Raw genomic sequence first — 57,671 nt, forward strand, 5'->3', positions numbered from 1 at the left:
GTACGAATAAGATCCATTCTTCTCCAGCCTTCAAAAGCTAATTCACGCATACGTTCGTCAAGAATCTGAATTCTAAACTGCGTTTGAGAAAGACCACTCCATTTCATTGCGTCAGGTAATGTTCCTCCAAAGGCTCTTGTACGAACTTGGTTCACATATCCTTCAGCTTCTGTTGTGCTTCCTAATTCATTTAAACATTCTGCGTAATTAAGCAATACGTCAGAGTATCTGATATAGGCTTTATTTTTTCCTGAATTCCAAAACGATTGTTTTCCATCTACACGAATATCTTCATATTTTTTAATGTGCGGATCTAGCTCATCGCCTCCTAAACCAGCAGGAAGGGTTGGGGTAATTCCTTTGTATGTAAAATCGTAACGGATACTTGCTGCTTTACGCACATCTCCCGCTTCCCATAATCCACCAGCCGTTTTATCTTTATAACAATACTGCGTAGGAAGTATAAGGTCATAACCTCCAAAATAAGCATACTGGTCTATATTTGCCAGAACTCTTGAACCTGTCTGCCATTGTATCTGGTTGTTGTCTGGCCAGTTATTATTATACTGCCATTCGTATAAAGATTCTGGAGAATTAGCATGATCTGGACTAAAAACATCTGCGTAATTAGGTAGCAAACTGTACTTTCCAGATTTTATAACGGCTTCAAACCATTGTTTTGCTTTTGTATAATCACGGTATCCTGATGCTTCTGGAGCATATAGATATACTTTTCCTAAAAGTGCTTGAGCGACACCCTTTGCAGGAAATGCAGGATTGCTTTGTGTTACAGGAAGTTTTTCTACTGCTCTTTCCAAATCGGCAACGATATACGAATAAACCAAAGGAAGTGGCTGACGTTTTAAACCAAATTCTGCCGATTTTGCTTTATCATTAATCGGTATTTCTCCCCAATATTGTGTAAGCTCAAACATTAATGTTGCTCTTAAAAAGCTGGCTTCACCCATTAAAAGATCACGTTTGGCACTATCATCTTCCGTATTAATGCCTAGTGCTCTAATAGATTGAGCGGCCACTTCAATTACTGGCCATCTGTCATTCCATAATTGTCCAATTGCCTGATTCTCCTGACTTAGAAAACCGTTGTACAAATCAAGTCCTGCCTGATTTGCATCTCCAGTTACCTGCAAAGCTCCCTGCTGTGCTTCGTCTGTACCCAGAGAAGTATAAAGCCCTGCACGGTCTTTTTGCATATTTCTCCAATTGGTAATAGCTCCCAAAAGAACAGGTTCTATTTTTCCTAAACTGCCATAGGCTTGAGCAGCTGTAAGTGAGCTTTTAGGCTCTTCATCCAAAAAATCTGAAGAGCAGGATCCTGATAATATAGCTAGGGCCACAAAGGCTATAATTTTTGCTTTCATAAAAATAATTTTTAAAATTAATTCGATTAGAGAGTGATATTTAATCCCATAACTATCATTCTAGACATTGGATAAGAATCTCCTCCTTCAGGATCATAGCCTTTATACTTAGTAATCGTAAATAGATTAGATCCTGTTAGATAAAACCTTGCGTTTCTAAGAAAAACACTTTCTGCAACTTTGTCTTTTAATGTATATGATAATGTAAGTGCATTTAATCTCAAGAATGAAGCATCTTGTATTGCCTTATCTGTCTCGCCCAAAGTATATCTTCCTCCTCCATAATAAGCTCTTGGCACATCTGTATTGGTATTAGTCGGAGTCCAACGATCTAAAAGGTCTGTATGCGCTGCACTCATTCCTCCTGAGTTCATATAGCTTTCGTAAGTACCGCTTGGTCTTTTACCACCTATTGAATAAGCAAATACTGCATTTAATCCAAAACCTTTATAATTAAGATCTGTAGCAAAACCTCCATAATAATCAGGATTCAAATCGCCAACTACATACCTGTCCTGGTCGTTTATTACGCCATCGCCATTACGATCTTTAATTTTAATATCTCCAGGCTGAACAGTGCGGCTTCCATAATTTACTTTGCTAAGGTCTTCTCCTTGTTGCGCTATACCATCATATTCAAACACATAAACTGTATTTACCGATTTGCCTAAGAAAAAGTTCCCTGTACGCTGGATCTCATTGTTGCTATAACCGCCCAATTTGTATATCTCTGTTGCATCTCCGTAAAGTTTTGTAACTTTATTTTTTGCAGATGATATATTGGCAGAAACATTCCATCTTAAATCTTTGTTTTTAATAATGTCTCCGCTAAGTTCTAATTCGACACCCTCATTTGTTGTAGAACCGATATTATCCAGTTTATATTTATATCCTGATGAAACTGGCATGTTACGCAACATTAAAAGGTCATCATTATTTATATGGAAATAATTTGCACTTGCTGTCAGTCTGTTTTGGAAGAAACCTGCATCTAGTCCGATATTGAACTGTTTTTGTTTTTCCCATCTTAAATCAAAATTATCAATGTAATTATCAGACACGTAAGTTCCAGAATTATTACTTACTTGTGCATTATAAAGGGCAAAATATCGGTAAGCATCTACATTCTGATTACCCACCATACCATAACCTACACGAAACTTAAGCTGGTTTAATTTTTCAAATCCTTGAAGGAAATTTTCTTTTGCAATATCCCAACTTCCTGCTATTGAAGGAAAGGTTCCCCATTTATTGTTAGGACCAAATTTAGAAGAACCGTCTCTTCTTATTGTTCCTGTAATATTGTATTTGCCATCAAAAGTATAGTTGGCTCTTGCGAAATAAGATTGGTTTGTATAATCTGTAAAGTTCGAACCTAATTGTGTATTATCTTTTTGGTATGCACCTGATAATGCCATATAGGTCAAATCATCACTAACAAATCCGCGGGCTCTAACCTCTGTACTATTACCTGAATTACTCAATACAGAGAATCCTCCCATTAAGCTTACATCATGCTTTGCAGCAAAAACTTTGCTATAGCTTACCGTATTATCCCATTGATAATTTAATTGCGAATATCTGTAATGATGCGCTTCACCATTCATAGAATTTCTAAGCGATTGTCCTGTATAACTTGGCACATAATCAAAATTTACCTGATCTGTAACATCTACAGAAAGAGTAGTTCTGATGTCAAGTCCTTTTACTGGTTTTAAACTTAAAAAATTACTACTTGTAAGTCTATTGCGAGCACTTGAATTTATGATATCAAGACTTTTTATCGGATTGTATAAATTTTGGTCAAATACTTCACCATATCTCAAATAAGTAGCTTTAGGGTCGATAGGCAATAATGGGTTTGCTCCCAATGCCACACCAAAAGCACTTCCTTCCTGATAATTAGTCTCACTTCTTGAAAAAGTAGTATTGGTACCAAACTGCAACCATGATTTTAGATCTTGTGTAAGGTTAATTTTTCCATTATATCTTTTAAAATCAGAGTTTTTCAAAAGACCTTCTTGGTCAACATAATTAAAACTCACAAAATAAGTTCCTTTTTCTCCTCCTCCGCTAAAGCTTAAATTATGATTGGTTTGAAAACCTGAACGCGTTACCTGATCCAGCCAGTTGTAACTTTTACCCGTTCTGTAAGATTCCAATTCATAAGGCGCAAATACAGTCGAACCATCTGACTTAATTTGATTGATATAAGCAGCACGATCAGCTCCTGGATGTTCGTCCATATAACGATTCGCATAAGCATCAACTCTTAGATCAAATAATTGCTGGCCATTCATCAATGGGAGCGTTCTAGCAAATTCAGATACGCCTGTCCAAGTATCATACTGTATTTTTGCTTCTCCAGATCTTGACCCTTTTTTTGTCGTAATTACGATTACTCCGTTAGCCGCTCTTGAACCATATAATGCAGTAGCAGAAGCATCTTTAAGAACTTCCATACTCGCAATATCGTCAGGATTAATGTTTTCAAAATTACCATCGGTAATCAAACCATCGATTACGAATATGGGGTTGCCTCCAAAGTTTAAAGAGTTATTTCCTCTAATTCTTATTGTACCAGTCTGACCAGGTACAGCATTTTGTTGCACATATACCCCTGAAGCACGTCCTTGTAAAGCCTGTACCACATTTGGTGTAGGAACTTCTCTAAGCTTATCTCCAGAAACACTGCTTACAGCCCCCGTTAGATCGCCTTTTTTCATTTTGGCTCCTACGATTATAACTTCAGTCAATTCTTGGGTACTTGGAGTCAACGAAATATTAATTTCAGATTTACTTGCAGCAGCAGTCTTCGTATCAAATCCTATAAAACTAAATTCTAGTATGGAGCCAGATTTTACGTTTGTTAATTTGTAACTACCATCAATGTCTGTTGCTGTAGAATTCTGAGTACCTCTTACCTGAATGGTTGCTCCAGGCAAAGGTAAATTTTCATTATCTGTAACTTTACCGGTTATAGTTTGGGAATAAAGTGTACCGGCAGACAGCATAACTACTAAGAAGCATAAGTATCTTATTGCAATTCTCATAATAATTTGGTTTTTTAGTTAATAAATTAGAGAGTTAGTTTTTTTATTTGTTTATTGAGCATGAAATAGGAGAAAACGAATTGGCTTATACTATACTATACTACAACATTACAAACATACAAATATTTTGGTTACATCCAAATTTATGTTTAAGAATTTGCTATTTTTTTCAGCGATTTATTTCGTCTTTAATACAAATACACGGGAATAAAAATGAAAAAGAGAATAGTTAATTAATCCATTTAAAGAAATATCAGACAAAACATTTCAAGTATTGCACTCAAAACAAGGAAAATCGTATGAATTTGATTCATAAGGCAGTAAATAAAATTTCTAAAAAAATGCAGGATTTATTCGTTTGTTGAAACAAAAAAAGATGCACAACCGTGCATCTCTATCAAAATTTAGATCCTATTTTCTCTGATTCTTAGAATTTTATACCATTGCTAAAGGAAATTAAGCAATGCCCCATTTTGAAAATAAAACAAAGATACTCAGCATACCTGCTATTAAGAGGGCAAAATACCAATAACGATTTTTCCAAGGGGCCAGCTCAAGAGATTCCAGTTTAATCTCAGTATAACTGTAAGTGGGATAAAATTTCGAAACCAGCAACATGCATACAGAAGTAAGGACAAATAGCAGAGCCAGCATGTGCAAATAGTGCAATTGAATATCTAGGATATAATTGAAAATAATATAGCTCAGAATAAAAAATACCATTCCGATTTTTGCTGCTTGAGGCGGTACTTTTTTAAATACAAAACCCACTAGAATAATGGTAAAAATTGGCACGCAAAACATACCCGCTAATTGCTGCAAATAAGTATAAAAACCTGCTTTACTGAATATGATAAATGGAGCCGAAAACATTGCCAAAGCCGAAACAATAATCTCAAATTTACGTCCAGTATAAACCAGATGTCTTTCGGTTACTTCTTTGTTTCTTTTCTCTAGCCACGGCTTATAGAGATTCAACACAAATAATGTACTGCTACTATTAAGTCCTGCATTAAAAGTACTTATTGCAGCACCCAAAACTACTGCGGCAGTTAAACCAATCATGACTGCCGGCAATGTATCTTTTATAACAAGCGGAAAAACTTCAGCTGTATTTTCCAATTTATCATAAAGATGCACTCCAACTAATCCAGGAATATTAATAATGAACGGACAAAGCAACTTTCCCAAACAAGCCAATCCCATTCCTTTCTGACTATGCGATAAACTCTTTGCCGAAAGAGCCTGCTGTACAATAAACTGTTCCATTCCCCAATAATACAAGTTCATAATAAACATTCCTGTAAAAATGGTAGTTAGCGGAATCTCATCGTGAGGTCCGCCAATAGAATTTAAATGTTCTTTATGCTCTGAAAGTAAAATATGAAGCCCTTTGAACCAATCTCCATTTCCTAAGAATTTGAAGCCAAAATAAGGAAAAGCGATTCCAATAGTCAGTAATCCAATACTTAAAACGGTATCACTAATAGATATGGCACGAAGACCGCCTAAAACAGAGTAAGCGCAACCGGTAAGTCCGATTACCCAAACCATAAACCAAATGTTTTGCCAATAAGTTAATCCTAAAGGCTGTAAAAAATTAAACATTCCGGTTAAGGCAACTGCGCCTCCATATAAAACGGCAGGCAACAAATTGACAATGTAACTGCATAAAAAGATAATCGAAACCAACCTTTTAGTAGAATCATCATAACGTTTTCCTAGATAATCTGGAATGGTCATGGCTCCGGTACGGAAATAGATTGGAAGAAAAAACTCCGCAACCAGAAGCATGGCGAGCACAGAGCTTACGCCCCATGCTATCACGCTCATGTTATTGGTATAAATAGATTCGTTTTCGCCTATAAACTGATTGGCACTGATATTACTTAGCAGTAACGCTCCTCCAACTATAAAGAAATTATTGTTATGATCGGCAAAGAAAAGTCCATCGGTTGTCTGTACCTTTTTTTTTCGAGTTTTTAGTGCCGAAATTATAGCTACTAAACCTGTTATCAGTAAAAAACTAACAATGGATAAAACGTTCATAAATTACAACGAATTTCTATCGATAAGAACTGTTGGTATAATTTCCTGTGTTTTTTTTCTGTTCAAAACAAAATCAGCTGCTCTTTTCCCCATTTCGGCGAAATCGGTAGAAAATGTTGTTACACCGTCAAAAATGATTTCTTTTACAATATCATCGTTGTGCGAAATAAAGCCAATGTCTTTACCAATTTTCAGCCCTTTTATTTTTGAGTCTTTCAGCATTTCCCAAAGTTCCAGATTATGAATGGTAAAGTATACTTTTCCTTTTTCTAGAGAACCAGCTGTATATTCTTCTTTTATAACGCCTTTAATATCATAATCTTTCATAAATCTCTTGAAAGAATTTAGAATTTCATTAGGCTCTGCAGACGACGGCTTGAAAAAGAAAATCAATTCGTCGTATTTTTTAATTTTATCTTTAAGCTGCACAAAAGCATTGTAAGACGAATCTCCAAACTCTTGTGCAACATAATTGTAATCTTCATCTGTTTCTATAAAACGGTCTACCAGCAATACTCTATTTGTAGGCAGCTGTTTTAAGACGGCAGGCGTTTTTTTGTTCGGAATTGGAGCGATAACAAACATTCCGTACTTTCCTTTTATGCTCTGCACAATGTTTTCGAATGTTCCAAAATTATTGTGATGGAAGAAAATATCCAATTGCACATTCTTTCCAAGCCCTTTTCTAAAATTCTCATAAAACGTTTCCTGAAAAATATCAAAAGCAAATATCAGCAATGCCACTTTCAATTCCTGCTTTACGTCATTGGTAGCAACAAAGTAACCCAATCTGTTTTTTGATTCGATTATTCCTCTATGAACAAGTTCTTTATATGCTTTTGCAATGGTTTCTCTTGCAAAACCCAGTTCGCTTATAAAAGTGTTTACAGATGGAAGTAAATCACCTTTTGTGACTACCTTTTCATCAATCGCATTAATTATTCCCTGAACCAATTGCTCATGTTTAGATAAGGAATTAATAGATTCAAGATTTTTGATCTGTTGAATAATTTGCTTCATAAAACGTTTTAATAGGTATTTATTTAGAAAATATCGTATTACAAATATATACTAATGTTTATAATTTAGTTTAGGCTTTAGTAATTTTTAGAACTACGCTGCTGTTTGATGGCGTCACATTTGGGTTGATTCCAACTTGCATTAAGAAATCTCCTGAATAAACAGCGCTTTCTACCACTGGTTTTTTATCTGGATATACGTTTATTTCTTCTACTTTATAATTTTGACCCGCTTGCAATCCTTTTAATTTAATTGGAAGATGTGTTCCAGCTTCATATCTTGAATTAACCGAATAGCTGAAAACCACTCCTTCATTTCCGTTTTTATTGACAAACATCACAGAAGCCGCATCATTACCCCACGGATTTTGCAGACGATATTGGTCTCCATGCCAGATTGTATTGCTCAATGCATGATAGTTTTTAATTGCCTGTTGAGTAAAAGCAAGATCTTTATCGTTTAATTCTTTCACCACAATATCAAAACCTAATCTTCCCATCATGGCAACATCTGTACGGTATTTTATAGGCTGTTTACCCCAATCTGTAACGTGTGCCGCAATAGTTAAGGCAGGATAAAAATACGAATACTCATACTGCATGTATACTCGCTCTAACGGATCTGTATTATCACTTGGCCAGAATTCTGTAAAGTATTTCAAAGCTCCGTAATCTACTCTTCCACCGCCGCCAGAACAAAGCATCATTGGTACTGTTGGATATTTTACACGAATACGTTCCAATACTTTATAAAGTCCGTTTACATAATCCGTATAAAAATTGTTTTGTTTGTCTTTTAAATAATTAGAATAGGCATTGTAAATTACGGCATTACAATCCCATTTAATATAAGCTAATTCTGGGTTTTCGGTAAAAAGATGGTCTACCACTCCATAAACAAAATCCTGAACTTTTGGATTTGATAAATCTAAAACCAGCTGATTACGGAAATAATGTTCTGTTCTTCCTGGCTGTTTCACAACCCATTCCGGATGTTTTTTATACAAATCACTTGCTGGGTTTACCATTTCTGGCTCTATCCAGATTCCGAATTTTACTTGGTTGTCTTTGGCTGTTTTTACTAAAGTTCCAATTCCGTTTGGCAGTTTCTTTTTATTAACGTCCCAATCTCCTAAAGCCGCATCGTCATTGTTACGCGGATACGTGTTTCCAAACCATCCGTCGTCTAGCAAGAACATGTCTACGCCTAGTTTTTTACTATCAGCAATTAAGACTTTCAATTTCTCTTCATCAAAATTAAAATATGTTGCTTCCCAGTTGTTTAATAAGGTCAAACGATCGCCTTTTCCGTCTAAGATTTTATAATTTCTTGACCAGTCATGCAGATTACGGCTTGCATTTCCTTTTCCTTTAGAAGACAAAGTGTACCAAAATTTAGGCGTTGTAAAAACTTCGCTTTTAGCCAGTTTATAATTTGCTGCTGCATTATTAATTCCTGAAATTACACGAAGATTATTCAGCGGATCTAATTCTAAATCGGTTCTAAAGTTGCCTGACCATTCCAGACCTGCAAACAAAACTTTTCCTTCATCTTCTGAAGCTGGTTTATCCAAAGAAACCATAAATACTGAAGGCTGGAATAAATTGGTGCGAGATCCTAATTTAGTATCTAAAGTTTTAATTCCGTGCGTTAGTTTCGTTTCTTCTGGCTGCATTTCTTTTGCCCATTCACCATGATATTGGTTCAAATAGAAACTATTATATCCTTTTAAATACAAATTAGCCGAAGCGTATTTGTTCAAAGTAATGCTTCCCTTTTCGTTATGCTGAATCGTTGTCCATTGCTCAATAACATCAGTATCGTAATACGCCTGAATAAACAAATGAACCTCAACAGGATATACAGGATCTTTTAATGTGATTTCCGTTTGAGAAACTCCTGTACTAATTGTATTGGTTTTGTGGCTTACATATAATAGATCCAACGAAGTATTTCCGTCAGCATGAGTTACGGTAATCGCTGGTTCTAATAAATTTTTAGATCCAGAAGCGGTATAAGCTGCATTATAAATACCTGAATAATCGGTTCCTTGACGAAACTGCCCTTGTATTTTGGCATAATCTGAATCGTTTACCAGTTTTTCTCCTAAATAAATAGTGCTTACTTCTTTACCTTTATTTACCTGTAAAACCAATGCATTAGATTTTGTTTTTACAGCTATAATTTCTTGTGCTGTTACTGGACTGCAATAACTCGTGAGAATAAAAAATGCTATCGCAAAAGACTGCCTTAAATTGATACTTTGTTTTTTCATTTTATTATGTATTATTTTTTACTTCTTTTCTTGTGTAATTCCTTTCCAATTATCTGTTCTGAAGGACGATGCAGGAAGACCTGAGGCGTTTGTTAAATTCCCATTTGGATTATCGGCCCAATTGTATCGAACCGAAACAGGATTTGGAACGTTCTGCGCATATACGATCACTTTTCCGTTTACAATTTTGGGTTCTGCCCAATAAAATTTCTGGTCAGCTCCTGCAATCGAAAATCCTTTCAGTTCGCCATTTTTGGCTTTGATATCAGTATTAAAATCAAAATCAAGTACAATGGTTTTGTTTTCAATTTTATACGATTTATAAAGCGGTCCCGAATAGGCGATTTTGGTATTATATACTTTTGCCAAAGCAATATTCGCCAAACGACCACCCACATCTTGTTTGTTTTTTGGATGAATGTCTTCTCCGTTTCCAATATCTGTTGTAACCGCCATTCCTGTGTTTGGGAGCTTTAAAGCTAAAAATTGCGCTTCTCTTAATTCTGCCCAATCTGAATCTCCCGGTTCTGGTTTCTGCTGTTTGTAATTGGCTAACTGAACAAAGAAAAACGGAAGATTCTTGTCTTTAAAATGAGTTCGCCAATCGTTTATAAGCAGCGGAAATAACTTTTGATATTGAAAGGCTCTTTCTGCATTGCTTTCTCCCTGATACCAGATTACTCCCTTTATTTTATAATCTGCCAAAGGCGCAATCATGGCATTGTATATTGCACTTGGCCTGTTTTGCCCCTGAGCCAGATAAGGTCGTGCAGGCAAATCTTTACTGTCTGCACCAATATTGTATTTCCAATCTCCTGCTAATGAAACCGTTTCTTTATCTGATTTTAAAGCGATATTTTCTTCTCCATAAATTCCTCCATTTCCTGCTCCGTCATATACCCTTACGGTAATGACATTTTCTCCTTTTTTCAAATATTTTGAAGGAATGGTATAATGGCGTTCTACATTATATCCTTTTGTTTCGCCTATGTAATTTCCATTTATCCAAATTACATCATCATCATCGGCAAAATAACTTAGGTTGAAATCTTTACTATTATCTAAGATGATAAACTTTTTTCTAAACCAGACAATTCCATCAAAATTTCCTAATCCGTTACTATCGAAAAAAGAAGGAACTTTCATTGTTTTCCATGAAGCATCATCAAAACCAACCGAAGCCCAAATTGCTTTTTCGTTCTGATATCCCTTATCAGCACTAGTAAGATGTTTTTCCCAAACGGCTAAATCAGCATTGTATTTTTTCTCTAAAGTTTCTCTGCTTGATTCCGATTTCATCGCTTCAATCTGAGCATCAAAATCATGAATCGTACTTAACGCTCCAGAACTTGTCCAGGCTTCTATCAATGTTCCGCCCCAAGAAGAATGGATTAATCCAATTGGAATCTTTTTTTCTTTGTAAATTTTTCTGGCGAAAAAATAAGCGGTTGCGCTAAAATCGGCTATGTTTTTAGGATCACATACATTCCATCCATTGTGCTGTACTTTTAGTGTATGTAATGGAAAAGTACTTTCTACGTGTTCTGCCTGCAATAATCGAATTTCAGGATAATTGGCGCTTGCAATTTCTTCTTTGTAATTCTCAATTTTTCCCCAGCCTTCAAGCGGCATTTCCATATTGCTTTGCCCAGAACACAACCATACTTCACCGATTAAAATGTTTTGAAGTGTTTTTGCTTCTCCGTCATTTATCGCAATGGTATAAGGTCCGCCGTAAGCAGGTGTTTTTAAAACTACCTTCCACTTCCCGTTTACAACAGTGGTTTTGTATGTTTTTTTATCCCACGAACTGGTAACAGACACTGATTTCTGGTCGCTTTCTCCCCAAAACGGAACTGCGCTTTTTTGCTGCAAAACCATATTGTCTGTAAAGAAAGAAGGCAGCGTTACTGTGGCATTTGCTGTAGTCGAAACAAGCCATACCAGAGCCAGCAGAATAGTATTTAAAAGATATTTTTTCATGCTGAATCTATTATCGTTTTATGATTTTATACAAATGAGCATCTTTAGCACCAAGATTTGCATTTAAAGTATTGTCTTTTATTTCACTTTTTTGAGAAGTAAAAAGATCTTCTATTTGATAATTGCCTTTCTGAATATCTAATCTCTCCAATGGCAATGCATAACTTTTGGCGCCGTTTCCATAATTGAAAACCGCAACATACCAATCGTTTCCAATTTTCTGCTGAAAAACTTCGGTGGTATATTTTCCTGTATTTCCTTCTACCGGACGAAAAGCCACTCCATGAGCTACAATTTTAAGCAACTCTTTATTTTGAAGCCATTCTTTTGCACGTTTGGTCCAAATTCCGTCTTTACTGTAATCGTCTCCTGTAATTAAGGTTCCTGTAATTATAGCCGAAATTAATCTTGCACGGTTTTCTCCTTCTGTAACATCAGCAAAAACAACGTGATCGGCATCGATATAATCATACGAATAAGTCTGCCACCAGCCGTAATTCACGCTATTCAAAGTATACTGAGTCTGTTCGATGGTTTTCCAGGCATCGCATGCAATACGACGAACATGAACATAACGAGAAGTTGCCATGTTTGGAGAAATTGCAGCATAAATAAGCATTTGTCCGTCCAGTGCATTTACCAAATGTTCCATTCCCACTTTGTAAGCCTGCATTCCTGTTGTGATATTTTTATCATAAAAAGAAGAAGATTCGGCTGCCGCATGTCCCAAAAAGTCAATTTTAATCATTTTGAAGCCGCACGCTTTAAGTTTATTAATTACATAATCAACACGTTTGAGCGTACCAGGATGTGTTGGATCAATTGCTCGCGCACCATCAAAATCAAAATAGGTATTTCCGGTTTTGGTCCACATTTCGCCAAAAGTATAATCGCTTCCTTCTGCCTTACGGTTTGGTCCGTCTTTCCAGCCCCAATCTGTAAAAGGCGCCCAATACGCTCCTGGTTCCAACCCTTTACTTTTACAATAATCTGCAAATTCTTTGAGTTTACTGAAATCTCCTGTAAAACCGCCTTTTACCATATTATCCCAAAACGAATCAAGATCTATATAAGCAGTATTGCCCACTCGAAACTGCGGAATTTCATTGGCAAAAAAATCAGCAACTTTAGTAGTATTGTCAAAATTAATTTTCTCCATCAAAACACCCCAACTGTTCCATCCTACAGGAGTTGGTTTATTCCATTCAAAAACAAACGGTTTTTCTACTACACGATTGGTTTTAGCATATTCTTCCATTCCATTTCTCCAATCTGAATAATAACCCACAAAGAATTTTGGCGACAAAACTTTATTTCCTTTTACCAAACCATGCGCAATGCTGTCTCGTGTGATCTCTTTTTCAGAAAAACCTGCCCAAGCCGAGAATAAAGGCACTTTATTTTTATTGATTGATTTTACAGCGCTTTTCCAAACTGTATGTTCTAAAGAACCCACAATAAAACCATTTCTGGAAGTGTTATTGAATACGATTCCAACTTCTGCACTTGTATTACTTGAAATTGTATCTAATTTTTTAGAATTATAAGTCGCCCAAGCATCATTATCATAAGGAACATAAACGGTTTGCAGATTTTCTACTTTATCAAAAGCTATTTTTCCTAAATCTAGTGGCGCAATATAATTGGTCGCTATTTGCTGTTGGTTTCCTAAAATTTCAATTTGAGTTATAAAATAAGATTGATTATTATAGGTGAAGAAATTTTGAATTACAGTCGGATTGTTTTTATCCTTGTATGTTAGAATGTATTTTGTTCCTTTTCCTAAATTATCAGTAAAAGCTTCTTTTGATAAAACGGCTTCTGGATAATCATTGATAGAAATTGTTTTGCCATTAACAACAACTGAAGCTGTAGCTCCAGAAAAAATATTTTTACCTGACTGGCTTACTGCTATTGTTTTATTTTTAGCATCATAATTAATAGCTCCATTTTTTCCAAAAGTTATTTTTATACTTTTCTGTGCCTGCATAAACGGACTAAAAAAGAGCATCATTATACCAGACAAAAACAGTTTTTTTACTAATAAACAATGTGGTTTCATCAATTTTGTTTTTGGTTATTATACTATTCTATACTACAATGATACGAATTAAAATTTACCCTGCAAGAATATTACAATAAATAGTGCTTATTTTTTTCATCATTAAAAACATAAACATCTACAAATCAACGCACAAAGCTACTAAAGTTGCATTTGATTTTTTTTCTTCAAAATAGTCATTTTGACAATAATCGTAACATTATCTCCAAAAACTAACTAAAAATATGTATCTCAAAAAAATTGTAAATCAAAAATTACCATTTTAATATTCTAAAACGCTTCCATAAAAAAACCCGATTTTCAGCTAATGTGAAAATCGGGATTTCTGAAAGTTTTTTAGACTTTTTAGTTCTTAACAAATCTAAAATTTTGCGTTGGATATCCAGGTGCTTTTACTTTCACCATATATATACCTTTTATAAGTCCACTTACTGGTATTTCTGAACTAATCATATCTTCAATAGTCGTAGAGGTTTTCCAAACTTCTTTGCCACTTATGTCATATAATGAAATTGCCGCATTGCCATTGATTTTCTGATCAAATTTAATTCTAATGCTATTTGAAGCCGGATTAGGAAAAACATAATTAGTAGAAGCAGTTGGCCAATTGTAACTTGGCATACTTAATACTCCTGCATTTGTAATCGCATAAATAGCCGCATCGGCCTGAGGCAATTGGACACTTAATGAGCTTTGAGCAGTACTTGTCGCTCCCGAATAAAGTTCTTTAACCGTATAATTTCCAGATCCAAGTCCTAGACGGCTCAGACTAATAGTATTGGTTGTTGCCGTGCTTCCGTAATTAAAAACCGCTACATAAGTAACATTGTTGTGTGTCGCAGAAAATACATTTGCAGCATTATTTCCTGTATTTCCATCGGCAGGAATAAAGTGCAGCTCGTTACGGGCAACATTCATTACATCATTATTTTGCAACAGATTCTGAGCAGTCGTTTTCCACTGACCTGCAGCAGAGAAATCATCCCCTGTAATTACCGTTCCTGTAACCACGCTGCTTAATAATCTAGCACGATTTTGTCCTATTGAAGCAGTGCCAAAAACAACGTGGTCGGCATCTATATAATCATAAATTTGATTTTGCCACCAGCCGTAAGTTGTACTGTTCAACGTATAATCTGTTTCATTTATATTGGTGTAGGCATCGCACGCTATACGTCTTACGTGCGCAAAAGGACCAGTAGCCAAATTAGGAGATATTGCAGCCTGAACCAACATTGTGCCTCCAATTTCATCAACCAAGTATTTCATTCCTTCCTGATACGCTTCCATACCTGTGTGTAGCTGATTATTGGCAAAACTATCTGCTTCAATACTCGCGTGCGTTAAAAAGTCAATTTTTATCATTTCGAATCCTGCAGTTTTGAAACGATTTATAAAATAGTGAATTCTTGCTTTGGTTCCCGGACTTGTCGGATCCATGGCATAAGCGCCATCCAATTCTAATGGATTTCCGTTCACTTTTGTCCAACACTGATTATACATATAGGAACTTCCTTCGACTTGACGATTGTATTTTCCCCAATCTACAAAAGGAGCCCAATAGATTCCGGCCTTATACCCTTTATTTTTTGCATAAGTAACAAATTGTGCCAGCTCGGTATCGCTCATATTATCCCAATACGAATCCAAATCAATATATAAAGTGTTGTCTTGAGTTTTAAATGCAGGACAGTCATCATGAAAAAAATCCACAACTGCTTTAGCTTTCGTTAAGTTGACATTGGTTTGCATAGCTCCCCAACTGTTCCAGCCAATTGGTTTTGGTGCTGTCCAGTCAAAAATATATTTGGGCTGCATGGCGGCATTTGCTTGCGCAAATTCCTCAAATCCTGTTCTCCAGTCGTCTGTGGCATTAATCATTACTTTTGGAGAAGGACAACTGGTCTGCCCTACATTCACCCAGCCATGTCCTCTTGCATCGCGGGTTATATCTTGTTTTGTCCAACCCGCAATAACCGAAACATAAGCTGATGAAGAACCACCGCCGCTTACTGTAACGCCTGTTTTCCATTTTGTATGTTCCAAAGAGCCAATTACCAAACCTTTTCGATTGGTGTTATTGTAGATATTCGTCACTTCTGAAGCTGTAAAATCAGCTGAATTTAAAGTATAGGCATTATAGCGAATCCAGGCATCATTATCATAAGGAACAAATACAGCTCTGGTATCTCCCGTTCCAAAATTTGGTGTGACCTGATTACTCGTTAAAGGAGACATTTTATAACAGTTTGACCCATTTCCTGTTAGCACCACTTGTACAGCCAAGTAATTTTTATTGGTATACGTATAAAAAATCTGCTGCATTCCAAGCGCATAATTTCCGCTCAAAGTAAAGATGTGTTTGGTTCCGCTTCCCACATTATCGGTAAATGATTGCGAAGTATAAACCGCCGAAGCAAAGTTATTGCTGACATACTGCTGATCGCTATTTGCATAGGCAGAGGCATTGCTGATTACAGTTGCGCCATTAAATTTTATACTATACGTTTTATTGGTTAAATTGTAAACGATACTATTATTGGTTCCAAAAGCAATGGTTTGGTTAGTCCCAGCCGCTAGAGGTGTCAAAATAAATTTATCGAGATTGGGAGCCCAGGAGTTTGTATTATCCCAAAGTAAAGTCGTTGTACCGCTATTCAAATAAACGCTTATATTTTTGGAGGCTGCTGTACTCCATCCTCCACTTGGTTCACAAGGAATCGCAATAGCTGCAGCAGAACCCGCAGTCAGCCGAATTGCACGCGGATCTCCTGTACAATAAAACAGTTGCAGATTGTACCAGCCAGTCGCGGCCACATTTACATTTACCGAGACACTGCCTGTGCCTCCTAAATTACCCACAATTTTTCCTGAGCAGGAATCGCAGTTTTGTATGTCAGCATTTCCTGTACGGGTGCCGTTTTCAAATTCGTAACTCTGACTCCAGCTGTAAATCGTTAATAAAAATAGCATTAAAGTCAGCAGGCTTTTTGCCCATACTTTTTCTTTTGTAATTTTTTCTTGCATAATTATTTATTATTAGTTAGTAAGATTTAGTACTATTCTGTACTATACTACAATAATAATAAATTTATTCTGTATAACATTAAAAATCAGATGATTTAATTATTTTACACCAACGACAGAAGACACCTTAAAAATCAAAAAAGCCTTTAAAAAGAAGATGTTTAAAGGCTTTTTCGTTTTTTGCATACTTCTCAAAAACATGCAATTAAATCATAGAATAATTACGCTATTAGGCACATACTTCTTTACAGCATTTTTTATATAGCAAAAATTTTACTATTTACTTGAACAACTTAGAAGCAAATTCATTCAAGCATCTGCGCCATGTAAGCCATTCGTGAGCTGTTTCTGGCGATTCGTAATATTCGTATTTGATGCCCTGCTGGTCTAACATATTGCGAAATGCACCAACCGATTTAGGAAAAGGAACAGGTTCTTTGGTTCCTAATCCGAGCCAGAAAAGTTTAAACTGCTTGTTTAGTGCATTTCCGTCTTTATATTTTCCATCTAAAAACAATGAAACATTTATAGCATCTGAATTTGGATAATTTGCCGTACCGCTGAATCCGCCATAATAAGAAAAAGTATCCAAATGATTCATCATAATTCTCATGGTCTGATTGGCTCCCATTGAAAGACCGGCAATAGCTCTATTTTCTCGTTTGGGAATGGTGCGGAACTTCGCATCAATCATCGGAATTACTTCTTTGATAAGCACTTCTTCAAAAATGGATTCTTTTGGCTTATTTTTATCCGATGTCTCATTGTTTTGATCTTTATAAGCATACCCATTGTCCATTACAATAATCATCGGAACTGCTTTCTTTGAAGCAATCAGATTATCTAAAATAAGGTTTGCTTTTCCTTGCGATGACCAGCCTGTTTCGTCTTCAAAACTTCCGTGCTGCAAATAAAGAACGGGATAACGTGTTTTTGTATTTTCATTATAACCGTCTGGAGTATATACAAAACAACGTCTAAAAGTATTAGTCAGTTTTGAGAAATAGATATTTTCACTTACAAGACCATGAGGAACATTTTTTAAAGCGAAAAAATCTTGATCGGTTGAAGGAATTTCTATACCGCTCCCCCATCTTCCTGCACCATAAAAATAAAGACTTCCTGGATCTGGAACGGAAGCGCCATCGATATTTAACTGATAATAATGAAATCCTTCATCTTGCGGATTCGATTCGCCTGTCCAAATTCCCTTGTCATCTTTTTTCATGTCGTATTTTACACCGCCAATATCTAGCTGCACTTTGTTTGCGTTTGGCGCAGCAATACTGGTACGAACACGTCTTTGCGAATTGACCTGAGGAAATATTTTTTCTGGCTGATTTACCGATGAAGGCTTAAAATCTTCTGCTATAGACTGCTCTGATTGAGCATTTACTGACTGAAAACACAAATTGACAATTGCAATACCTGCGATAATAGATAGTCTCATACTTTACTTTTTTGTTGATTGTCTTTATGCAAAATCAATGTTATTGAAACAAAAGCGGAGCTAATTCTTTGAAGCTTCTGCGCCAAGTCAAAAATTCATGGGCTGTATTTTCAGAAACATAAGAAAAGGCATTAAATCCAGCCTCTTTAAGCGTTTTTACCGCAGATTTTACCGATTCTGGTCTTTCGCGGCTGCCACAGCTTATAAAAATCAGTTTTACTTTTGACTTGTCCTTAATTTCTTCCGGTTTATAAGTGCCACCGCTTAAGAGTGCGTAATGCGAAAAAACATCTGGTTTATTTAGAGTAATAGAATGCGTTTCCATTCCGCCCATTGATAAGCCAGCCATAGCACGATTTGCTTGGTTGGAAATGGTACGGAAATTTGAATCGATATAAGGAATTAATTCGTCTATGAGAACCGTTTGAAATGGCTCTATTTTAAAACTTGCCAAACCTCCATATTTAACTTCGTTTGTCATTCCGTATGTCATGACGATAATGAACGGTTTTATTTTGCCTTCTGCAATTAAATTATCCATAATTAAGTTAACACGCCCTTGATTGCTCCAAGCCGTTTCATCTTCTCCCCAGCCGTGCTGCAGATACAAAACTGGATACTTTTTGTCTTTATCTTTATGATAAGAAGGCGGAGTATATACAAAAGCTCTGCGTGAGGTATTAGTGCTTTTTGAAGGAAAAAGAATCTGTTGCACATTTCCGTGCGGAACATTCTTCAAAGCAAAGAAATCTAGATCATGCGCTGGAATTTCGATCCCGCTTTCCCAGCGTGTCGATCCGTAAAAGTTAAGCGCACCCGGATCATTAAAAACTCCGCCGTCAATAGTTACATGATAATAATGAAAACCTTCGTCCATTGCGCCTTCTGTCGTACCTTTCCAATAGCCGTCCTGATCTTTTGTAAGAACGGTTCCGCCTTTGGCTCCGCCCAGCCCAAGGCTTACTACAACAGATTTTGCTTCGGGAGCTGCAATTTGAAATCGTGCATAACCCTGAGAATTAACTTTTGGATATTCCTGCCCTGGCTGATTAAGCGCTGAAGGTTTAAAATCTTCGGTAATCGTAGTCGTGTTTTGAGCAAAACTCATGACTCCTGATAATACTAATACGATAATAATGCTATACTGTTTCATAATTTTGTGTTTAAAAAGTTATTTTACTTCTGGAACAATAATTTGATATTTTCCGCTTAGATGCATTAGGCTAAAAAGATACATTAGTCCATCATAGTATGGATCAAAGTAACCGTCTTCATAAGGCTCGAGTTTTGCATTCCAGATTGCGTGAACAAAATCTAAACTCTCCTTATCGGGATTGACTAATGATGCAGTGGCTGAAGTGGCTACTAAACCAATGGAATGTCTGAGTTTTTTAACAGGGCCTGCTTGAAGAATAAAATCTGGGGTTGAACCATCTAGATTAAACTGATCCTCAAATTTGTCCAATCCTTTAGATCGAAGAAAATTTTGAAATCGTTTTGCATATTCTTCCTGCCATTTTTTATCTTTTCCGTACCAAGTGTAATCCATTGCCACATTCATAGGCACGCGCCATGAATCGTAACGAAATCCAGCAGGCATCCAAGGTGTTGGGTGCGGTTCGCCAGTAAATTCGGTATAATCTGAATTCAGACCTGTTACAGGATGGCAAGCTTTATGCAAAAAATTACGCGAAACTTCTGCACATTCTTTATAGAATTGTTCGTGGCCATCTTTAGCATACAATGCCCATATTTCGTAGAAAGCAGGAACATGATAAGAAGGATCTGTCCAATTATAGCCTCCGCCCTCTGGCACAAATGAAATCTGTTTGTGTTCGGTATTTATAATATTATGCACTTTGCCAGTTCCGTCTTTTTTCCACATGGCATCCAGTATTTTTCTGGCTTCTTTGTAGTAGTCTATTCCTGTCGCGTTTCCCCATTTGTTGGAAGCAAAAAGAAGGCTGGTTACATAATACAATTCGCCATCTGAAGCAGATCCTGGAGAGTTTTGCTTTTTAGTAAACGGATTTACGCTCCAAGCAAAATAACCTTCTCTTGGCCCATCTTGATGCTGCATGTATTTTACAGACCAACGCCAAAGACGATCAAAAACTTCTTTTTTATTGAGCTGAACGGCAATCATCATTCCGTACGACATTCCTTCGGTACGGGCATCTTTATTTTTAACATCAGAGACATATCCTAGAGCATCTCCTTCTTCAAAATATACTTTATTTGGCCCTTCAAAAATATCAAAATAGGCTTTGGCCACTTTTTTGTCTATTTCATCTTGGCTATAGCCCGCTTCTTTAAAAAGATTTCGGTATTGGGGTCTTTCAGCTTCTGTTTTTGCTGTTTTCTTTTTCTTCTGTCCCATAACCGAAATTGGCGCAGCGAGCAGGACCATTAGTACCGAAGCCGAAACTGCAATTAAATATCGGTTTGATTTTTTTTTATATGCAATCATATTTATCTGTTTAAATATTAATTATTCATCAGAAAAAACAAAATGAAGTTTATTTTACAGCGCTTACACCTTCGGCAGTCTGCACTATTTTTTTGATGGTTCCGTCTTTATTGTACTGCATATAGTCTACGCAAATTGAACGTCTGTAACTGCCTCCCGTTGGCAAACTTCCGTTATGATAAAAAAAGTACGACTTGCCTTTATAGTCAATAATACCGGGGTGTGTAGTAAAACTATTCTGTACATTTTCTTGAATAATTCCTTGATAGTTCCAAGGTCCAGCAATGTTTTTTGCAGTGCAGTATTCTATCATTTCTGGTTTTGTGCCCGCACTAGCATATACGAGATAATAAAGTCCTTTTCTTTTGTAAACCCACGGGCCTTCAATATAATTTTTAGGTTTGAAAGTGGTGATCGCTCCATCTAACTCTATCATATTTTTTTTAAGCTTTACCGATTTGCAACTTCCATTTCCCCAAAACATGTAGGCTTGTCCATCGTCATCTATAAATACTGTTGGGTCAATATCGTCCCAACCGTATTTCATATCTGTTGTCATTTCGTTTGTAATGAGCGCTTTTCCAATTGCATCTTTAAAAGGCCCTATCGGACTGTCTGAAACTGCAACACCAATTGCCGCACCACCTTGGCTTGCTTCATCTTTTTTATGAAATGTAGAAACAAACCAATAGAATTTCCCGTCTCTTTCTATACACTGAGCAGCATATGCATCGCCTGTTGCCCAAGAAAATGTGCTAGGCGAAAGCAATGCTCCGTGATCTTTCCAATCTTTCATATTTGTGGTAGAAAACACGTGCCAATCAGACATTTTATAATTGGTGTCTTCCTGAGTGGCTACATCATGGCCTGTGTACAAATACAAAGTACCTTTATGCACTAGAGGAGCTGGATCGGCAGTAAAAATATCTTTGATAATAGGATTTTGCGCTTCTGTATGTACTGCAAATAAATTGCATAAGAGCACAAATAAAATTTTGCCTGTATTCTTCATTTTTGTTTGATTTAATTAAATGATTCGAAAATGCAATCTGTTTTTTCTTTGATTGTATTGCTCTAAACAATAAACAGCGCAGTAAAATGCGCTGTTTACAAAAAACTAACTTAACTTAACTTGACTTAACTTAAACTAACCAAAATTTAATTATCTTAATAACCAGGATTGTTATCGCTTGGTTTTATTTTAGGATTAGAAGATGTTTCTCTATTTGGTATAGGCCATAATTCACTTTTGCCAGGAGTAAAACCTGTGCCTTGCAATACTGTACTTGCCAGACCCCATCTTATAAGATCATCAAAACGAGATTGTTCTCCTGCAAATTCTACTTGACGTTCGTGAACGATTGCGGCAAAAACTGCATCTTTTGTTGGCGCAATAGTAGTTGTCAGGTTTGCTCTATCGCGTACTTCTTTAATATAAGCTATGGCTGCTGTCTGCGAACCGCCATTTCTTTGGTTTTCGCATTCTGCTTTCATAAGCAATACATCTGCATAACGCATTACTTTAAAGTTGATGCTTGATCGAGTTGCCTCATCTTCTCTATTGTAATAGTTTTGATATTTTTTCCATCCTGCTCTTCTAATACCAGCTGAAGTAGTAAAATTGCTTGGAATCATTACCTTAGTTCCTTTTAAATAAGTTGAACCAGGAACATAAAAAGTATCTCCGAAACGGTTATCTCCAACCTCATAAGAATCTAGAAGATTATCTGATGGATAAACGTTGTACCAGCTAAGGTTTCCGTACTCTTGACCTCTAAGTGTTGACTCATCAAAACCAGTTCCGCTGCTATCTCCAACAGCTCCCCATTGATCACCCGTTCCATTTTTTTCGTCAAACTCGATTTCAAAAATCGACTCTTTGCCATGTTCTGTTTCTTCCATGAAGTTGTTGTAAAAATTACCTTTGTCTTCAAGGCTGTAACCCGTCACATTATTTAAAGCTGCTAAAGCTTCGTCGTATTTCTTTTGGTACAATAATACTTTACCCAATTGCGCATAAGCCGCTTCTTTATTGGCTCTTCCTGCTGATTCTGATCCTTTTGGCAATAGATTTTGTGTTGCAAATACCAAATCCTCTTCAATCAAGGCATATACTTCTGCTTTAGGGCTTCTTGCATTTCCTACAATAGTACCTGTTTTATAAATTGGCAAATCGCCAAAGCGTCTTACTAATAGGAAATAATAGTAAGCTCTTAAAAAATGAGCTTCTCCTAAATATTTGTTTTTTCTTTCCTGAGACAAAACACTATTTGGAAGGGCATTGATTTTAGGCTCGTTATCCAGCACAAAATTGGCTCTGGATATTCCTGTGTAACAAGATTCCCAATAGTATTGAATAATATCATTTCCTGCATTAAAAGAAAAATCCTGAAAAGGTTTCTTGTTACCTTCCAACTGCGGATTTCCTAAAGCATCATGCCCCATAAGGTCCATGGCGAAGAAAAGATTTCTTCCATAAAGTCCTCTCGTCTGAAGATTTGCATACGAAGCATTTACGGCAGACTGCACCTGCGTTTCAGTTTTAAAGAAAGTTTCAGGCGATAAAGTATTGGGATTAGTCAATTCTAATTCGCTACTGTCACATGAAGTTAGAGTTAAAGCTCCAGACAGTACTATAAGTATATATTTAATTTTTTTCATCGTCTTTAAATATTAAAATGTAACATCAATTCCAAAAATTACCGATTTTGGCTGTGGATATCTTCCTAAATCGATACCTGCTGAATTTGCATTACCATCTGCTCTTGCAATTTCTGGATCTAAACCAGAGTATTTTGTAATTGTAACAAGGTTTTGCGCACTTAAGTAGAATCTCGCTTTTGAGAAATAACTCTTAAAAGCATCTCCTGTCAATGTATATCCTATTGCGATGTTTTTTAATCTTGTGAAAGAACCATCTTCAATATAACGTTGGTTGGCAGATGACCAGTTGATATCTGCCCCTTGTGCTCTTGGCAATGTAGCTGAAGGATTAGTAACAACTCCATTTACAACATTAGCTCTGTCTAAAACATCTGTGCTGGCGTTAAACAAACGGTTCATTCCTTTCAGGTCAAAAGTATTTGCATTATAAATATCGTTTCCTGCAACTCCTGTGATAAAGCAATTGAAATCAAAGTTTTTATATGCTGCAGTTAGGTTTAAACCATAAGTAAAATCAGGGTACGGATTTCCGATGTTTGTTTTATCATCTGAATTGATCACTTTATTACCATCGCGATCTACAATTTTAATATCACCTGGTTTTATAGCCGTTTGACCTGGTCCAAAAACAGCATCTACTTCTGCCTGATTTTGGTAAATTCCATTAGTCTGGTATCCATAAAAATAGAATAATGGCTGCCCTACTTCTAATCTAGAGAAATTTTCTAAACCTGCTCTTGCAGAAGGACCTCCTAATACGCTAGTCACTCCAGGCGCTAAACCAACCACTTCATTTTTACTTGTTCCTAAATTTGCTACTGCAGACCATGTAAAGTCACCTTTTCTGTCATTGTAACCAATAGAAACTTCAAAACCGCTTACTTTTACGTCTGCAATATTTTGAATTTGAGTTCCGCCGCCTGCAGATCCAACAGAAGCAGCAAGAGGAACTGCAAAAAGAATATCGCTACTTTTATTATTGAAATATTCAAACGAACCTGTTAAGGCATCATCAAATAAACCGAAATCAACACCAATATTTCTATCTAGTTTTGACTCCCATTTCAAGTCCGGATTAGCCGCAACACCTAAAGAAACACCTGGTGCATTTTCTCCTCCAATTGGATAATTGTAGTTTGCCAATAAGGTAGCGCTGTATTGATAGTTGTCTATTCTATCGTTTCCTGTTGTTCCAGTACTAGCTCTTAGTTTTAAGGTGCTGAAAATAGAATTTTGCATAAAGTTTTCTTTCGCAATATTCCAACCTAAAGCCACTGAGTAGAAATTCCCCCAACGGTTATTTGCCCCAAAACGAGAAGATGCATCTCTACGTCCTGAAACTGCTAAAAGATATTTACCATCATAATCATAGTTGATACGAGCAATATATCCTAAGTTTTTTTCTTCATAATTAGCAGATCCTAAACTTCCCTCGTTATATCTTAACTGATCAATTTCGTTTGAAATATAGTATTTACTACCTGCCGCTAAACTTTGTCCTTTTCCGTCAATTTTAGTAATAACTCCCAATACTTCAAGGTTGTGCTTTTGAGCAATAGTCGTTTTATACGTTAGACTATTATCGAAAACGATAGTTTGTCCTTGAGTATTTGTTTCATTTGTTGAAGAAAATGCTTGTTTGTGATAAGAGCCATCCTGAAAGCTTGGAATAAAAGTATGGTCTTTACTTGTAAAGTAATCTAAGGAAACTTGCGATCTGAATTTCAATCCTTTGTAGATTTCCAATTCTGCGTAAATATTCCCGATAATAGACAGGTTGTTAATTTTTTGATATCCTAAATTAGCAACACGCACTGGGTTTTCAGCATCATTCCCATCAATTGCACTAGGACCTTGATAACCTCCCAAACTGTTTTCATTATAAATTGGGAAATACGGAGCCATTTTAATGGCATGCTCAAGTAAAGTTCTTCCTCCTGAGCTACGCTCTGGATTAATAGTACTGAAAGAAACTCCCATATTGCTTCCTATTTTTAGCTTTCCAATATCCTGTGTATTATTGGCTCTAAAAGAATAACGTTCGAAACCTGTATTTATAATAGCTCCGTCCTGTTTCATATATTCTGCAGAATAGCGTCCTGTTGAAGTCTCTGTACCATTTGAAAAACTTAGGTTGTAATCCTGCATAACTCCTGTTTGAAAAATCTGATCTTGCCAGTTGGTATTGATATTTCCAAACTCTGCAGCTCTTGCTGTTAAATCGCTTCCTAAATCTTTAGCGTATTGCAAATATTGCTGCGTATTTAAAACACTATATCGTTTTGTCACTTCCTGTCCACCAACGTAAGTGCTAAAGTTTAACTGACCTGGGCCTTTTTTACCTTTTTTAGTGGTCACCATAACAACACCATTAAAAGCTTTAGAACCGTATAAAGCGGTTGTAGAAGCATCTTTCAAAACCGAGATGCTCTCGATGTCATTAGGGCTTAATCCAGAAAGATTTCCAGTTAAAACTCCATCAATTACGTATAAAGGAGCACTATTTCCCATTGTTGCTAGTCCACGAATGCTTACGGTAGGATTAGAACCAGGCGCACCATTTACCACTGTAACCCCTGCAGCACGTCCTTGTAAAGCAGATTCTGCATTGGTGATAGGCACTGCGGCAATATCTTTTGAGCTTACCGTAGAAATCGCTCCTGTAACCTTCGCTCGTTTTTGAGTACCGTAGGCTACAACAACTTCATTTAAATTTTGGGTATTTTGAACAAGAGTTACATTGATCGAGCTTCTTTCTCCTACAGTAATAGTCTGTGAAACTAAACCAACATAAGAATACGTTATTTTATCGGTAGGATTAACTCCTTTTAAAGAGTATTTACCGTCAAAATCTGTCGATGCGCTATTTTGCGTACCTTCTACATTAACACTGGCACCCGGCAACGGAAATCCCGAAGGGTCGGTAATCACGCCATGAATGGTCTTTGATTGTGCCATTATACTATGACTGCCAACTAACAGCAGTCCGATTAGTGCAATTTTGAGCTTTAACTTCATATTAATTGTTTTTTGTTTGGTTTAAATAGTTAATGGTTTTGTTTTAATTTAGTAAAGGGTTCATTTGTATGTTGAATTCAGTTTATATTGTAAAAAGACCTTTTTAATATGAAATCAATTAGATCTAAAACATAGTACAACAAATATAAAAAAACAACTAATAAAACAATCGGTTGCTTTGTATTTTATTTAAAAAAAACTCAAAAAACTATAGAAATAAAAACATTAAAAATATTTTTTCATCACTAAAATTAAAAATTATGCATTTTGAAAATAATTTTAAAAATAAAAAATAATAATTCGGTAGCCAACTGACCAATTTTATACAAAAAATATAATATTAAAAAAACCAAATAAAATTCCTAAAAATTCCAAAAACATAAGTAAAAATTTACTAAAACTAGTTAAAATACATCGTTTTGCAATTTATCTTATACCAATTTTGAGCTGACAACAAGTTAAAAAAGACAAAATAACAATCGGTTGCTATAAGAAACCTATTTTTTAAGCATAAATTGCATTTCCAAAAAAAAAGCCCGATGCAATTGCATCGGGCTATAAAAATATAGTAAGAATATATTTATTTCATTCCATTTAATCCATCTGCAAATCCTGTGTAGGCTGGCTTACGGGTAAACTGAATATCCCATAAAGCTTGCTTTTCGCCAGGAAGCCAAGAAGAATCTTTTTTGCTATCTGTAATTCCCCAAACGGTAATGCCATATCTTTGTTTGGTAGGAATGTATTTTGAGTACATATCTACAACATATTTGTACATTTCAGCTTGTTTTTGAAGCATACTCTCCGTTACGTCTCCAGTTCCTACTGCTATATCCAGCTCCGATACTTTAATAAGTTTGCCTGTCGCTGCCAATAATTGAAACATTGTGGCAATATTCTCTTTATTCGAATTAATGCTAATATGCATCTGCGTGGCAATACCATCTACTTTTTGTCCTTTGCTTTCAATATATTCGACATATTTAATAAGTCCTTTGCATTTATCCAGATTATACTCAAGATTATAATCGTTTACAAATAATTTATCGGTCGGATTACCATATTTTCTCGCCACTCTAAACGCCTCTACAGCATAATCTTTTCCTAAATAATCTTGCCAGAAAAACTCGTCAGCGGCCAAAGTTTTGCCAACACCTGTTTTTAACTCATAAGGTTTACCATCGTCCATTGGCTCATTTACCACATCCCAAGCTTTTACTGAAGGAGCACATTTTTTTACCATTTCTGAGATCCATTTTTCTAGACTTTCATTAATGATATTTTTCTTTTGTTCTGGAGTTTTCTCAATGATTGTGCTTCCTCCTGTTGGATTGTACTTTTTTAATGTAATGTTATCAAAATAATAATTTGTAGCCGTTTTTCCAAGATTGAAAGCAATTGCTCCACAAGTTGCCTGCTCTGCAGAAACGGTAATCTCTTTTGTGTAGGTTGTCCAAGTCGGCGTAGAAGAAATCGTACCGAAAAAGTCCCAGTGCTTGTATGCTCCAGGAGTTACATGCGCCTGCGTAGAATACGACGCATTTACATCGGAGCGAACATCCATAGACAGCTGGTATTTTTCACCTGCTTGAACTGCTGGAGAAAATTTAATAAACAGCTGTGCCTCCCAGTCGTTTGCGCGAACTGCGGCATTGGTTAATTTAAGTGCTCTGCCAGCTCCATTTGCGCCTTCGCCAGCTGCTGTAAAGGATGCTGTTATATTTGAATTTACTTGATAATTAGAAGCATTGTCGGTTTCAAAATCGTTCCCTGTTACGAGATCCCAACTTGGCCCGCCTGTTGACGGAATGATCACAGGAGCAATAAGGCTCTTTAAATAGGTTGCGTTTTGATTGGCATGCCAGCATAATGTATGTCCAAATACTGTAACTCCAGATTGCTGACTCGCGGCAAGCAGTTTTTCAATTCCAGAAAAGTCAAACGTGCCATCATTTTTAACTACCGCCCCATGTTTCATTTCGTATCCCATGGTGATTTCATCAAAATTTCGATCGACAAGCCTTTTCACAACTCCGCCTGAAACATACTCCGACAATGATATTCCGGCACCCAATTTAAAATCTGGATTACTAGATCTGTCAACATAAGTTTTTAAATCTTTATAAGCATCTATTTTTTCCTGATTGGCAATGGACTCCGGTTTATCATATTCAAAATTTAAAACACTATCATTTGCACAGGACCAGACTGCTGCAGCAATGCAGAACAGTAATGCCATTTTATATAATTTATTCATATCGTTTAAATTTATACGTTTAATAATTTCAATTATTTGGCAACTGGCGTAAACAATTCTGCAGTTACGCCTCGATCACGAAGTACTAATGTATCTTGGGTCGCTAGATTAAAATCTTGAAAATTGACTTTATAATCTAAATAAAGTGCATCGCGATCTTTGCTTCCCCAACTGTTTTTTTCTCCTTTTTTTACAAATTTACCTGTGCCAGATGCTGTAAACTGAGCATTATTATTTCCAGAAATGGTACAATTATTATTATCATCAAATGTGAGCACTAGATTAAAATTGATATTGGCTCCTGCATTGTCTTTAATCGTAATCGGAAAATCTATAGTTTTCATGCCCAAAGTATTGATTCTATTAACCTGATCTTTTTCAACATATTGATTATGACGGGTTACTACTCTATTAAGGGCCGTATTTCCGTTATTTCCAACAAAAGTATCTTTACCTCTTCTTAAATAGAACCCATCCCACGGATTTACATATTTAATGGCATAAAACACAAAATCTTTTGGTGCTACGCTCCAGTCAGAAGCTATTGCTCTTAATGGATTTGCAGCAAGTGCTTTTCCAGATAGAATAGAATCTGCATTGACAACTTTGGTCATTTGAAGCGGAATAACATATGTCTTTTTTATTGCTAGAGGATCTGCAAAGAAAGCATCTGTCAGCTGCACTTCGACTCCGCCAGAAATCTGTCCTTTCGGAATAACGATTTTATTGCTTAAAAGCGTGTAGTAATTAGCTGGCATAGCAACAATCTGATCGCCTCCGTTATTAAATAAAAGATTTGATGTTAGAGAATTGGCAACCGAAACGTCAATTGTCACGTCGTTATCATTTTTATAAACTCCACCCAAAGTTCCCATTATTTTGCACTTATGCTCATTATCTAGCGAAGTGTCAAATATGTCTTCTCCTAAAGTTATGGTTCTAACAGGAAACTGATAGGCAAAATAAACTGCTGAATACTCGTAATTATCAAAATTTTGCTCCTCGTTAGTGCATGCTGTCAATAAAATAAAAAGAACAGCGGCCATTAAAAATATCTTGTTTTTCATTTTTCTATAATTTAATAATAGACATTAGATAGAATGCAATCCTACCAACCTTTGTTCTGAATTAGAGCGTTAAACTTAAGAACCTCAGAATATGGAATTGGCCCGTATTTCATGTGCTCTTGAAAAAGTCTATTTTCTACTGTAATTTTTTGATAAGCGCCTCCTTGAATCTTCATTCCTTCTGCTGCACTATTTAAGCTTAGATTCCATCTACGCAGATCCCAAAATCTAAAACCTTCAAAACATAATTCTAATCGGCGTTCATTTCTAATTAAATTGCGCATGGCAGACTGATCTGATTTAATAGATTCCAAATACAAATCAGGCTGGCTTATTCCTGCTCTTTTTCTTAGGGCTTGAATTACATCGTAGGCCGAAAATCCTGCAGAACCAGTAGCCAAAGGTCCCCAAGCTTCATTTGCCGCTTCAGCATAAATTAAATACAGCTCAGTATATCTCATACGAGGTTTGTAATGTCTTTGATTATTGACTGCATTTGGATTCAAGTTAACATCCTGACGCAATAATTTTTTCAAATAATAACCTGTTCTTGTTGATGTTCCCACTTTGTTTAGCGCGTCATTTGTACTTCCGTCACTTGCTGTTGTTATTACGGTATTGTTTACCCCCGCAGTAGCTTGATTTACTAAAATAAATTTTTGCAAACGCGGATCGCGATTGGCATACGGATTAGCAGCATTGTAATTACTGGCTGGATCTGTAATAGGATATCCATTTGCCATAGGAAAAGCATCAACTAAATTTTGAGTTGGATTTACACGTCCTTTTCCAAAAAGTGTTGGCGGAAAATTATCACTTTCTAAAGTGTTGCTTTCTGCAATATCCGATCTCCAGATTACTTCTTTAGGATTTACCCCTCCGCCTAAACTGCTCAATTCAGCTGCATTATTAAACCAATTCAATCCGTTTGGATCAATTCCTGTAATTCCGCCATTAAGGTTTAGCAAATCTCCAGCATATTTAGCCGCATTTTCCCACGTAGTCGTACTTCCAGAGCTAAACGCTGGACTTGCAGCCAATAAAGCCGCTTGAGCTCTTACCACTTGTGCAATTCTAGAAGACATTCTTTGTCTAGCATATTGTCCAAAGACACGATTATAATCGGCTAGATTATCATATCCAGGAGGCAGAGTCGCAGCATCTTCAAAATCTAAAGGAAGCAGTTCTACCGCTTTTGCAACATCGGCATACAATTGTTTCATACAATCTTCAAATGAACTTCTGGCCACATTGAAATTTGAAGTTGAAGTTTGAGGCTCTAGCAAAACTGGAACACCCAATAACTCTCCGTTTGTTGCAACTCCTGCATGAGCCTGCAATAAGTAATACATATAAAGTGCACGCAGTCCGTAAGCCTCCCCTTTTAAACGGTTTCTGAACAATACGCTAACATTATCATCCTTTGCCCATTTTACTTTATCTGCTTCTGCAAGAAATATATTCAGATACTGAATGGCACTTTTTGAATTTGTCCATTGATCTAACGGGTTAAAATTGGCCGTCCATTGTCCTGTTGCTACTTTTAGGTAGTTGCTATTGATGTCGTTGGTAACAGCATCATCTGTAGCAACATCATTAAAAGACCAAGAATTTCCAGGCAATCTGGTATAGGCATTTAAAAGAATACCCTGAGCATATTCTGCTTCAGCATACATATCTTTCAATCCCCTGTTATTTTCTATCGCAGGCTCTATCAAGTCATCGCAGCTGCAAAAAACAAACACAATCGATATAAAAGTTAATAGTTTTATTTTCATACTAATTAAATTAAGTGTTTCTAAAATTTAAAATAATGCTTTAAGACCTAGATTGAAATATCTGGTTTGCGGAGCACTGCCAATGTTCAATTCCATATATTCTCTTTCTTTTGCTATGGTCGCAAGATTGGCTCCTAGCGCATAAACACTTAAACCATTAAAGAAAGTTTGATCCAGCGCTTTTTTTGGAAAATCGTAAGTGATCTGAACTTTAGAAAGATCGATTCTATTGGTGCTATAAATCCAGAAATCTGATGAGCGGTAATTATTATCGCTATTTAAGGATGTTAATCTAGGGAACGTAGCAGTGTCTTTTGTTTCTTCTGTCCAGCTATCGCGAACTTTTATAGAATATTTATCTTCTCCATCTATCCAGTAGTACGAGTTGTTTTTCATTCCGTAAGCACCAGTCTGGCCTGTAACTATTGTAAAGAATGTAAAGTTGTTCCACTTAGCCGTAAAATTAACTCCATAAGTAAACGGAGCTCCGTTCCATCCTGCTTTACCCAAATAAACCTCATCTTTCACATCAATTATACCATCGCCATTCTGGTCTTTGTATTTGATGTCTCCTGGTTTAACTTGTCCAAAAGTCTGCGAAGGCGAGTTTTGAATATCATTTACGTCTCTAAAGAAGCCATCGCTTTTAAGTCCCCATAAAGCATCCAAAGGCTTGCCTTGTCTATTTTGATATGAATTCTCATAAAGTTCTGCACGCTTAGAAGCTTCTGTATTTACATAAGTTCCTGTAAATCCAAGTGCCAAATCTACAGTTCCAACCTTTTTATTCAATCTTAAATCAAAATCAAAACCTGTGCGTTTGTCATCATTGTAATTTATATAAGGAATAAACGAAGTGTTTGGCCAGCTTGTAGTGTAATAATTTGGATATAAACTTGCCGCTTGAATAATGTTTCCTTCCATTTTATTAACGAAAAAATTACCATTCAGTGTGATTAATTTCTTGAAGAATGAACCTTCCAAAGCAACGCTTATTTCTTTTCTTTTTGCAAAACCAAGATCTAAGTTTTCACCTCTTCTTGAGTCGGTGCTTCTGTTCAATGCGCCATCTCTCCAGCTAAACCAAGCTCCATCAGTCTGGGTATAAATACTTTGATACAAATAATAGCCGTTTACGTCAAGATCTGTATTTAAAACTCCGCCTGATACTGACAATTTAAGATTATCGATCTCGTCAATGTTTTTCATGAACGATTCCTGCGATAATCTCCATCCAATAGACATTGTTGGAGAAAATGCGCCGCGGTTTCCTTCAGCAAATTTAGCAGAGTGAACATAGGCACCATTGAATTCTGCAAAATACTTTTGATCAAAATTATAAGCTACGTTTAATCCTAAATTGGCATTACTGGTTTTATGATAAACTGCCGATTGTGACTGTTGAAATCCTGAAGCAATAAGCATCGCCGATACATTGTGCTGTTCTTTTATTTTTTTCACATAATCAAATTGCCCAGAAAAAGCGACGGTTTGAGCAAAGGCACTATTGCTTATGTTTTGAACGCCTGATTTTGCATCTTTTCCGTATTTCGTTAAAGAACTTATCTGATCAAATCCTGCATACGTATTCCAAGTCGCTTCATAGGTTGCATAACTGTTATTGTACGACTGAATGTATGAAGTTGCATAGTCTACTGCAAAATCGGTATGAAATGAAAGGCCATCCAACAAGTCTCCCAACTTTATATCAACACCTGTGTTAAATTGAAACTGACGGCTTGTAAAAGTATTATATCCTCCTGCATAAATGGTTGCAAACGGATTGGTCGGGTTAAGCTGAGTTCCTCCTAACAGATATTGATTGTCTATAATATAATTACTGCTGTTAGCAAGAGCTAGTGTTGCCTTATCACCTGGCTCAATCATACTAATTGGCAATAAAGGGCTGAATAAATGCGGTCTTAATGTTGAGGCACTTTGCCAGTAATCAGTATTTACGCCTCTTGTGTTAGAATAAATAGCATTAGCACCAATTGTCGCAGAAATTCTATCATTAATCGTAAGATCTACATTACCTCTAATGTTAAATCTATTCCTATTATTATTAGCCGCTTCACCAAAGTCTTGCAAAGGGTCTTGCTGCGAAAGAAAATTAACATTTGTAAAATACTTGGCTACTTTATTACCGCCAGTTATTTCGACATTGGCATCGTAGTTAAAATAAAATTTCTTTATGTATTCTGGCGCATAATAGTTAACATTTGGATATCGGTACGGATTTTTTCCTGAAGCAAAATTATAGATCGTTTCGTCTGAATATAAAGGATCTAAACCATCATTAACTCTTGCCTGATTGTAATACTGCATGTATTCTGCAGATCCAAGATATTTAGGCAGACTCTTTGGAATAAAAACCCCATTGTCTAGTCTTGATGTAATTTGCTGTTTTTGAATTTTTCCTTTTTTGGTTGTAATGTAAATTACTCCTTTAGCCGCTCGGCTCCCATAAAGCGCTGCAGCAGATGCTCCTTTTAATAACGTAATCTGATCTATTTCTGTAGTTAGTACCGAATTAGCTTCTCTTGGAACTCCGTCTACTAATACTAAGTATGCTCCCATACCCCATAAACTACCATTAAATCCTCCAACAAGAGCCTGAATTCCGTCAAGACTATAGGTGGTATAATTTTTTTCGATTATTTGAGGCACATTTATATAAGAAACACCTCCCATCAAATTCTCGGCGTCTTCTTTTTTGAAAGCAATCTGTACCTGATCTGATGCAATACGGCTAAGACTTAAATCGTCTATTCCCGCAGAAGCCTTAATAGTAAGTGATTGATATCCTTGTGCCTGCACTACTAAATCTGCATCTGGCGTTACTGTAATCGAATAACTTCCTGTGGCATCTGTTGTTACCGAAACATTATCTTGAGTACTTGCTAGTGTTGCATTTTCAATAGGCTTGCCCTCTGCTCCGGTTATAATCCCTGTTAAGTTTATTTTTTGATTATTTTGTGCAAGGATCTTAGCAGGTAACAAAGTTAATACTGCAAAACATAGCACTATTTTAAGCTGTATAAATTTCATTATTCTATATTTTTTTTAGTTTATTAAAATAGTCTATGAACTACCATCCTGGATTTTGTAAAAATTCCATGTACATATTCACGTCTGCATTTTTTAATGGCAGCCAATAATGTTTTTCAGAAAATTTTCGCTCCAGTATTACCACCTCACGAAGATTAAGCACTTTATTCTGGCTCGGATTATTGACATCTAGCGGACCAGCTCTATCAAATTCAATTGATTTTTTCAAAGTGTATGGGCTTTCAATTAAAAGCATCCAGCGGCGCAAGTCATTAAAACGATGTCCTTCAAAGCTTAATTCAACTGCACGTTCACGTCTTACCTCTCCCATAAATGTATTTAAATCAGTAGTAAATGCGGCTGCAACATGACCAACGCCTGCTCTGTCGCGGATCACATTTATGGCATCAACAGCTGTTTTTGAGAATTGAGGATCTTTTCCTGCTGCACCTCCATATCCTACTGCAGCAGCTTCTGCATACATAATATAGATATCTGAAAGACGCATCCACGGAAGGTGAATATTAAGGTTGTTGCCATACCCAAACCCATCATCAAACTTATTGGCTGTTCTTGGAATGAATTTATAAAGCAAATATCCTGTTCTGCTTCCTGAACTGATGTTTCTATAACTTCCGTCTGTATAAAGATTGGCATATCTGTTTTGCTCTTCGTTGGCAGGCATCGATCCTGTAACACATTTTACACCATCAAATACGATATCATTATAAAAACGCGGATCTCTTCCTTTCCAAGGATATTGCGGGTCATATCCTGATTCTGGATCTGCTTTGGTAATATCTTTAATTGGCATTCCGTTTGCCATTCCGTAATTATCAACATAATTTGCTGTTGGCAAAAATTTCACATCACCGTCACAAATTTGAGGAGCTGGCTGGTATTGTTTTGAAGTTCCCCAGTTAGATCCGTTTGCTCCATAATAAGGTCCTCTAAAAATAGCTTCTGTAGAACCGGGCATTCTCCAGTTACCGCCTGTTGTATAAAAATTATCACTGTATTTGTTGAACGGAACTAGTTTATATTGAGAAGCACCGCTTTCTGTAATGGTAAGAAGTTCAGCAAAAGCTTTTGCCGCTTTTTTACAATATTCGGCATCATAACCTGGATTCCCTTTAGATACCTTATTCATTAACGGACTTCCTGCCCATAGGTAATTTTTTCCTAAATACCCAAGAGCCATTATTTTATTAATACGCAACTCATTCTTTCCTAATGTTCTCTTTCCAACATTGGTATCATCCCAATTTACTGGCAGCAAATCTGCCGCTTCTCTAAAATCGCTTGCTGCTTTGTCTGCACATTCCTGATACGTAAGTCTTGGCAATTTTAATGGCTGATCACTCGGAAGTACTTGATCGATATAAGGAAGTCCCCCAAAATATTGCATGAACTCGAAGTGAAACCATCCTCTGAAAAACAAAAGCTGCCCTTTTATCATTTTCTTTTCCTCTTCGGTATACTCCGTCATTTTATCAATATTAGCAAGACCTATATTCGCTTTGCGAATTCCTGCCCAGCCTAATGTCCATAAATCTTTAGCAAAACGATCGTTGTTTGTACTTACATTTCTTCTGTTCATCCAGCCTGCCTGCCATCCGTCAAATTCAGCTTGCCATCCCCAGAAATCTCCTTTGTCTATTTTGCACACAAAATGAAAATCACGAGCCGTAGATTGAATTTCGTCTTCTCCCCAGTTCCATGAATTTGTCCAGTATGCATTGGTAAAATCAGGAATGCATTGGTATAATTCTTCTGTGAAACCTTGAAAATTTTCAAAATTTTTGAATGCCTCTTCAGAAGAAATATCAGAATCAGCCGATTTTTCAAGATAATCACTGCATGATCCCGCAATTAAAAGCGTACTTAAAACAATGCTGTACTTTACTATAGTGTTTATATATTTTTTCATAATTCTCAGTTTAAAACATAATATTGGCTCCCAGATTAAATCGCTTTACAGTTGGATATGCTCCTTGTGATGCCCATCCCGTTCCTGCAAAATTTGACTCTCTATCATCAGGCATTTTTGACCATAGATACAAGTTGTTTCCGTTGACATATATTCGAATGCTTTGCAGACCTGCAGATTTTATCCATTTTGATTTTCCGTCAAATGTGTAGGCGATCTCAGCGTTCTTTAAACGCAGGTATGAGGCATCGTACATGTATCTGTTTCCATTATTAAAACCGCTTGCAGTTGACAGCCAGCGTGGCATTGGCGAATCGGCATTTGTATTATCTGATGACCAGAAAGAACCTTGATCGTAAACCACATGGTTCTGCTCAGATAAACTGGTTAAAACTACCTGTCTGGTAACGTTGCTCACCCCATAAAACTGTACAAATGCGCTAAAGCCTTTCCAGTTTACACCAAAAGTGGTGTTATAAGTATTTTGCGGTGTTCCAGAATATCCAAACGGAATATTATCTTTAGCATCAATAACACCATCTGCGTTAAAGTCCAGAATATTGTAATTACCTGGAAGCTTTTGTCCATCATTTGTACTATGGATTGTACTGGCATACAATTCATCCCATGTATTGTAGTAGCCATTGCTTACATACGAATAACTCTGCCCAATCGCTTTTCCTTCTCCTTTTTGATAATCCGGCAGCAATTCAGGATTATCAGCACTTATGATTTTGTTTTTGGCATGTGTCATACTGGTATTCAACCAAAGATTTAAGCCACTTCCGAAAGTATAATTAAATTTAAGCTCCAACTCAAAACCTCTGTTTTGAACCTGCCCAAGGTTGGCAACTGGAGCAACTGCACCATAATAAGAAGGTATTGCTCTTCTAAGACCGTCCAATAAAATGTCTCTTCGGTCTTCGCTATACCAATCAAAAGTTCCCGAAACCAGACCTTTGAAGAAACCAAAGTCAAGTCCAATATCGCTTTTTTTCGCTACCTCCCAATGCACATCAGGATTTCCTACAGACGCCTCTTTGTACCAAGTATACGGACTTGATTCTGCCGTTTCTCCTGTCGTACCTAGCAGTGCATTTCCGCCATATGCCCACTGTGACATATACAGCCATCTTCCGTTAACGTTATCATCACCAATTTCACCGTATGTAGCACGTAATTTTAATAAATCAAGAAATGACTGGGTACCCTTCATGAAATTTTCTTTGGTAATAATCCAGCTTACCCCTCCAGAAGAGAAAAAAGCAAAACGGTTTTCTTTATTAAATTTTTCCGATCCATTGTAAGCTCCGTTATACTCTATGAAATATTTATCTGCGTAGTTATAAGTGGTACGAAAAACCCAGTCTTCTCTAAAATGCGGAATCTCGCTTCCTGTTGCAGTCTGGTATCGGTTAAAAAGTCCCAAAACACCTATATCATGCTTTTCAGCAATTTTTTTATGATAATTTAATTGCAGCTGGTAGAAAAGATTTCGGGCTGAAGCGCCATTATTTACGCTTCCAGCACTAGGCGACCATTTTATCCCTTCCTGAAAATCAAATCTGTTATTAAAGTCAAAACTGTTTTTATACAGCACCAATCCAGTGTTTGGATCTATCCATTTCTGCTGAACATCATTGTATAAATCGTTTACCCCTCTGTTGTTTTCTACGAAAGTATTATCAAGGGCAATCATTCCTTTAAAACTAAGCCCTTTAGTTATCATATCTAAGTTTTGCTCTAGCGTAAAATCGGTATTCAACTTCGTGTTGGTTACATATTGCACGCCGCTTATCGCTAAATTCAGCACAGAGTTTGAAGCTTTTCCCTGATTTGGAGCGTAATACCCCCAAGAACCATCAGAATAATAAGGCAAAAACACATCTGGGGCTGTTGAATAAGCCGCATCCCACATTGGATACTCACTTCCTGACGCTCCCCAAGGGCTTTTCTTAACACCATGAGAACCGGCAAGTCCCACTTTAAAAACAGTACTTGGCGTAATCTGAAAATCTAAATTACTTCTCACATTTAAACGATTGTAACCGTATCCAGCGTCATACCCTCTATTATTATTATACTTTTTAAAAAGATCCCCTTCGCTAATAAAATCGGCACTGGCGAAATACTTTACGTATTTAGTACCGCCACTTACGTTTAAACTTGCATTATAAGACATTGCATAATCTTTAAATAGTGTTTTTTGCCAGTCAACATTCGGATAACGTTCTGCTTCATCCGTATTGGCCGGAAATCTATATTTATTAATTATCGCCTGCGGAAGATAATCGTTCCAGCTTGCAGGACTCAATGCCAATTCGTATTCAATTGCTCTGTTTTTCACCATAAGTGCATCGTAAGCATCCAATTTGGCAGGCAGTTCTGAAGGTACTTTTACCGTAGTATTTACTGTAGCTCTAATTAGTGCAGCGCCAGAGCGGCCGCGTTTGGTTGTAATAAGAATTACACCATTGGCTCCTCTTACTCCATAAACTGCGGTAGCAGAAGCATCTTTCAAAACCGAAACCGACTCTACAGAAGTGATTTCAACACTATTCATGGATCTTTCTACCCCATCGACCAAAATAAGCGGCTGCGCATTGTTCCAGGTACTGGCTCCACGAATGAAAAGCTGAGGATCTTCTTCTCCGGGCATCCCCGTACTCGCAGAAGTAATTAATCCAGGCACGTTACCCGTTAAGGCCGCACCAATACTGTTAACTCCCGCCGAACGCTCCAGTGTTTTACCTGAAACTTGTGCAATCGAAGCCACCAAACTAGCTTTTTTCTGTTTTCCGTATCCTACAACAATTACTTCCCCCAAATCTGTCTGATCTTGGTTCATTACCGCATTAATTTCAGACTTACCTTCTACGGCTATCTCCAAGGCTTTAAACCCTACACTTGTAAAAACCAAAACAGATTGAGAGGATGGCACTTTTATAACATATTTACCATCTATGTCTGTAACAGCAACTGCATGTGGCACATTTTTTACGGCAACATTTACCCCTGGAATCCCTAGATGATCGTTGGCAGAGGTTACGCGTCCTGTTATTATAATTTCTTGATTAGTCTGGAATATTGCTTTTTCCATAGGTTCTGATTTCTCAGCGGCCTGTAATGCACCTGTAAACAAAAACTGAAACAAAACTCCTAAAGGCAGATACTTCAAGCCATTAAAAATTCCACGTAATTTTATTCTCATATTAATTAAATGTTTGAACTAATTATTTTATTTATCTCTTCTCTAATTGATAAGCAGCATAAACAAGGAAAGACGTATCCTGTGGAACAATAAATAACTGCTTATAATTATCATTGCTTCATGTCGAATTGTGAGTCATTATTTTGTGGTTTAAGGTTGGTTAGTAAGTTTTTTATAGTTCAGCTGACTCCATTACTTGATTAATGAAATCTTTGGTTTATCTGAGAAATGAATGTGAATTTTATGTTAACAAAAATATATAAAAAAACGAATTACACAACCGATTGTTTGAAAATTTATTGATAATTATTAAAAAAAATACACAAATAAAAACACAATAAATATTTTTTATCTTAATATTTTAGTGATTATTTAATTTTAAGAGCTTTTTGATTCGAAACGATAGTAGGTTTTCAATTTAATCTCAAATTCATTAATAATTGTGTATTTTACACTTAATAACAAAACCCCTCTCATAATATCAGTGTATTATTACAAAAAGAGTGTTTTAATTACTGTAAAACTCTAGAATAATGCTTTTTAAGGTTTTATAAAAAATAAATATTGCCAAAAAAACAACCGATTGTACTCTTTCGTAATAGGAGTAAACTTTTGGCTTTGGTAGACGCTTAGAGATATAAAAAAACCAGCTTAAAATGTAAGCTGGTTTTTAGTAAAGATTCAATTAAATCTCAAGTATGAAAATCATTTTAATTGGTTAGTAATACCCCTCCATTTTTAGGTATTTTTATTTCAACTTCTTTGTTTTTATTTATTTTCAATGTGCTTACTTTTCCGTTTAGCTGTTCATCGTCTATATAATAATTTACTGGCACACCAGAATCAAGCATATCTAATTTTAGTTTTGTTTTTAATACTGTATTTGCAGCATTAATTCCGGCAATGTACCATTTTGCACCTTTCCTTCTGGCTAGTATTACATATTTTCCTGGGTAGCCTTCTAAAAATCGAACCTCATCCCATACGGTTGGCACTTCTTTCATAAATTTTATAGCCCAATCGGGAGCATCTGATAGATTGTTTGGCGCTAAAGCAAAATGCTGTACTCCGCTTTGAAAAAGTACAGAAGTTGCCAATGCATACACATCAGAGGTCATTCTTTTTGAACCTTTATTCGGAATATTATCGCTGTTATAGAATTTATTCAAAGCGCTTCCTCCAAAATCCATGCTTCCTACCACGTTTCTAATAAAAGTATGCGTTGCCGCACTTATTGCTTCGTTATCACAGCTTTGCTGTCCAAAATGCAGATTTTCGCTTGCCAGAACTGCTTCGCTAGATGCATAATTTGGATACATACGCTCCCAGCCTCTAGGCAGTGTGCAGCCGTGAAAAATAACTAGTATTCCAAAATCATTCGCATCTGTTAAAATATCTTCGTATAATTTCATGGTAACCTGCTTGTCTCCACCAAAAAAATCGACTTTAATTCCTTTTACCCCGATACTTTTCATCCATGCCATTTCTTTGCGTCGCATGCCTGAATTATCCATTATTCCTCTCGGTCCTTGCGGAGCATCATTCCAATATCCGTTTGAATTGTACCATAAATAAAGTCCTACTCCTTTTTGTGCGCCGTATGCTGCTAGTTCTGCTATTTTATCACGACCAATCTGGGTATCCCAAAGTGCATCAATTAAAATGGTTTCATAACCCATTGCAGCACTAAAATCGATATACTGCTTTTGTACTGGGAAAGTGGTATTGCCATCCATTTTCATAATCCAGCTCCAAGTTCCTTTTGTATATTGATATTCTTTAGAAGCTTGATATTTTGGTTTAACCAAATCGAATGGAATAGTAGTTTCAACAATTGGCGCCAATGTTTCTCCAATGGTAATAGTTCGCCATGGCGTTTCTCCCGCAAGCGGAATTCCTGGAGAAGTGGTTCCGTTTCCGTTATTTTCGCCAACCATCGGAAATCCGATGGTATATAATCCGTTCTCATGTCCTATTAATCGGCTTGCACAATAGCCGCTGTCGACGCCTGTTTCAGAAATTAAAACCCATCCGCTATTGTTTACTTTAAACAAACATGGAAACGTATAGCCATTTCCCCATCCATTTTTTCCAATAGCATCATCAAGAGTGTAGGAGGTTTCATAACTAGGAGCTGTTCGGGCATATCCTGTCATTGGATTACTTTGCGGACATAAAAAAGTAGTGGTTCCTTTAGGCAGTAAAAAACCTGAAACTTCTTCCTGAACGACACAAGAAAGAGTTTCTTTCTGCGGGTATAGCTTATATTTAAATCCCAGATTATTATTGCTTACTCTAAATATGACATCAAAAGCAGATTTGCCATCTTTGGTAAACGAAAAAACGGCTTCATTAGCAGTATACTTAACATTGCTTTTTTTTATGTTGCGCAACTGATAGGATTCTTCGATTTTATTTTGGCTAACGTTTGTTTCTAAAGTCAATCCGGAACTAAAATCTCCAACATTTGTTTTTAAACCAAGAGGAGATTTCTCGATGAATGTTTTATCATTGTAAATTACATTATACTCAGCCTTTCCGTTATTTACAGAGACCGATACAGCAATTTTCCCGTCGGGGCTTTTTACTATAGATTGGGCGTTTAGCTTAAAGAAACTGACTAAACATAAAAAAATTAAACTTTTAAAATTCATAAAACTTATTTTTGGTTAATGGCTAGAATTTTTTTTTGCAAAATACTGCTTTTAAATGATTATTTCGAAAACATCCAATAATCAAAGTACATGATTTTTTCAGCAGCTTTTCCTTTGAATATAAAAAAGAGATCATGTACTCCTGAAACTTTTTTGATGTCTGCCGTTACCAAAGCCCATCTGTCATCTCCTCCCGTCATCGGAACTTTTACGGTTCCTACTAATTCTCCATCAAGGCTATCCAATCTTATTTCCATAGATACATTTCCGTTGTGTGTGGTACCTACACGTGCAGTAAATTTTGAAGCACCCGATTCGCGAAAATCAACATCGCGCACTTTTGTGTAGGCATTATTTTTCATAGCCGTTATAAATACGCCTACTTCTTTGTTCTGCATTGATTTTACGTCTTTTGACCAAGCTATAGTTTCTGCTTCTGATTTAACATAAGGATTCAGCGTACCGATTCCTTTTTTGATGCCTTCGGTCATATTCAGCTCTTTAACTTTTCCATCAGAATTAAACTGAAGCTCTTCTACAGCTACAGATCTCGTAAAACCGCTGCCTCCTGGCAATGCGCCATTATGGTAAAAGAAATAGGTTTTTCCTTTAAAATCTACTACTCCAGGATGATTGGTAAAACTCTCTCCTTGTGTTGGCATTACAACACCCTGATATTTCCATGGCCCAAGCGGACTTTTACTTGTCGAATAACCGATATGTTCAGAAATAGGCCCTGCGGCAAAAAACAGATAATACGATTTATTTCTTTTATAAAGCCATGGCCCTTCTTCGTAAGTCGTAGGTCTGCGTGGATCTTCTTTTCCTGTGCGTTTTCCAAATGCTTCTACCGTATTTGGAAATACCTGTACCTCATCATTATACGAAATCATGTCTTCATTTAATTTCACATAATGGCAAACAGGATTGCCCCATAATAAATACGCTTGTCCATCATCGTCTATAAAAACCGTTGGATCAATATCGGCGTTGCTGTTTTGCACCAATGGCTTTCCTAGCGGATCTATAAATGGCCCGTACGGACTGTCTGAAACGGCTACCCCAATTCCGTTTTTACCTTGATTGTCTGTAATTGGCGCATACAAATAAAACTTGCCTTTTCTTTCAATACATTGAATTGCCCAAGCATTCATTTTCGCCCAGCTGAAATCTTTATATGATAATACTGCCCCATGGTCTGTCCAATTTACCATATCTTCTGTCGTATACAATTTCCAATCGTTCATGGTAAACCACGTAGAATTGTCTTCATCATGCGAAGTGTATAAATACAGTTTGTTATTGTACACCATTGGAGCCGGATCGGCGGTATAACTTGTCTGTACAATAGGGTTTTGTCCAAAACCCAATACAGGAATTATCAATGCTGCTAAAAATCTTATTTGCTTTAAATTTATTTTATATGACATAGTAGTTATTTATACTTTTCTTTCTTTTTTACAATTTCACTACAACTGAATTTCCGTCGTAAAGAATTATTTTTTCCTGCTTATTGATTGTGTCTGATTTTAAGTGTGCTGAAGATATTTTTACAACCTTAAACTTTCGTTGTTTTATCATCTCTGGAAACGAACCTTTCTGCTTGCCAATGGTTAGGGTTTTCTTTACATCATTCCACTTAAATGCTATAGTGGCATACTTTCCGTTTTCATAATTGTAATTGTCTCCTTCATCTTCATAAAGAGTAAATTGATCGTCTGCCCCTTCGTAGATTCTTATTTCAAGATCATCCCATTTTTTCTCTGCTGTATATTGCATTTCTGGACCAATCGGAAGAATTGAACCTGCTTTTATGAACAATGGAATTTTATCAATCTCGGTATTTGTTTCTATTTTTTGACCTCCATTAAAACTATTTCCAGTCCAAAAGTCTATCCAACTTGAACCTTTTGGAAGGTAAGTTCCCCATTTTTTAATTCCTGCTTCTGTTACTGGCGCTACCAATATCGAACTTCCAAACATATATTCGTACGGCTGATTTACCGCATTTACGTCGTTTTGAAAATCCATTACAAGAGGTCGCATAAAAGTGGAACCTTCTTTTATTTTTGAGGTTTCAGAGTAGATATAAGGGATTAAAGTGTAACGCAGATTTAGCATTTTTCTCATATTCTCTTCAACCTTACCCCCATATTTCCAAGGCTCCGTTTCAGTCTGATAGCCATGAATTCGGAATATGGTACTGAAAGCGCCCCATTGAAACCATCTGGTTAATAATTCATGGAAATTTTCATCGGTATATTGTCCGCCACCAGGTCTGAAAAAACCGCCAATATCGGTTGTCCAGTAAGGCATTCCCGTCAAGGTAAAATTCATTCCAGAAACAATCTGTCTTTTAAAACTATCCCAATTCCCGCCAATATCTCCAGACCAATTTATGGTTCCGTATCGGTGCTGTCCCGCAAATGCCGAACGGGTTAAAATGGTAACTCGTTTTTCTGGATTTGTGTTTCGCTGGCCTTCATAAACCGACTGACTCACAAACAACGGATAAGTAAGACGATAAAAATCTCCTGGTCCCTTATATACCGTCGTGCCAGCAAGCGCATCATTTTCAGGTTCTGTGGCATCCATCCACCAGCTGTCTACTCCTTTCGAAAATAAATTATCATTTAAGACATTCCAATACTTTTTTTGGGTTTCAGGGTTAAAGTAATCCAGCCATTTGGTATTAGGAATGTACAATCCATTTTCATCAAATTGTTTTCCTATCGCGGCATTCTTATCTGGATTTGACCAGATAGAAACCATAAAATGAGCCTTTAAATCATGTAATTCTTTTATAAAACCTGACGGATTTGGATAATTTTTTTCATCAAACTGAGGCACACCCCAGCCATTATCTCCCCAATATTGCCAATCTTGCACTATAACATCTACAGGCAGTTTTCTTTTTCTAAATTCTTTTATGGTACTGATCAAATGCTCACTAGAAGTATATCTCTCTCGGCACTGCCAAAAGCCATATGCCCATAACGGAAGCATAGGCGATTTGCCCGAAATGGTTCTGTAGGTGCTAATCACCTCATCTGCATTTTTGCCTTTAAAAACCACATAATCTAAAGACTGAGCAGAAGTTGATCGAAAAGTAGTTGAATTATCTGTTTTTCTAAAAGACAGTTTTGGCGTATTGGCTATATTGCAGATTATTTGAACCTGATGTTCTCCCGCCTCTAAATCTACTAGCGCGCTAACAGTAGGTGGAAGCCATAAATTGGACTGATCCATTATTTTTTTGTCGTCAATTATAACCAAATGCTTGCTATCCATATCTCCTAAATCCAGCATAATAGAATATTGGCCTTTCTTTTCTACATTAAAATTCCCTTTGTAAAGCACTTCTCTCTGCAATACTTTCTGAGTTCCAGAAGTTGTGGTTACTTCTTGTTCTTTCTCTTTTTCAGAAGATTTAATCTCTTTTGAAAGCGGGATAAAACTATCATTTGGATTAAATTCTGTTAAGCCGTATTGGTGCCATAAAATTCCGTATCCTTTATTCGAGTACAGAAAAGGAATGGCAATCTGAGTATTGACCTGCGTTAATTTTCGAGTAACGTTTTTAAGATTGTAATGTCCGTCCTGAAACTGGCCTAAACCAAAAAGAAATTCGTTTTCTGGCGAATCAAAGCGCTGTTCGACGGTAAAAGATTTATATTTATCATTATGGTTTAAAGCCATTTTCCTGCCTGCCGCTCTTTCACTTAAAAATAGTTCTCCCTTTTGATCTTTAAACTTTAAGCTTTGTTTTTCTTTATCAAATAGAACGGTTAGACTCTTGGTTTTTAACTGGATTTCTTTACTGTTTTCTATTACTTTAAATTCAGGGACAGCAAGTTTTTCTACTAGAATCAATTCTTCCTGCTCTTTTGCCTTTTCGGCATGCAGCTGAATTCTAACCGAATTATCTGTTAGCGGAATAATATGCAGCATTCCTTCTTTTACAGGAATCAAAAGACGGTCGTGTTCTAGAATGTAACTTTTATCTATACTTTTAAAACCAAATAAAAATATCAGAAAAAATGGCGCTATAAATTTAAGTTTGACAAACATATCCGAATTACTTATTTACTACTAGCGTTGCTGCAAAACCACCTTGGTTTAACATTTTAACCTCAACAGAACTTGTTTTATCTACCAGCAAATACTGCACAGAAAAAGCTTTATCATGATTTCCATCTGCAATAAGGGTAAGCTTGTAAGTTTGCCCTTCTGGTAAAAAATCAAATTTTAGATTCTGGATTTTTTCTTTTCTCCCAGAATTAATGCCCCCAATAAACCAATTTGCTCCTTTTCTTCTGGCAATCACAGTATATTTTCCTGGATATCCGTCAAGCAGTATCGTATCATCCCAAGCAGCGGGCACATTCTTTAAAAATGTTTTGGCCGCATCTGGCAACTCGTAATAGCCTTCTGGTCGGTCTGCCATATGTTGTATCCCTGATTCGAAAACCACACTTAGCGCCAGCTCATGCCCGTAAGACGTGATATGCGGAAATTGAGAGTTGGTAAAAGTTACAGGAGTATAATCCATCGATCCTACGACATTGCGGGTAAAAGCCAGTGTATTGTTGTGTTCTGCTGCCGTTGCGGTTAATTCTGGCCCATTATTATACCATTCGGCTCCACGCACAGCTTCGTAAGTCATAAGATGCGGATAGGTTCTCTGCCAGCCTCGCGGAACCAAGCATCCGTGAAAATAAACCATAATTTTATACTTGGCCGCGTCTTCTAAAATGTCTAAGTAATAATTTATAATTTCTTGTTTTTCGCTCAAAAAGAAATCTACTTTTATGCCGTAAACACCCAATTTATTTAACCTTTCGAATTCTTTGATGCGGTTTTCGTGTGTCAGCATTCGGTCTACAGGCGTTGATGTAATCCATTTAAACTTGCCTGAGTTGTACCACATTAAAGGTTTGATTCCTTTTGAATGAATATATTTTATGGCATCTTCTAAATTGCCTCCATTTTCCATCTGATCCCACTCCCAATCCAAAAGTGTATACGGCCAATTCATGGCAACCGCCAAGTCGGCAAATTGGGTTACGGTTTTAAAATCTTTTGTTCCGTGGTTATTCGACCAATAATTCCATGATGCTACTCCTGGCTGTATCCAATCGGTATTCGTTAAAACAGACGGTTTTGAGACATCATCGACCAAAGTAGATTGGACAATATCTTTAAGTTCTCCTAGAATGATAACTCTCCATGGAGATTTCCAAGGCAATGTTATTGTAGCAAAAGGCTCTCCTACGCCTTCTTCTGTTCCGGGAAGCGTGACTTTATACTGATCTTTATTTTTGGTATTGCTTAGTTTTGAGGCTGCATAATTTCTGTCTAAATCGGCTTCATGAATAAGATACCAACTATTATTTTTTGACTTAAACAATGCGGGATAACACCAGTCCTGCTGCACTTCTGCATTATTCATGCTATTGTACAAACCTTCATTAGACAAATCAAACTTCTCCAACCATCGGTCTGTTCCTTCGGGAATAGAATAGGCGGTTAATTCATCTGAAATGGTGTAAGTCCCTTTTTTTTCTGGAAATTCGTAACGAAACGCAACTCCATCATTATAAACTCTTAGAATTACATTGAAGAGCGCTTTTGATTCGTTTTCAAAATAAAAAACCAATTCGTTTGCCGTATTAGAGCATTGCGATTTCTTGCCATGCAAAGCTGTATATTGCTCTTTTATAACAACTGGCTTTCCAATCTTTTTAAGTGTTAAATTGCCGGAAAATGACTGATCGCTTCGTACAATTCCTAAATCTATTTTCGGAATTATTTCGTCCTGTTTGTCTTTATTGGCATACTTAACCTGCAAATGCCAATTTCCTGAATTAGTATTCTGACTGCCAAATAATGCTACCGCTATTTTTTGATTGGGCGAAGTTAAAACGGCTTTTTGCCCATAAGAGCAAACGATAGCAAACAGAAACAAAACAAGACTTACTTTAGATTTCATATTGGTATATTTTACGAGTTTTTACTGTACAACTACTTTAAGGGTTTTAAGGTCTTTTGCTGCCGAACTAGTGCCATAATACACTTCATATTCGCCAGAAGTTACTTTCAGTCCCATCGTTGCTGCATCATAAAATTCAAATGAAGAAGCAGGCAAGTCTATAACAACATTTTCCTTATTTCCTGCTTTTACAGCAACACGCTGAAAAGCTTTTAATGTTTTTAAAGGACCGTCAGCATCATTTGCTTTTTTAACATATACCTGAATAATCTCGGTTCCGTCACGCTTACTGGCATTCTGCACCGGAATATGCAATTGAATGTTTTCATCTGCTTTTATTTTGCTTTTGCTCAATTTTCCTGTACCCACGATAAACTTAGAATAGCTTAATCCAAAACCAAAAGGAAATAATACATCGGTAGTATATCTATAAGTGCGTCCTTTCATCGAATAGTTTTCAAAATCGCCCAATATTTCTGAATTTTTGTAGAAGGAAACAGGCAATTTTCCAGCAGGATTATAATCTCCAAAAAGCACATCGGCAACGGCTTGTCCTCCAGATTCTCCCGGATACCATGCTTGCAAAATAGCATCGCAGCTTGATGTTTCTGGCGTTAAAGCAATTGCAGAACCCGAACAGTTTACAAAAACTACTTTTTTTCCTGCTTCTTTTAATGCATTTAAACATTTTCTCTGTACAGCTGGCAATTCTATATTGGTTCTATCTCCTCCTTTAAAACCAGGATAAGAAACCGGCATTTCTTCTCCTTCAAGCAAAGTAGAAAGCCCTCCAACAAAAACCACAGTATCAATGCCTTTTAATTTTTCGATTAAAGAAGCAAAATTGATGTCAAATTCTTTACCAAAATCAAACTCCAGATTCGCCTGCCAGTTGTTGGACTGCGCAAAATCAATTTCAATTTTATAGGTTTTTCCAGCTTCTACCGGAAATGGAATATTGGCAGGAACTGTTCTCCAGTTTGTATATTTTGCAATAGATTTTCCGTTAACCCATAATTCAAAAAATCCTGTTGCACCGGTTTTAAAAACAAGCGTATCTGTTGTTTTTGCGGTAAACTCCGTTTCGTATTTTGCAGAAAAGCCTTCCAATTTAACTCCAGAAGCAAACTCATGCTGCCCGGCTGTTGTCATTTTTATAGGATTGGTAATCTGAGTTGAAATAACGCTATTTCCTTCTCTATTAGGATTGTTCCAATACGTGGCTTTCATTCCTTTTTTGCCTTCAAAAGAAATCTGATCAAAATAGCTTTGGTTGACTTTATCTTCTACCAGATCGCAGGCTTTATCATAAAAGATTTTATCCTGTCCTGTTTTGGATTCTATTCCTTCTTTGATTGTAATTGTTTTAACTGGTGTTCCATTATAATTTCCCCATAACATCGGTTCATTGGCAGCATTGGGTCCAATAACTGCGATTTTTTTTGATGTTTTGGACAATGGAAGAATATTATTTTTGTTTTGCAGCAATGTCATTGATTTCTGCGCCATTTCTAAAGCCAGCTGCTGATGCTCTTTACTATTAAGCACTGAGGCCGGTATCTGAGCCCATGGAACTATGGCATCGTCATCCATTTCTCCCAATTCAAAACGGCCTTCTAAGACGCGCTGCAAACTTTTGTTGATGTCTGCTTCTCTAATCAAATCTTTTTCAACAGCTTCGGGAAGATTTTTAAAAGGATAATTTTCCCAAACACATTCTACATCTGTTCCTGCCAAAACGGCTTTAGAAGCGGCATGCACCGCATCTGACGAAACTTTATGCGTGGTATAAAAATCGGTTACGGCGCCACAGTCTGAAACGACCATGTATTTATATCCCCATTCTTCTCTAAGAATGCGCTGTAATAATCGCGTATTGCTGCAGCAAGGCTCATCGTCCAGACGCTGATAGGCACACATTACTTCTCGCACGTCGGCTTCCTGCACCAATGCTTTGAACGCAGGCAGATAGGTTTCGTACAATTCACGCGGATTTACATTATTCAAATTCAATTCGTGTCTGCTCCATTCAGGGCCAGAATGCACGGCAAAATGTTTCGCACACGCTAAAAGTTTTCGGTATTTGGCATCAGCAGGACCTTGCAATCCTTTTACAACCGACACTCCCATTCTGGATGTGAGATAAGGATCTTCACCATACGTTTCCTGTCCGCGTCCCCATCTTGGATCTCTAAAAATATTGACATTTGGCGTCCATACCGATAGGCTTAAAAAACGTTTATTTTCGTTTCCGTCTTTAATCCATTGGTTGTATTTGGCTCTTGCTTCATCAGAAACCGCATCAAAAATGCGATATAACAATTGGTCATCAAATGAGGCCGCCATTCCGATAGGTTCAGGAAAAACAGTCACATTATCATTGTTTGCATAACCGTGTAAAGCTTCGCTCCACCAATTAAATTTTTTAATGCCAAGTCTCGGAACAGCATCAGACTGATCGCACATTAAGGCTGCTTTTTCTTCCAGCGTTAATCTTGAAATTAAATCTTTTGCGCGATCAGAAGAACTTAACGAAGGATTCTTATATGGCAGCAGCTGTGCATTTGCGCTAACTGCCGAAAACAAACTTATGACAAACCAATATCTTATCTTCATCGTTTTATACTTTTAAATGGTTTTGAAGCTTTTCTATCAAGATTAGTTCGTTTCTGAAATTTTATCCTCCAGACGGAAATAATCAAAATCGGCAAAACCTCCTGCCATTTTGGTAGCGTAATTAAATAAGCCGAATCGATACCCCATAAAATGCGGAATGGTGTATGGCATCTTGATTGGTTTTCCTATGGCAATCCATTTTTTTCCGTCTAAACTGTAATAAAATCTTCCTTGATCGGCTTGGTTTTTAAAGTTGCAATCCGCTTTTAAGTATATTTTGTTCTGATTTAATAGCACACTTTCTATCTCCTTCGGATTTCCTTTTTCGGCCTCTATCATGATTATTTTTTTTGCCCCTTGCTCCATTCTTACTCCAACCAAACCAAAATCTTTTTGCAGTAGCGAAAGTCCAGCAAAATCTCCTTCTTTCAGATTAGAAAGCTCCAGCATGGTAGTTCCAGAACATACTGGCCCAAAAGTTCTCTGAGTCAAAATGTTTTTTACCTGCGTAAAACTGCTGTCAATTCTAGATGTTTTTAATCTCAAATACCCTTTTCTTTCTTTAACCGACCAAGAGGCATTATCTGGGTTATGATTCCATTGCCAAACCAACGGCAGGTCATTTTCTCCGTTTTTACGGTTAAATTCATCAGAATTTACAATTCCTGGAATTAGGCTTTTATTGGCGGGCAGGTCAAGATATTGAGGCACTTTACCATTTTCTCCCAAGATTGGCCAGCCGTTTTCCCATTTTACAGGAACCAGATACGGAATACGACCTACGCCTCCAGCATCTCTAAACAAATAAGAAAACCATTTGCCATCTGGAGTATCAATAAATCCGCCTTGCGCAACGCCCAAATCCTGCAGTCCGATCTTTCCTTCCCAAGGTCCTGTAATAGCATTTGCTCTGTGTATAATTACGGTACGCATGCCATTTTTGGGCCAGCAGATATTGAACAGATAATATTTTCCTTTAATTTTAAAAAGCTGGGATCCTTCAGCCGGAAGCATAATCTCGCTTTGCGCAGGCGCATTGGCATTTTCTATTAAAACTTTCTTGGTTTCTTCTTTTACTCCTGATAAATCCTCTTTTAATTCGACTATTTGAAGTTTTCCGCCTCCCCAAACAAGGTAGACTTTGCCATTATCGTCAAAAAAGAGAGAGTGATCGTGATAAGAATTGTTTAAAATAATCTTTTTCCAAGGGCCTTTTTCAATATCTTTTGTAGAAAAAATATAGGTTTTGCCTGTTGTTCCCGAAAAAGTGCTCACATAATACATTCCGTTATGATAGCGCAGACTGCTCGCCCAAGAACCTCTTCCATAATCATTTTTTCCGTGATCTAAATTCAATCGGTCGTCATTATCTTCTAAAGTTTGGTACGCATAATTAACCAGATGCCAATTGACTAAATCGCTAGATTTCATAATCGGAACTCCAGGATTCATGTGCATGGTTGTACTGCTCATATAATACGCATCCTTAACTCTGATTATCGATAAATCAGGCACATCTGCAAAAATAATAGGATTCTGAGCTTTATCTTTTTGCGCCTGACTTGTCAAAATAGTCAAGCCAATCGCCAGAACCGTATATATAAAATCTTTTGTTTTCATAGTTGTTTTTCGTTTTTCTAAAAAATATCAGACGGAGATATTATAATTCATCTATTGCATAGTTGTTCTTAACACATAGAACATAGCTTTTTGGTGATTCATTAAGTTGTTTCACTTAGAATATTACACATAGAACTATGTGTTAAAGCTTGCTTTTTCTGTAATCTCAAACAAAAGCAATAAAAAATCTATGTTTCTATGTGTTTAAATTTTATTTTTAATTACCACAGATATATTAATCCGTTACAATTCTAAGCTGAGCAAACTTTGGACTGATTTTCCCTTCTTTTGCTAAAATTTTAATATTCAGCACTTCGCTATTCTCTATTTTTATTTTGATTGTTTTTTTATCAGAAGCGGCTATTACTGCTGGTTTTTCATTAATCAAAATCGTACTATTATCGCTGTTGAATTCATCCAAAACAGTGATTTGCAAAAACTGACCTTTTTTGTTTTTATTCAGCATTTGATACGAAATATAAGAACGGGTATTGCGCCAGAACTTTCCATCCTCGTAACCCGAATTGCTTTTTTCTCCCTTATACAAATGGTCTACTTCTGGCTGCTGCTCTCCACAATTTATTTTATCTATTGTTTTGGCTTCTAAAGCCATGGCTTCTTTTTCCTGTTGCTTCAGCAATTCCTGCTTTTCCTTATATTCTTCTTTGGAGTAGGTTTGAAAATACATTTGATAACGGGCGTCGTGCACTTCAAAAAAAGGTTCCAGTTCTAATGAGTCTAGACTATATCTTAAGTTTCCCGTTTCTTTGAGTTTCGAGATATAATCTGCTTTTTCTCCAACCAATGCGTAAGCTTCATCAAGCGGCATAAATTTTCCTTTCGCCACGTGTCCCATTCGGCTGTCATCTGCATACAGACCATCTAATCCTTCTGTAGAAGTTTTGGCTGCCAGTACAATTGGCCCTTTTACAAAAGCGCTCCAATTAGATCCGTCTGGCAGATTTTCTAAATGTAGCGTTGTTTGAAATTGCACTTCTATTTTATCTCCTGATTTCCATTTTCTTGAAATCGCAACATATTCAGAAGATTTAGAGGTTATTTTTTGTTCTTTTCCGTTAATGAATATGGCAAAACTTTCGGCCCATTTTGGGTAACGGATATTCAAAGCAAAGGTTTTTGCTTTTTTAAGTTTTAAAACCAATTCGGTCTGATTTTCATAAGGAAATTTTGTGGTTTGTTCTAGTTCTATGCCTTTTTCTTCCCACTTTAAAACCGACGGAATAAAAAGATTTACAAAAAGATCATTTTGTGAATGGCTGTAAATCAATTCGCCATATTTGGTGTGGTTTTCAAGTCCCGTTCCTACACAGCACCACATGCTGGTTTGAGGCTGCGAATACACACGATAGTGATTGGGACGAATAGGTGTAAAATAAACAAACCCTCCTTTTTCGGGATGTTGGCTCGAAAGGATATGATTGTAAAGCGTACGCTCGTAAAAATCCAGATAATGCACATCGTTTTTATCTAGAAACAAAGCTTTAGCAAGGCGTTCCATATTATACGAATTGCAGGTTTCTGGCCCTTCGTTTGACTTTACCATTCCGCTGAAATCGTTTATCGGATTAAAATGTTCCGAAACGCTATTTCCGCCAAATGCAACGGTTCTTTTTTGGGTCACATTATCCCAAAAATATTCTACGGCATTCGACCATTGTTTATTATCCGAAAGAACTGCAATTTTCTCAAAGCCAACTACTTTAGGTATTTGCGTATTGGCATGCAAACCCGTCAATTTATCTTCTTTTTGCAACAACGGATTTAAAAATGCTTTATGCGATAATTTCTCCGCCGTTTCAAGATATTTTTTGTTTTTGGTAATGATATACAAATCGGCAAAAGATTCATTGATGCCCCCATGCTCTGTTGCTAAAACTTTCTGGATTTGTTCATCTGAAAGCGGGCGGATTAATTCTATAAACCAATCTCCTAGTTTGATCACGATCTCTTTGGCTTTCTCGCTTCCTGTATAATGGTAGGCATCAATAAGCCCTGCAAAAAGTTTGTGAATGTTGTAGATTGGCACCCAAGTATTATTCAATCCGAAACTGCTTCCATCGATATCTCCTTTATGGATGCGATCCCAAAAAACTTTGCCTTGCGGAATGCCTCCTACGTAACCATTTCCATTTTTATCCTGACAGCGCGCCAGTTCTGAAAGCATATAATCTAACCTATTTTTAAGTTCTGCATTTCCAGTTGAAGCATACATCATGGATAAGGCTGAAAGATAATGGCCGCTAATATGGCCGTCCAATCCTATGCTTTCCCAATTTCCGTAACGATCTGCTTTTGGCGGAAGCCCTGACTCTAATAAATAGGGCGCTAAAAGTTTATCTGGATCTAATGCTAAAATGTACTTAAGATCTACATCTTGTGCATTTTTAAATAGCCCCTCTTTTAGTCTTACTTCGCTTAAATCAAATAACCGCATTTGGGCTGATATTTTGGCTCCGATGAATAAGGCGAATAGGCAAAACAAAATTTTGTTTTTCATTATAGATTTGGTTTTAAGTTATAGCAGGTAAAAAGTATAGGTTTTCCCTTTTTCCGTCATAATATCGTATAAAAAAGACGTTTTAATGTCCAACAGCATAAGGTTTGCTTCTTTAGAAATAAGCGGTTTTTCGATTTCTTCCAACTGATAAAAGGCATTTGGATTTGTTCCTGAGGCTGTTTTTAAACTTTTCTTGTTTTTTAAACCCAGCTCGTTAGGAGTTCTTAATCTTAAATTGCCGCCCAGATTAGAGTAAATAGTTACGGTGGTTATTTTTCCGTTTTTCCATTTCAAATCTTTTATTTCAAAACCTCCTCTTGCTTTTAATCCGCTTATTTGTCCGTATTCTTTTAAAGCATCGGGTAAAGCAGGAAGCAGATGAACGGCGCCGTCTGAACTCTGCATCAGCATTTCTGTAATTCCAGAAGTGCAGCCAAAATTGCCGTCAATCTGAAACGGCGGATGCGCATCAAAGAGATTGTTATAAGTTCCGCCGCCTTCTTGATTTACTCCAAGCGGCGTTAATTGATTTTGAATTAAGCTGTAGGCATGATTTCCGTCTTGCATTTTTGCCCACCAGTTTACTTTCCAGCCCATGCTCCATCCAGTAGAAACATCGCCTCTTTGTAATAATGTATTTTTCGCAGCCGCAAAAAGTTCTGGAGTTCTGTAAGCCGAAATCTGATTGGACGGATATAAACCATAAAGATGTGAAATATGGCGGTGGTTATCTGTTGGATCATCCACATCATCAAGCCATTCTTGAAGCTGATTGTATTTTCCTATCTGCATCGGAGGCAGTTTTTTTCTCCGTATTTTAAGGCTATCCGCAAACTCTTTGTCTTTCTGTAAAACTTCTGAAGCTTTTATCAGCGTACTAAAAACATCAAATACAATTTGATTGTCCATTGTAGAACCTGCCGTCATTGCCGAATTTTGGTGTGCTTTTGGTGTATTTTCTGGTGAATTTCCAGGCGCTACGACCAGCCAGCCATTAGCAGGATCTTCAACAAGAAAATCAGCATAAAAAAGAGCTGCTCCTTTTAATATGTCGTAAGCCGATTTTAAATATGCTGTATCTCCTGTATATAAATAATGTTCCCAAACATGCTGGCTCAGCCATCCTCCACCTGCATTCCAAACTCCCCACGTAGCGCCATCGACTGCACCATTCACTCTCCAAATATCGGTATTATGATGCGCCATCCAGCCTCTCGCGCCATACATGACTTTGGCTGTTTCCTGCCCGGTATGCGAAAGCTCTTGAATCATTTTTAAAAGAGGCTCGTGCATTTCGGACAAATTCGTTTTTTCGGCTGGCCAGTAATTCATTTCTGTATTAATGTTAATGGTGTATTTGCTATCCCATGCCGGTGTCATGCTGCCATTCCAGATTCCCTGCAGATTTGCGGCCTGTCCTCCAGGTTGCGAAGAAGAAATTAATAGGTATCTGCCATACTGGTAATAAAGCGTTACAAAAGACGGATCTTGAACGTTTCTAAAATTAGACAGTCTTTCATCGGTTGGCAATTTAGCTTGTTCTGTTGCACCTAAATCAAGGTTTACTCTTTTGAAATACTTTTGATATGCCGCAATATGGGCTGTTTTCATCTTATCATAATTCTTGACAAATGCTTTATCAAGATAAGACTGAGCCTCTTTTTTTTCGTCACCGCTTATATCATTATAATTTACAAAGTTTGAAGCTATAGAAACCATTATCACTACAGAATCTGCTTTTTCTATTTTTAGCTTATTATCTGCGGCACTTATACTTCCGCCTTGCGTTTTTACCCTTGCGAGTGCATTAAATTGTACTTTTCCTTCTACTCCTTCATGATCGCTGGTAGTTCCCCAAAGTGAGATTTCGTTATTGTTATTAATTGCAATTTTTTGTTTTTTATGTTGTGAAGTAAAATCGGCTGTAAATGATAGTTGGCCAGGTCGATCTGCAGAAAGTTTGATAACCAAAACTCGGTCTGCAAAAGAGGTAAAAGCTTCTCTGGTAAAAGTGACTCCATTTGCTTTATAAATTGTTTTAGCGATTGCTTTTTCAATATCCAATTCACGATAATAATCCGAATAATTTTGATCGGCAAAATGCAATTCTAAATTCCCAACGGGCTGAAACATCTGCCCATGAGATTTTTTTGTAATGATGGTTTCATTGATTAGTTTTTCGGCTTTTTTGTATTCTTTCTGAAAAAGAAATTGTCTTATCTGATCCAAAGCTTCTTTTGCTTGAGGATTATCATTTCGATTAGGACTTCCGCTCCAGACTGTAGTTTCATTCAATTGAAAAATTTCTTTTCCAACATTTCCATAAACCATTGCACCCTGAAAACCATTTCCTAACGGCAACGCATTTTCCCAAATTTCTCCCGAAGGGGTTTTATACCAAAGCTTTAAATCTGATTTTTCCTGAGCGAACACTAGGGAAATTCCAAAGAAAAACAGCAGATTAAATAAATGATTTTTCATATTTCTTGACTTCATCTAAAAATTTATTGAGATACTCGTTCAC

The 57,671-nt window shown here is 36.7% G+C and carries 29 protein-coding genes (2 of these 29 cut by a window edge); all 29 read right to left on the reverse strand.

What is annotated here, in order from left to right; genetic code table 11:
* A protein-coding gene (locus tag J7574_RS20660; RefSeq protein ID WP_290973296.1) for a RagB/SusD family nutrient uptake outer membrane protein crosses the window boundary here: on the reverse strand, positions 1-1,382 show its 5' portion. The gene continues 151 nt to the left of window position 1, outside the view; the window shows 1,382 of its 1,533 coding nt (coding positions 1-1,382); the start codon lies at positions 1,380-1,382; the stop codon falls past the left edge of the window.
* A gap of 26 nt (positions 1,383-1,408) precedes the next feature.
* Positions 1,409-4,435 carry a TonB-dependent receptor gene (locus J7574_RS20665; protein ID WP_290973299.1) on the reverse strand — a complete coding sequence of 1,009 codons (3,027 nt, stop codon included), beginning with the start codon at positions 4,433-4,435 and terminating at the stop codon, positions 1,409-1,411.
* A 456-nt stretch (positions 4,436-4,891) separates the two neighbouring features.
* Complete coding sequence (locus tag J7574_RS20670) at positions 4,892-6,484, reverse strand: solute:sodium symporter family transporter (protein WP_290973302.1); 1,593 nt, start codon at positions 6,482-6,484, stop codon at positions 4,892-4,894.
* Between the two features lie 3 nt (positions 6,485-6,487).
* Positions 6,488-7,504: a GntR family transcriptional regulator gene (locus J7574_RS20675; RefSeq protein ID WP_290973305.1), complete on the reverse strand. Its 1,017-nt coding sequence runs from the start codon at positions 7,502-7,504 to the stop codon at positions 6,488-6,490.
* 70 nt (positions 7,505-7,574) lie between these two features.
* The gene (locus J7574_RS20680) at positions 7,575-9,779 is read right to left on the reverse strand and encodes an alpha-galactosidase (RefSeq protein ID WP_290973308.1); all 2,205 of its coding nucleotides are present in this window, start codon (positions 9,777-9,779) and stop codon (positions 7,575-7,577) included.
* Between the two features lie 18 nt (positions 9,780-9,797).
* Positions 9,798-11,762, reverse strand: coding sequence for a sialate O-acetylesterase (locus J7574_RS20685; RefSeq protein WP_290973310.1), 1,965 nt, complete (start codon positions 11,760-11,762; stop codon positions 9,798-9,800).
* Positions 11,763-11,772: 10 nt separating this feature from the next.
* The gene (locus tag J7574_RS20690) at positions 11,773-13,824 is read right to left on the reverse strand and encodes an alpha-galactosidase (protein WP_290973313.1); all 2,052 of its coding nucleotides are present in this window, start codon (positions 13,822-13,824) and stop codon (positions 11,773-11,775) included.
* Between the two features lie 345 nt (positions 13,825-14,169).
* The gene (locus J7574_RS20695; RefSeq protein WP_290973316.1) at positions 14,170-16,851 is read right to left on the reverse strand and encodes a T9SS type A sorting domain-containing protein; all 2,682 of its coding nucleotides are present in this window, start codon (positions 16,849-16,851) and stop codon (positions 14,170-14,172) included.
* A 280-nt stretch (positions 16,852-17,131) separates the two neighbouring features.
* On the reverse strand, positions 17,132-18,301 hold the full coding sequence (locus J7574_RS20700) for an alpha/beta hydrolase-fold protein (protein ID WP_290973318.1): 1,170 nt from the start codon (positions 18,299-18,301) through the stop codon (positions 17,132-17,134).
* Positions 18,302-18,341: 40 nt separating this feature from the next.
* The gene (locus J7574_RS20705) at positions 18,342-19,454 is read right to left on the reverse strand and encodes an alpha/beta hydrolase-fold protein (protein WP_290973321.1); all 1,113 of its coding nucleotides are present in this window, start codon (positions 19,452-19,454) and stop codon (positions 18,342-18,344) included.
* A gap of 18 nt (positions 19,455-19,472) precedes the next feature.
* Positions 19,473-20,771: a glycosyl hydrolase family 8 gene (locus tag J7574_RS20710; protein ID WP_290973324.1), complete on the reverse strand. Its 1,299-nt coding sequence runs from the start codon at positions 20,769-20,771 to the stop codon at positions 19,473-19,475.
* A 49-nt stretch (positions 20,772-20,820) separates the two neighbouring features.
* A complete protein-coding gene (locus J7574_RS20715; RefSeq protein WP_290973327.1) occupies positions 20,821-21,783 on the reverse strand; it encodes a glycoside hydrolase family 43 protein in 963 nt (320 codons plus the stop codon).
* 155 nt (positions 21,784-21,938) lie between these two features.
* Positions 21,939-23,432 carry a RagB/SusD family nutrient uptake outer membrane protein gene (locus J7574_RS20720; RefSeq protein WP_290973329.1) on the reverse strand — a complete coding sequence of 498 codons (1,494 nt, stop codon included), beginning with the start codon at positions 23,430-23,432 and terminating at the stop codon, positions 21,939-21,941.
* Positions 23,433-23,444: 12 nt separating this feature from the next.
* The gene (locus J7574_RS20725; RefSeq protein WP_290973332.1) at positions 23,445-26,453 is read right to left on the reverse strand and encodes a TonB-dependent receptor; all 3,009 of its coding nucleotides are present in this window, start codon (positions 26,451-26,453) and stop codon (positions 23,445-23,447) included.
* Between the two features lie 580 nt (positions 26,454-27,033).
* A complete protein-coding gene (locus tag J7574_RS20730; RefSeq protein ID WP_290973336.1) occupies positions 27,034-28,710 on the reverse strand; it encodes an endo-1,4-beta-xylanase in 1,677 nt (558 codons plus the stop codon).
* Positions 28,711-28,742: 32 nt separating this feature from the next.
* Entirely contained in the window at positions 28,743-29,777 is a 1,035-nt protein-coding gene (locus J7574_RS20735) for a DUF5627 domain-containing protein (protein ID WP_290973339.1), read from the reverse strand.
* Between the two features lie 41 nt (positions 29,778-29,818).
* A complete protein-coding gene (locus J7574_RS20740) occupies positions 29,819-31,555 on the reverse strand; it encodes a RagB/SusD family nutrient uptake outer membrane protein (protein ID WP_290973342.1) in 1,737 nt (578 codons plus the stop codon).
* Positions 31,556-31,582: 27 nt separating this feature from the next.
* Positions 31,583-34,606 (reverse strand): SusC/RagA family TonB-linked outer membrane protein, encoded by a 3,024-nt coding sequence (locus tag J7574_RS20745; protein WP_290973345.1) that lies wholly within the window; start codon positions 34,604-34,606, stop codon positions 31,583-31,585.
* A gap of 40 nt (positions 34,607-34,646) precedes the next feature.
* Positions 34,647-36,536, reverse strand: coding sequence for a RagB/SusD family nutrient uptake outer membrane protein (locus tag J7574_RS20750; RefSeq protein WP_290973348.1), 1,890 nt, complete (start codon positions 36,534-36,536; stop codon positions 34,647-34,649).
* Between the two features lie 10 nt (positions 36,537-36,546).
* Positions 36,547-39,747, reverse strand: coding sequence for a TonB-dependent receptor (locus tag J7574_RS20755; RefSeq protein WP_290973351.1), 3,201 nt, complete (start codon positions 39,745-39,747; stop codon positions 36,547-36,549).
* Positions 39,748-40,457: 710 nt separating this feature from the next.
* Positions 40,458-42,401 (reverse strand): glycoside hydrolase family 97 protein, encoded by a 1,944-nt coding sequence (locus J7574_RS20760; RefSeq protein WP_290973354.1) that lies wholly within the window; start codon positions 42,399-42,401, stop codon positions 40,458-40,460.
* A gap of 59 nt (positions 42,402-42,460) precedes the next feature.
* The gene (locus J7574_RS20765) at positions 42,461-43,831 is read right to left on the reverse strand and encodes a glycoside hydrolase family 43 protein (RefSeq protein ID WP_290973357.1); all 1,371 of its coding nucleotides are present in this window, start codon (positions 43,829-43,831) and stop codon (positions 42,461-42,463) included.
* 28 nt (positions 43,832-43,859) lie between these two features.
* Entirely contained in the window at positions 43,860-46,472 is a 2,613-nt protein-coding gene (locus tag J7574_RS20770) for a TIM-barrel domain-containing protein (protein ID WP_290973360.1), read from the reverse strand.
* Between the two features lie 7 nt (positions 46,473-46,479).
* Positions 46,480-48,393 (reverse strand): glycoside hydrolase family 97 protein, encoded by a 1,914-nt coding sequence (locus J7574_RS20775; RefSeq protein ID WP_290973363.1) that lies wholly within the window; start codon positions 48,391-48,393, stop codon positions 46,480-46,482.
* A 21-nt stretch (positions 48,394-48,414) separates the two neighbouring features.
* On the reverse strand, positions 48,415-51,009 hold the full coding sequence (gene xyl3A / locus J7574_RS20780) for a xylan 1,4-beta-xylosidase (RefSeq protein ID WP_290973366.1): 2,595 nt from the start codon (positions 51,007-51,009) through the stop codon (positions 48,415-48,417).
* A 42-nt stretch (positions 51,010-51,051) separates the two neighbouring features.
* Positions 51,052-52,629 (reverse strand): glycoside hydrolase 43 family protein, encoded by a 1,578-nt coding sequence (locus J7574_RS20785; protein WP_290973368.1) that lies wholly within the window; start codon positions 52,627-52,629, stop codon positions 51,052-51,054.
* A 235-nt stretch (positions 52,630-52,864) separates the two neighbouring features.
* Positions 52,865-55,147 (reverse strand): glycoside hydrolase family 127 protein, encoded by a 2,283-nt coding sequence (locus tag J7574_RS20790; RefSeq protein WP_290973370.1) that lies wholly within the window; start codon positions 55,145-55,147, stop codon positions 52,865-52,867.
* A gap of 18 nt (positions 55,148-55,165) precedes the next feature.
* Complete coding sequence (locus J7574_RS20795) at positions 55,166-57,643, reverse strand: glycoside hydrolase family 95 protein (RefSeq protein ID WP_290973372.1); 2,478 nt, start codon at positions 57,641-57,643, stop codon at positions 55,166-55,168.
* Between the two features lie 8 nt (positions 57,644-57,651).
* Positions 57,652-57,671: the final stretch of a glycosyl hydrolase 115 family protein gene (locus J7574_RS20800; RefSeq protein WP_290973374.1), read on the reverse strand. Its footprint extends 2,509 nt past the window's final position; only the last 20 of its 2,529 coding nucleotides appear in the window; the start codon falls outside the window, past its right edge — the gene reads right to left on this strand; its stop codon occupies positions 57,652-57,654.

Source organism: Flavobacterium sp. (assembly GCF_017744675.1).
Lineage (GTDB): Bacteria > Bacteroidota > Bacteroidia > Flavobacteriales > Flavobacteriaceae > Flavobacterium.

Bases quoted from the DNA above. Each gene is read 5' to 3' on its own strand.
- J7574_RS20665 (WP_290973299.1), bottom strand. From the start codon at position 4,435: ATGAGAATTGCAATAAGATACTTATGCTTCTTAGTAGTTATGCTGTCT.
- J7574_RS20670 (WP_290973302.1), bottom strand. From the start codon at position 6,484: ATGAACGTTTTATCCATTGTTAGTTTTTTACTGATAACAGGTTTAGTA.
- J7574_RS20675 (WP_290973305.1), bottom strand. From the start codon at position 7,504: ATGAAGCAAATTATTCAACAGATCAAAAATCTTGAATCTATTAATTCC.
- J7574_RS20680 (WP_290973308.1), bottom strand. From the start codon at position 9,779: ATGAAAAAACAAAGTATCAATTTAAGGCAGTCTTTTGCGATAGCATTT.
- J7574_RS20685 (WP_290973310.1), bottom strand. From the start codon at position 11,762: ATGAAAAAATATCTTTTAAATACTATTCTGCTGGCTCTGGTATGGCTT.
- J7574_RS20690 (WP_290973313.1), bottom strand. From the start codon at position 13,824: ATGAAACCACATTGTTTATTAGTAAAAAAACTGTTTTTGTCTGGTATA.
- J7574_RS20695 (WP_290973316.1), bottom strand. From the start codon at position 16,851: ATGCAAGAAAAAATTACAAAAGAAAAAGTATGGGCAAAAAGCCTGCTG.
- J7574_RS20700 (WP_290973318.1), bottom strand. From the start codon at position 18,301: ATGAGACTATCTATTATCGCAGGTATTGCAATTGTCAATTTGTGTTTT.
- J7574_RS20705 (WP_290973321.1), bottom strand. From the start codon at position 19,454: ATGAAACAGTATAGCATTATTATCGTATTAGTATTATCAGGAGTCATG.
- J7574_RS20710 (WP_290973324.1), bottom strand. From the start codon at position 20,771: ATGATTGCATATAAAAAAAAATCAAACCGATATTTAATTGCAGTTTCG.
- J7574_RS20715 (WP_290973327.1), bottom strand. From the start codon at position 21,783: ATGAAGAATACAGGCAAAATTTTATTTGTGCTCTTATGCAATTTATTT.
- J7574_RS20720 (WP_290973329.1), bottom strand. From the start codon at position 23,432: ATGAAAAAAATTAAATATATACTTATAGTACTGTCTGGAGCTTTAACT.
- J7574_RS20725 (WP_290973332.1), bottom strand. From the start codon at position 26,453: ATGAAGTTAAAGCTCAAAATTGCACTAATCGGACTGCTGTTAGTTGGC.
- J7574_RS20730 (WP_290973336.1), bottom strand. From the start codon at position 28,710: ATGAATAAATTATATAAAATGGCATTACTGTTCTGCATTGCTGCAGCA.
- J7574_RS20735 (WP_290973339.1), bottom strand. From the start codon at position 29,777: ATGAAAAACAAGATATTTTTAATGGCCGCTGTTCTTTTTATTTTATTG.
- J7574_RS20740 (WP_290973342.1), bottom strand. From the start codon at position 31,555: ATGAAAATAAAACTATTAACTTTTATATCGATTGTGTTTGTTTTTTGC.
- J7574_RS20745 (WP_290973345.1), bottom strand. From the start codon at position 34,606: ATGAAATTTATACAGCTTAAAATAGTGCTATGTTTTGCAGTATTAACT.
- J7574_RS20750 (WP_290973348.1), bottom strand. From the start codon at position 36,536: ATGAAAAAATATATAAACACTATAGTAAAGTACAGCATTGTTTTAAGT.
- J7574_RS20755 (WP_290973351.1), bottom strand. From the start codon at position 39,747: ATGAGAATAAAATTACGTGGAATTTTTAATGGCTTGAAGTATCTGCCT.
- J7574_RS20760 (WP_290973354.1), bottom strand. From the start codon at position 42,401: ATGAATTTTAAAAGTTTAATTTTTTTATGTTTAGTCAGTTTCTTTAAG.
- J7574_RS20765 (WP_290973357.1), bottom strand. From the start codon at position 43,831: ATGTCATATAAAATAAATTTAAAGCAAATAAGATTTTTAGCAGCATTG.
- J7574_RS20770 (WP_290973360.1), bottom strand. From the start codon at position 46,472: ATGTTTGTCAAACTTAAATTTATAGCGCCATTTTTTCTGATATTTTTA.
- J7574_RS20775 (WP_290973363.1), bottom strand. From the start codon at position 48,393: ATGAAATCTAAAGTAAGTCTTGTTTTGTTTCTGTTTGCTATCGTTTGC.
- xyl3A (WP_290973366.1), bottom strand. From the start codon at position 51,009: ATGAAGATAAGATATTGGTTTGTCATAAGTTTGTTTTCGGCAGTTAGC.
- J7574_RS20785 (WP_290973368.1), bottom strand. From the start codon at position 52,629: ATGAAAACAAAAGATTTTATATATACGGTTCTGGCGATTGGCTTGACT.
- J7574_RS20790 (WP_290973370.1), bottom strand. From the start codon at position 55,147: ATGAAAAACAAAATTTTGTTTTGCCTATTCGCCTTATTCATCGGAGCC.
- J7574_RS20795 (WP_290973372.1), bottom strand. From the start codon at position 57,643: ATGAAGTCAAGAAATATGAAAAATCATTTATTTAATCTGCTGTTTTTC.